Here is a 57,671-nt window from a genome sequence, read left to right as displayed (position 1 = left end):
AGCTCTCGACGCGGCCGGAGAAGCGCGTCGGCTCGGATGCCCTGTGGGACCACGCCGAGGAGGTGATGACCCGGGTGCTGTCCCAGATCGAGGAGCAGTCGGGCGGGCGGATCAAGACCGCGATCAACCCCGGCGAGGGCGCCTTCTACGGCCCGAAATTCGAGTACGTGCTGCGCGACGCCATCGGCCGCGACTGGCAATGCGGCACGACGCAGGTCGACTTCAACCTGCCCGAGCGGTTCGGCGCCTTCTTCGTCGATGCCGACGGGCAGAAGAAGACCCCGGTGATGGTCCACCGGGCGATCTGCGGCTCGATGGAGCGCTTCACCGGCATCCTGATCGAGCATTTCGCCGGCCACTTCCCGCTCTGGCTGGCCCCGCTCCAGGTCGTCGTCGCAACGATCACCGGCGAGGCCGACCCCTATGCCCGCGAGGTCTTGAGGGCGGCCGACGCGGCGGGCCTGCGGGCCGAGGCCGATCTTCGCAACGAGAAGATCAACTACAAGGTCCGCGAGCATTCCCACGCCAAGGTACCGGTGATGCTGGTCGTCGGCCGCAAGGAAGGCGAGGAGCGCACCGTCTCGATCCGCCGCCTCGGCAGCCCGCAGAGCCGCACCCTGCCGCTCGACCAAGCCTTGGCCGAACTCGTCGCCGAGGCGACCTTCCCGGACCTGCGCCGGGCGCAGGCCGTGACCGACAGCGTGCCGAGCGAGGCCGTGACGCTCGACGGGCAGCACGGGGAGACGCCGGTTCCGTAGAGGGTTGAACCGCTCCGGGATTCCCGGAGCGGTCTGCCTTGGAGGATGCGAGATCCGATCGAGTGCCTCGCGATGCGGCTCCCGGCGCCGATCGGATCTCGCGCAGGCTTCCGATACGGCGTACCGACGTCGCATCGACCCCTCGCCGAAGTGTCGTTCCTGGCGGATCGAACCGGGTCGCGATCGTATCGATCCGTCATAATCGACGATCACGGTGTTTGGATCTGGCGTTGTTTCCCTCTGCAGCCTGGGCGAGGGGAACGCTCGCTCGAAGACATGATCGCGAAATCACGACGTCGTATTTGATTCTCGCCTCGATCCGGCGGTCGAGGGGGTAGGTCGCTGTCGGGTCGGCGACCGTCGTTCGAGGAGGACGAATCCGTTCGCGTCGTGCGACGATCGGCGCTGACCTCGCGGCAAGGCATGATATCGTGCCGCCATGACAGGACTGTCTCCGCCCACCCTCGACACGCCCCACCTGCGCCTCGTCGCCCCGGAGGACGCGGAGGCGACCAGCGCCATGATGACCCCGGCGGTGAGCCGCTGGCTCGCCTCCTGGCCGCTGCCCTACACCGTCGCGATGGCCCGCGAGCGGATCGCGACGGCGCGGGAGCAGGCCGCGGCGGGCCGAGCCCTGTCGCTCGCGATCACGGCGCGGGGCGAGCTCCTCGGCTGGATCATGCTGCACCGGACCGATCCGCGGACCGCGATCCTCGGCTACTGGCTCGGGGAGGCGCATCACCGCCGCGGATTCCTGCGGGAGGCGGCCGGCGCCGTGCTGCCCGCCGCGTTCGACTGGTTCGACCTCGACCGGATCGAGGCCAGCGCGCACCCGGAGAACGCCGCCTCCTTCGCGGTCATGCGGGCCTGCGGCCTGACGTTCCGGCGCGAGATGGTGATTCACGCGCCGGCGAGGAGCCGCGACGAGTTGGTGCAGGTCTACGCCGTCGAGCGTGAGGGCCTCACTCCGCCGTCAGGCACAGCTCGAACGTGATGCAGGCGGCGTTGGCGCCGCGGCGCAGGACGCCCTCGTGGATGGCCCCCGCGACGTCCACCACCGCGATATCGAGCCGCGCCACCCCGTCCCCCACGGTCCCGTCGCGGATCAGCACCTCGCTGGCATCGGTCGGGATCACCCGCCCGTCGGCGAAGGTCGGCCGCACGATGCTGCCGATGCCGCGCACCCGCGCCGCCGCGAGCCGGTGCGCCCGGCACGCCGCCTCGATCGCGCCGTGGATCTCCTCGTTCGGCTGGATCTTCAGGAGCAGGCAGGCGGACGGTGCGTCACCGGAGGCCACGGGGGTAAACAGCGGAAAGTTGGTCTCGGCATCCGGCAGGACGCGCCAGGCCGCCGCCGCCGTACCCCAGGCCTCTGCCCGGACCGCGTCCGCGATCACGACCTCAAGCGGCAGGAGGTGGCCGGCGCGGCGGCGCCCGTCGGGCTCGATCCAGGTGCCGTGGACGTGCAGGAACGGCGCGCCGTCGCGCTCGCCGAAGGTGGCGCTGGCGCGCTCGAGCCGCGTCTCGCCCTCGGGCCGGTGGGTCTCGCTGTAATAGGCGGCAAAGCGCGTGTCGGCGGAGAGCGCCGGCATCACGTAGGCGAAGGGAGAAAAACTCCCGCCCGCGAGATGCACCACGCCGCCGCGCATCCCGGTCGCCGCGAGCGGCTCCGCGACGGCATCGAGCAGGGTCCGCCCCGGCGCGAGGTCGAAGGCGCGGCGGAGGAGGGCGCCGCCGGCCGCCAGCCAGCGTTCGGGCCGGGCCGGGCCCGGCTGCGCCAGGGTGGCGAAACCGGGCCGGGTCGGATCGGCGCCGCTCACGACTGCGCCCTCTCGCCCAGCAGCCCGGCAGCCTCCAACTCCTCGCGCACCATCTTCTTGGTGATCTTGCCGTAGCCGGATTTCGGCAGCGCCTCGCGCAGGATGACCCGGCGGGGCAGCTTATAGCGGGCGACCTTGTCGAACAGGAACGCCATCACGTCGTCCTCGGACAGCGCCATGCCCTCGCGCGGGACGCAGACCGCGATGCCGATCTCGCCCCAGGTCGGGTCCGGCACGCCGAGCACCGCCGTCTCGGCCACCGCCGGATGGGCCAGAATCTTCTCCTCGATCTCGCGCGGATAGATGTTGGAGCCGCCCGAGATGTACATGTCGGAGGCGCGCCCCGTGATGTAGAGGAAGCGCTCGGCGTCGAGGAAGCCGAGGTCGCCGGTGCGGAACCACCCGTCCCGGAAGGCGTCGGCGTTGGCCTTCGGGTTCTCCCAGTAGCCGGCGAAGACCGCCGGCCCGCAGACGCAGATCTCGCCGGTCTCGCCGGCAGCGACCTCGCGGCCCTCGCCGTCTTGGATCTGCACCTGCATCCCGGTGCGCTCGAAGCCGCAGGTGCCGATCTTCACCGCCGGGCCGTCCTCGGCCTCGTGCAGCGCGGGGGGCAGCACCGTGATGTTGCCGGTGACCTCGCCGAGGCCGAAATACTGCACGATCACCTTGCCGAGGCTGCGCAACGCCCGCTTCTGGTCCTCGCGGTACATCGGCGCGCCGGCATAGATGATGTAGCGCAGGGACGAGTGGTCGTGGGCGTCGACCGCCGGGTGCTCGACCATCATCTTCAGGATCGTCGGCACGGTGAACATGTTGGTGACGCGGTGGCGCGCGACCAAGCCCCAGACCTCCGCGGCGTCGAAGCGCTCCGAGCCCGGCAGCACCGAGGTCACCGCGCGGGCGACCTGCGCCACCGCGTGCACGCCCGCCCCGTGCGAGAGCGGCGCCACGACCAGCGAGGCGTCGGTCTCCGGGCTCGTGCCCGGCATCAGGTCGCAGAGGTGGTTGGTGATCACGAAGGCCATCTGGCCGTGGGTCAGCACCGCGGCCTTCGGCTTGCCGGTGGTGCCGGAGGTGTAGAAGAACCAGCACGGGTCGTCGTGCTCGACGCCCTCGTTGGCGAGGGTCTGCCCCTCGCCGGAGGCCACCACGGCCTCGTAGGCCTCGCCCTCGGCCGGTCCTTCGCCGATGACGACGACGTGGCGCAGCGACGGGCAGGCCTCCCGCACCGCCGCGACGTGCTCGGGATAGTCGGCGTGGCACAGGAAGGCGGTCGCGCCCGACTGGCTCGCGAGGTACGACACGTCGCCCGGCATCAGCCGGAAGTTCGTCGGCACGAACACGGCGCCGAGGCGGAACGCCGCGTACATGATCTCCAGGATGGCGTTGCCGTTGCGGGCGTGCACCAGCAGGCGGTCGCCCTTGGCGATCCCGCGCGCCCGAAGCGCCGCCGCCAGCGCCGAGACCCGGGCGTCGAAGGCGCGCCACGTCCAGCTCCGCTCGCCCCACACGATCGCCGGGCGCTCCGGGTGGCGCGCGGCGGCCTGGGTGAGCGAGTGGGCGAGGTTCATCACCCGGCGCGACATCGGCCTCATCGGGCAGCCCTCCGGCTCGTCTGGGTCACGTCGTATCCTCCCTCGGTGCGTCGGCCTTCGGCCCGTGCGCGTCGGGGGAAGCTTACGATGCCCCCGCCCCGCAGCGGAAGCGCGCGACGCGCATGCGCCCGGCTACGAGGCGCGCGACTTGAAGCTGAGGCGGTGGTGGCGGGTGACGCCGAGGCTCGCCATAGCGGCCCGGTGCGCGGCGGTGCCGTAGCCGACGTTGCGCTCCCAGGCATAGGCCGGGTGGCGCCGGGCGAGCGCCCGCATCAGCCGGTCGCGCACCACCTTGGCGACGATCGAGCTCGCGGCGATCTGCGGCACCAGCCGGTCGCCGCCGACGAAGGCCCGGCACGGCAGGGGCAAGCCGGGCGGCACGTCGCGCCCGTCCACCGCCACCTCGGCCTCGATGCCGAGGCGCACCACCGCCCGGCGCATCGCGTCGAGGGTCGCGGCGCGCACGTTGATCCGGTCGATCAAGTCGCGGGAGCCGCCGGCCAGCGCGACGCGTCCCGCCTCCATGATCCGCGGCGCCAGGCGCTCGCGGGTGGCGGCGTCGAGGCGCTTGCTGTCGTCGAGGGCCTCCAGCAGGTCCGGGGGCAGGGTGGCGGGGTCGAAATGCACCGCCGCCACGATCACCGGGCCGCAGAGCGCGCCGCGGCCGACCTCGTCGCAGCCGATGACGACGGGATAGCGGGCGGCGTGGCGGGCATCGAACGGGCGCATGGGCGAGGTGTGCCGTAATCGGGGTTTCCAAATCCTTCCCGGGCGTGCCGTACCGGCACCGGCCCCCGTGGCGGGCGTTTCCGTGATAAGCCGGACGCCCGCACACGAGGAGGATGCATGACCACGCCGCCGCGGCAGAACCGTTTCCTGGCGCTCGCGCTGCCGATCGGGCTCCTGGCCGGGACCCTGGCGATCGGGTTCTGGACCCTCGACCAGATCCGCATCACCCGCGCCCGTGCGCTCACCGCGCAGATGTGGTCGCAGCCCTGAACCCTGCGGCCCCGGCCCGGCGCAAAAAAGGGACCGCACTCCGTAGGAGGCGGCCCTGAAGTCGTTTGGGTCTCGAAACCTCAGGAGGATGCCCCGCCCGTCGTCACCGCGGCGGCCGCGAGGGCCGGGGCGACCGATGGGCCGGGCCAAGAGGTCGGTTCCTTCATGCGCGCGCATCAAGGCCGGCGCAGGGCGCGATTCGGGCGATTCCGTGACCGGCACGTCCCCGCCGAGCGGGTTTTCGGCCCCGTCCCGGCACGATCCCGGGTCGGTGTCGCCCGGGCGCAACCCTTGCGAGGCGGTTTTCGGACTCCCATCATGGCGTGAGGCCGGCCGTTCGCCGGCTCACCACCCGTCGCCCGGACGAATCCCCGTGACTCGGCCGGGCCCCGCGAATCACCCCGACAGGCAGGAGAAGCGATGAGCGAGGGAGAGACTGCCGATAGCCGGAGCACCGGCACCGCGTCCGGCGGGCATGTCGTGCCCTTCCCCCGGGCCGTGCCGCCGCAGGTGTCGTTCCATCGCGACGAGCTGCGGATCATCCTGAACCTCTACGGACGGATGGTCGCCGAGGGCGAGTGGCGCGACTACACGATGGACTTCAACCGCGAGAAGGCGGTGTTCGCGATCCACCGCCGCACCTCGGAGCGGCCGCTCTACCGCATCGAGAAGGACCCGCGCCTCGCCCGCCGCCAGGGCGCCTACGCGGTGATCGCCGAGACCGGGCGCATCCTCAAGCGCGGACACGACCTCGCCCAGGTGCTGCGGGTACTCGAGAAGCCGCTCCGGGTGGTGTGAGCCGCGGTTTCGGAGACTTCCCTGTGAACGCGTCTCGGCGATCTCGACCGGTCCCGCGAACCGCCCCTTAACGCTCCCGCGCATCCCGCGCGTCTTCATCCGTCGGCAAGCATCTTTGCCAACCGGAACGACAGGTTTCCCGGCGGATTGTCGCTTGGCTGAAGAAGGTCACGCTCGAGGACCGCAGGGATGCACAAGCAGAGTGGATGGGCCGCGGCGGCGTTCGTCGCGGCGATGCTGGCGGCCGGCCCGGCCGCCGCGCGGGAACTGGTCGCGTTCGACGCGGCGACGGAAGCCGGCACGGTGGTGGTGCGCACCGCCGAGCGGCGACTGTACTTCGTCAACGGCGACGGGACGGCGATCCGCTATCCCGTCGCGGTCGGCAAGGCCGGCAAGCAATGGACCGGCTACGCCCGCATCGACGGAAAATACCTGCGGCCGGCCTGGTCGCCGCCCGACGAGGTGAAGCGGGACAATCCCCGCCTGCCGGAGGTGATCGCCGGCGGCTCGCCGAGCAACCCGATGGGCGTGGCCGCGCTCACCCTCGACCGCGGCGAGTACGCGATCCACGGCACCAACCGTCCGGGCTCGATCGGCACCTTCGCGTCCTACGGCTGCATCCGGATGTTCAACCAGGATGTCGCCGACCTGTACGGCCGCGTCCAGGTCGGCACCACCGTGGTGGTGACGCGCTGAAAGCCGCTTCCCCGATGGCCACGTCCGGGGCCCCGGCAGGACACGTCCGGGGCCCAGACAAGAGAAGCGTGAACCCGCCAGCCCCGCGGGAGGGGAGAGAATATCACCCCGTTTTCGGGATCGAGGTAAGCGCAGGAGCGAGGGCGGCTCGACGAGCCAGACTCCGATCACACCGCCTCACCCCCGCGGCGAACCCTCCGAGGGATGGGATCCTCGATCCATAGGCCCTCTCCCGCCCGCCGGGGCGGGAGCGTTCCGCGCCTCGTCGATTCCTCCGACGGCCCGGCGATTGCGCGAGATCAATGAAGCGGGCCGCCCCCCGTCCCAAGACGGCGCGTGCCCGTTTCCGGGCGGCTGGACAGGCGGCGATGGCCCCGAGCGAACCTGCGACGACGGCACGGGCCGCGGCTCCGCACGAGCGCCGCCGGACGAAGTTCGGCGCCGCCGCGACCCGGACGGCGGTGCCGGCCGTGACCGGCGCCCTCTACGAGGCGCGGCGCAAGATCCATCCGCAGGCGGTGCGCGGCCGCTTCCGCACCGCGAAGTGGATCATCCTGGCGGCGGCCCTCGGGGTCTACTACCTCGTGCCGTTCCTGCGCTTCGATCGCGGTCCAGGCGCGCCCTCGCAGGCGGTGCTGATCGACCTCGACCGCGGCCGGCTCTACTTCTTCTTCATCGAGCTGTGGCCGCAGGAAATCACCTACGTGATGGGCCTGCTGATCCTGGCGGCCCTGATCCTCTTCCTGATGAACGCCGTCGCCGGCCGGCTCTGGTGCGGCTACCTCTGCCCGCAGACGGTCTGGACCGATCTGTTTCTCGCGGTCGAGCGCCTGGTCGAGGGCGACCGGCGGGCGCGGCTGAAGCTCGACGCGGCGCCGTGGTCGGTCGAAAAGGTCGCCCTGCGCACCCTCAAGCACGCGATCTGGCTCCTGATCGCCTGGTGGACCGGCGGCGCCTGGGTGCTCTACTTCGCCGACGCGCCGACCCTGGTGCGCCAGCTCGCGACCTTCCAGGCCCCGCCGGCCGCCGGCTTCGCCATCCTGACCTTGACCGCCACGACCTACGGGCTCGCCGGCCACCTGCGCGAGCAGGTCTGCACCTACATGTGCCCGTGGCCGCGCATCCAGGGCGCGCTCACCGACGCCCACTCCCTCAACATCCTCTACCGGGTCGACCGCGGCGAGCCCCGCGCCTCGGTGAAGACGGCGGGCGCCCTGCGCGCCGCCGGCCGGCCGGCCGGCGATTGCGTCGATTGCTATGCCTGCGTCACCGCCTGCCCGGCGGGGATCGACATCCGGGACGGGCTGCAGCTCGCCTGCATCCAGTGCGGGCTGTGCGCCGATGCCTGCGATACCGTGATGACGAGGCTCGGGCGGCCGACCGGCCTCATCGCCTACGACACCGAGGCGAACGGCCGGCGCCGGGCCGCGGGCCTGCCGCCGGTCCGAAAGATCCTGCGCCCGCGCACCGTCGCGTACGGGCTCATGGTCGTGGGAATCGGCGGCTTCATGCTCGCGAGCCTGGCGGCCCGGAGCTTCACCGGTGTCAGCGTCCTGCACGACCGCAACCCGCTCTTCGTCGTCCTGTCGGATGGCGGGGTGCGCAACGGCTATACCGTGCGGGTCATCAACAAGCGCGGGATCGCGCGCCGTTTCGTCCTGGGTCTCGAGGGGCTGGCGGGCGCCCGGCTCGAGGTGGTCGGCGCCGCCGGCGACCTCGTCGTGCCGGCCGACGCGACGCGGGAGTACCGCGTCCTCGTCTTCGCACCGCCCGGCAGCACCGGCTCGGCCCCGCTCGCCTTCCGCCTCACCGATCCGGCCACCGGCGAGACCGCCGTGGCGCCGGACCACTTCAAGGCACCGTGAGACCATGCAGGCCCGTTCCGTCTCCCCGTTCCGCCTGACCGGGCGGCACGTCCTCCTCGCCTTCGCCGGCTTCTTCGCCACCATCGCGGCGGCCGATGCCGTCCTGGTCTCCTCGGCGCTCCGCACCTTCACGGGACTGGAGGCGGCTTCGCCCTACCATGCCGGCCAGGTATACGCCGCGGAACTCGCCCGCGCCCGGGCCCAGGGCGCCCGGCACTGGAGGCTCGACAGCGCGCTCGCGCGGGACGGGGCCGGCGCGCGCCTGACCGTCTCCCTGCGCGGCCCCGACGGCACCCCCCTCCCGGGCAAGGATCTGCGCGCCCGGCTGGAGCGCCCGACCGATGCCCGCCTCGATCGGGTCCTTCCCCTCGCGGCCGGCGCCCCCGGCACCTATGCGGGCGGGCTCGACGCGCTGCCCCCCGGCCAGTGGCGCCTCGTCGTCGAGGTGACGGGGCCGGATGGGGTCGAGCTGCGGCGCGAGCGCCGCCTCACCGTCGAGTGAGGGGAGCGGTCCGATGTGCTGCACCGATGCGGCGCTCGCCTATGTCGAGGCCCATGCCGCCTGGAGCGAGGCGAACACCCGCCCCTCTCTCGGACGCAACTACGACGCCTTCGTCACCCGGAGCCACGCGGGGGCGGCGCGGGCGGAATTCGCCGTCGAGGGCGTGCGCTGCGCCGCCTGCCTGTCGGCCATCGAGCGCGGCTTGGCGGAAGTGCCGGGCGTGGCGCTGGCGCGGCTCAACCTCACCGAGCGGCGCCTCGCGGTGGAGTGGGCACCGGACGCCGCGGCGGATGTCGAGGCGATCCGGTTGCGGCTCGCCGCCCTCGGCTACGCCGCCCATCCCTTCGATCCGCGCCGGCCGGCCGATGCCGAGGCGGCGGAGAGCGAGCGGCTGATCCGCGCCCTGGCGGTGGCGGGCTTCGCCTCGATGAACGTGATGCTGCTGGCGATCTCGGTCTGGGCCGGCAGCGTCTCCGACATGACGCCGGAGAACCGCGACCTCTTCCACTGGATCCAGGCGCTCGTCGCCCTGCCGGCGGCGGCCTATGCCGGGCGGCCTTTCTACGAAGGAGCGCTCCGCGGCCTGCGGGCCGGGCGGATCACGATGGATTTTCCCATCACGCTCGGAGTGGTGCTGACCCTCGTCATGTCGGTGGTCGAGACGGCTCTGGGCGCGACCCACGCCTATTTCGACGGCGCGATCATGCTGCTGTTCTTCCTGCTGATCGGGCGGGTGCTCGAACAGGCGATGCGGCGGCGGACCCGGGCCCTGGCCGAGAACCTCGCGGCCCTGCGCTGCGAGACCGCGGCGCGGATCGAGGCCGACGGCTCGGTGTGCGACGTGCCGCTCGGCGAGATCGCGCCCGGCGCCCGCGTGCTGGTGCGCCCGGGCGAGCGGGTGCCGATGGACGGCCGGATCGAGCGCGGGCGATCGGAGATCGATGCGAGCCTCGTCACCGGCGAGACCGTGCCGGTGGCGGTCGGGGAGGGCGCCCGCGTCCCGGCCGGCGCCCTCAACGGCGACGGCGCCCTCGTCGTCGCCGTCACGGCGGCGGCCGGGGCGAGCTTTCTCGACGAGGTCGAGGCGCTGATGCGCCGCGCGCTCGAGGCCCGCTCGCGCATCATGGTGCTCTCCGACCGGGCCACCCGGCTCTACGTGCCGCTGGTCCACGCGGCCGCCGCGCTGACGGGTGCGGGCTGGCTCCTCGCCGGGGCCGGGCCGCACGCCGCGCTGCTGGCCGCCGTCGCGGTGCTCGTCGTCACCTGTCCCTGCGCGCTCGGCCTCGCGATTCCCGCCGTCCAGGTCGTCGCCGCGGGCGCGCTGTTTCGCGACGGCGTTCTCCTCAACGACGGCTCCGCCCTGGAAAGGCTGGGCCGGATCGACACCGTGGTGTTCGACAAGACCGGCACGCTGACGCTGCCCGAGCCGGTCCTCGTCGCGACGGCGGGCGACGACGCGACGCTCGGACGGGCCGCCCGCCTCGCCCTGTCGAGCCGCCACCCGATGGCCGCGGCGCTGGCGCGGGCCGCCGACGGCGCCGAGCCCTATCCCGGGGCGCAGGAAGCGGCCGGCCTCGGCGTCCGGGCCGTGGTCGACGGCGTCGAGCTGCGCCTCGGCTCCCCGGCCTTCTGCAGCGCCGAGGCGCAGGCCGCGGCGGCGCTCGCGGCCGCGCCGGAGGCCTCCGTGATCTGCTTTCGCGCCGGAGCGGGGGAACCGGTCGCCTACCCGGTCGCCCAGGCGCTGCGCCCGGACGCGGTCGAGGTGGTGGCGGCGCTGCGCGCGCAGGGGCGCCGGGTCGCGATCCTGTCGGGGGACCGGGCGAGCGCGGTCGCCGCGGTCGCGGCCCGTCTCGGCGTGGCCGAGTGGGAGGCCGGCCTCTCGCCGCAGGACAAGATTGCCCGGATCGAGGCGCTCGGCCGCGCCGGCCGGCGGGTGCTGATGGTCGGCGACGGCCTGAACGACGCGCCGGCGCTCGCCGCCGCCCACGCCTCGCTCTCGCCGGTCACCGCCGCCCATGTGAGCCAGGCCGCCGCCGACGCGCTCTTCCTCGGCCGCGGCCTCGCCCCGGTGCTCGCGGTGCTCGCGGTGGGCGCGCGCGCCCGGCGCCTGATGATGGAGAACCTGTGGCTCGCCGGCGCCTACAACCTCGTCGCGGTGCCGCTCGCCGCCGCGGGGCTCCTCACGCCGCTCATCGCCGCGCTGGCGATGTCGGGCTCCTCGGTCGTCGTCACGCTGAACGCCCTGCGCGCCCGGGGCCGGCCGCGGCCGGCGCCGTCTCTCCCGTCCGGGGAGTCCGGCCCGGCACCGGCGATCCCGGCCGTCCTCGTCCCCTGAGCGCTCCCGGATTCCGTCATGGCCGTGCTTCTCCTCGTCATCCCGATCGCCCTCGGCCTCGGCGGCCTCGGCCTTTGCGCCTTCCTGTGGGCGCTGCGGTCCGGCCAGTACGACGACATCGAGGGTGCCGAGCTGCGGGCCCTGTCGGACGACTGAGCGGTCCCGTTCCTTCCCTCCACGCCACCGGAGCAGCCCCGTGACCGACGCGTCCCCCCTCTCCGAGACGTTTCTCCCCGAGGCGATCCCGCCCGAGACGATCCTGCCCGAGACGATCCTGCCCGAGACCACCGTCCAGGCCTTCCTCGCCGACCGTTCCGTGTGCGGGGTGAGCGGCGGCTTCACGGTGGCGAGCGCGTGCCACCTCATGCGGGACCGCGGCATCGGCGCCCTGGCGGTGGTCGAGGGACGCCGCCTCGTCGGCATCGTCACCGAACGGGACGTGGCGGTGCGGGTGATCGCCGGCCACCGCGACCCGCACCTGACCCTGGTGCGCGAGGTGATGACCCGCGATCCCCGGACGATCGCCGCCGAGGCGAGCCTCGTGGAGGCGCACGCTCTGATGCGTGCCGGCGGGTTCCGGCACCTGCCGGTGATGCGGGGCGGCGAGGTGGTCGGGATGATCTCCCTGCGAGACATCCCGCCCGGCGCGGGGCGGGCACCCGGCGCGGCGACCGCTTGAGCGAGATCAAGGCGGCCCGCTGCGGGCCGGGCCACGATACGGCAAGACAGGGTCCAAGGCCGCCATGCCCGCTCCGACGGGACCGGTCCTCGTCGTCGACGACGACGAGGCCGTCCGACGCTCGCTCAAATTCGCCCTCGAGCTCGAAGGGCTCGACGTGCGCCTCTACGAGGATGCCGGCCAGCTGCTCGGCGAGGCGGGGCTGCCCCGGTCCGGGTGCCTCGTCGTCGACTACCACATGCCGGGCATGGACGGGGTCGAGCTGGTCGGGCGCCTGCGCGCCCGGCGCGTCGGCCTGCCCGCCATCCTGGTCACCGGCCGCCTCACCGAGGAGCTGCGCCACCGCGCCGCCAGGGCCGGCTTCCGGCAGGTGGTGGAGAAGCCCTTCGAGGACGGGTCGCTGCTCGCCGGCATCCACGACGCGCTGTCCGCCTCGGCGTGAGGGGCGCGGGACGCGCGGCGGAGGTTCGGTCCGCGCGGCCCGTGCTACCGTGCCCGGATGCGCATCGCCTCGTGGTAACATTCGTCGATGAAGACCATTGCATCGGTCCCGAACCGGCTCGTCAGCGCGATCCGACGGTCGTTCCGGCAGTTCCTGGCTCTGCCGCTCGCCACGGTGCTCGGATTCGTCGGCCTCAGTGCCCTGGTCTACCTGGCGGACGGGTCGTGGTCCGGCGATCGCGCGCCCCGCGGCTTTGCCTGGCTCGGGGCCCTGATGGGGGATCGCGCGGCCCTGGGCAGCCTGCTCGCGACCGTGGCGTCGAGCATCGTCACGGTCACCTCGATCACCTTCTCTCTCCTGCTCCTCGCCGTGCAGCAGGGCGCGGGCGCCCTGACGGCGCAGGTCACCGACCAGTTCATGGCGCGCCGGACCAACCAGCTCTATTTCGGCTACTTCGTCGGCCTGTCGGTCTTCGTGCTGACGACGCTGGTGACGAACACCGACTATCACCGCCCGGTCTTCGCGGCGGCGCTCAGCCTGTTGCTCACGGCCCTGGCCCTGTGCCTGATCATCGTGATGATCTACAACACGATCGACCAGATGCGGCCGGAACAGATCATCCAGTTCATCCACGACAAGGTGCTCGAAGCGCGCGGTGCGGATCTCGACGTGCTGGCCGCGACCCGCAGGACGACGCGCCGCGACTGGGCCGACCGCGCCCTCGTCCGCTCCCGGGAGAACGGCTACGTCGTCGGGCTCGACCTCGCCCGGGTCGAGCGGGCCCTGGAGCGCGCTGGCGACGTCGAGGTCGAGGTCCTGATCGCCCTCGGGACGTATCGCGCCGTCGGCGATCCGGTGTGCCGGCTCCGGTGCGGCCCCGGCGCCGTCCTGGACGCGCAGGCATGCGAGCGCATCGCCGACGAGACGCTCGCCGCCTTCGCGTATGACGACGGGCGCGATCTCCAGACGAGCACCGCCTACGGCCTGCATCAGCTCGCGACCATCGCCTGGACCTCCGTCTCGACCGCGAAATCCAATCCCAATCCCGGCCTCACGGTGATCCAGGCGCTGCGGGACATCATCGCGCGGTGGAGCCACGGCGAAATCGAGATCCGGGGCGATGCCGGGTCCCGCATCGTCTACGGCGACGCCGCACCGGTCATCGCGACCGACGCCCTGGAAGCCGTGATCGTCGTCGCCTCCGAGTCGATCCAGTCCCAGACCCTGACCGAGGCGGTCGCCACGCTCGCCATCCTGCTGCGCCACGTCGAGGGGCCGACGGCCGAGAGACTGGCGGATGTCGCCCACCGGGCGCTGTCGAGCCTCGGCGAGCACGTCCTGACGCGGCAGCTCGACGCCGCCCTGCACGACCTGGCCTCGGCCCTGGAGGAACGCGGCTTTCGGAGCGTGGCCGAGGAGGTCGCCAGGGCATCCGCCGATCTGGCGGGCAGCCTGGGCAAGCTGAACTCGCGCTCGACCCGGGTGCCCGGGACGACATCGTAGGGCTCTCCCCGCCGGAGAGCGCTTTCGCCGCATGCCGTCCGGCCGGGCCTCGTGCCTGATGCGATCCGCAATCCGCAGGCGCCCGCATCGGATTCACGACGCGCGCATGACGTCCCTGAGTTTCTTCATTTCATCGGCATGGAGAGGCGGCGATGGCGACAACCCTGAACGTCCGCAACCCTCGCGCGCACGCGCTGGCTCGCGAACTGGCTCAGCGCCGCAACACCGGGATCACCGAGGCCGTGATTCACGCCTTGGAGCATGAACTGGAACGCGAGCGGTCCTCGACACCCCTCGCGCAGCGCCTCGAATCCCTCGCGGACCGAGCCCTCGCGAAGGCGGGACCCAACCCTCGGCCCGTCACCGAAGCGGACCGCGACGCAATGTGGACTCGTTGATGTTCGTCGATACGTCCGCCTTCGTGGCGATCTTCTGCAAGGAGCCCGAGGCCCCGGTCTTCGCCGACTGCATCGAACGAGCGGCGCGGCGGTACACCTCGCCGATGGTTCGCCTGGAAACCTGCATGGTCCTAGCAAGCCGCTTGGATCGCGATCCGGCCGATGTCCAGGCCGATTTCGATGAGTTCCTGACCGAGGCCAGCATCACGGTTGTGTCGATCACCGATAGCATCGGCCGCTTCGCCGTCGAGGCGTTCCAGCGCTACGGCAAGGGGAGGGGCCACCCGGCACAGCTCAACCTCGCAGATTGCCTGTCCTACGCCTGCGCCCGCGCCTATCGGGATCCAATCCTGTTCAAGGGACCGGATTTTGGTCACACCGACCTGACGAGTGCGCTCTAGCGTTGCAGATATAGATTTTCCTCCGTCGACTTTGATGCGTGCGTCCCCATGCGGGCCGGTCGATCACGAGGGGCGCCACCGAGCAGTGGGGCGCGCCTCGCAGGATCTCCAGGAGCAGCCCGAGCGGGACGTGCCCAACGCTAAGGGGAATCCCTTACGCGTCGAACCGGAATGTCTCCGACGTCCTCGATCGCCTAGCCATGGACCTCGTCAAGACCGCCCGAACGATCGCCCGACGAGGCATCCGATGCAGCTCGCTCTCGCCACCGCCGGCCTCGGCCCCGCGCTGAATCCCGGTCCCGTCCGCGCCCGCCTCCGGCCGGAGGAGACCGGCACGCGTCGCCGCGTCGAGGCCGACGGGGAGATCTACGCCGAGGGCGAGCGTGCGCTCCACTTCTACAAGGTCGTGTCCGGCGCGGTGCGGACCTACCGGATCCTGAGGGATGGGAGGCGGCAGATCGACGGCTTCCACCTCCCGGGCGACATCTTCGGCCTCGAGGTCGGCGAGGTGCACCGGACCGGCGCCGAGGCGGTCGCCGACACGGTGCTCGCGGCCCACCGCCGCAGCGATCGGGAGGCGCTCACCGGTGAGGCCGGGGCGCTGGCGCGGGAGGTTGTGGCGGCGATGCTGCGGGCGCTGGCCCGGGCGCAGGACCACATGCTGCTGCTCGGCCGCAAGACCGCCCGCGAGCGGGTCGCGAGCTTCCTCCTCGACCTCGCCGAGCGGGCGGGGGCCGACGGCGTGCTGGCGCTGCCGATGTCCCGGACCGACATCGCCGATCATCTGGGTCTCACGGTCGAGAGCGTCTCGCGAACCTTCACCCAGCTGGAGCGCGACGGAATCATCGCCCTGCCGGCCCACCGCCGCACGGTCGAGCTGCGCGACCGGGCGGCGCTGCGGCGGCTCGACGGCTGAAGGATACCCTCGGGGCGGACGCCGCGCCGGGTTCCTGCTATCGACGGCGATCCGATTCCGCGCCGCGCGCTTTGGCCCGCATGACGAAACCCGACTCTCCCGCGAGCCCGCCACCCGCCGCACCCGATGCCGAGGAGCTGCGCCAGACCCTCGAGGAGGTCGGCATCTGCTTCTGGTCGCTCGACGTGCCGACCGGACGGATCTCGGTCTCGGCGAGCGGGGCGCGGCTGTTCGGCGTGTCGCCCGAGGAGCTGACGACGTTCGAAGCGACGCAGGCCCTGGTCCACCCGGACGACCGCGAGGCCCGGGCGGAGGCGATCCGGGGGACGCTCGACCGCGGCGGCAGCTACGAGGTCGATTACCGGGTGGTCCGGCCCGACGGCCGCAGCGACTGGCTGCGCTCGCGCGGCACCATCGAGATCGACCCGCAGGGTGGCCCGGTGCGCCATCGCGGCGTGGTGTTCAGCATCCAGGCGCAGACGGATCTGCGCGCCCGCGAGGCGCATCTGCGCTCGATCCTGGAGACGGTGCCGGACGCGATGGTCGTCATCGACGAGGAGGCCCGCATCCGGTCGTTCAGCGCGACCGCGGTGCGCCAGTTCGGCTACGCCCCGGAGGACGTGGTGGGGGAGAACGTCAGCCTCCTGATGCCCGAGCCCTATCGCAGCCGGCACGATGCCTACATGGCCCGCTACCTCGCCACCGGCGAGCGGCGGATCATCGGAATCGGCCGCGTCGTGGTCGGCCAGCGCAAGGACGGCTCGACCTTCCCGATGGAGCTCGCGGTCGGCGAGATGCGGTCCTCGGGCGCGCGCTACTTCACGGGCTTCATCCGCGACCTCACCGAGCGCCAGCGCACCGAGACCCGGCTGCAGGAGCTGCAATCCGAGCTCGTCCACATGTCGCGCTTCACCGCGCTCGGCGAGATGGCCTCGACGCTCGCCCACGAGATCAACCAGCCGCTCACCGCCATCGCCAGCTACCTCAAGGGCTGCCGCCGCCTGCTCCAGCGGATGGAGGGGCCGGAGGTGCCGATGCTCGCCGACGCGGTCGGCCAGGCCGCCGACCAGGCGCTGCGGGCCGGCCAGATCATCCGCCACCTGCGCGAGTTCGTCGCCCGCGGCGAGGGCGAGCGGCACATCGAGGGGCTGCCCAAGCTCGTCGAGGAGGCGAGCGCGCTCGCCCTCGTCGGCGCCAAGGAGCGGGGCGTCCACGTCACCTTCGCGCTCGATCCGGAGGCGCCGCTGGTGCTGGCCGACCGCATCCAGGTGCAGCAGGTCCTGCTCAACCTGATCCGCAACGCGATCGAGGCGATGCAGGACGTCGCCAGGCGCGAGTTGCGCGTCATCACCCGGGCCCTGCCCGGGGAGGGGCTGGTCGAGATCGCCGTCGCAGATACCGGCCCGGGCCTCGCGCCGGAGGTGGCGGAGCGGCTGTTTCAGCCCTTCGTCACCACCAAGGCGCACGGGATGGGGGTCGGGCTCTCGATCTGTCGTACCATCGTGGAGGCGCATGGCGGCAAGATCCTGGCTGAGTCACAGCCGGGGCAGGGGACCTGCTTCCGCTTCACGCTGCGGGCGGTCGACAGAGGGGAGCTGGACGATGTCGGGTGAGGTGCCGGTGGACGTGGTCGACGACGATCTCGCGGTCCGTCAGTCCCTCGCCTTCCTGTTCGCCTCCGACGGGATCCCGGTGCGCCTGCACGACTCCGCCACGGCCTTCCTCGCCGGCCCCGCGCAGGCCGCGGGCTGCATCGTCACCGATGTGCGCATGCCGGGCCTCGACGGGATCGCGCTGCTGCGCCGCCTGAAGGCGCGGGGCGACGGGCGGCCGGTGATCGTGATGACCGGCCACGCCGACGTGCCGCTCGCCGTCGCGGCGATGCGCGAGGGCGCGTTCGACTTCATCGAGAAGCCGTTCGACGACGAGGTCCTGCTCGCCGCCGTGCGCGCCGCCCTCGACAGCGGGCGCCGGGCCGCCGAGCGCCACGCCGCCGCCGCCGAGACCGGCCGGCGCATCGCCGCGCTCTCGGAGCGCGAGCGCCAGGTGCTCGACGAACTGATGGCCGGCAGCCCCAACAAGGTCATCGCCCAGGCGCTCGGCATCAGCCCGCGCACGGTCGAGATCTACCGCGCCAACGTCATGGCGAAGATGCAGGCCGGCAGCCTCGCCGAGCTGGTCCGGATGGCGCTGACGGTCCGGCCGGGCGGATAGGAGCCCGCCCGGCCCGCGTCGTACGATGGCGCATCACCGCCCCCGGGCGGCGTCGGCGTCCTCGTTCCAGTCGAGGGCGGCGTAGGTGTCCCGCAGCGCGCGCTTGAGGAGCTTGCCGGCGGTGTTGCGGGGCAGGTCGTCCTGGAACAGGATGCGCTTGGGCACCTTGAACGGCGCCAAGCCGGCCCGGCAATGGGCGACCAGCTCCTCGGCGTCGACGGCGGCGCCCGGGCGGCGCACCACCACGGCGGTCACGGCCTCGATCCATTTCGGGTGGGGCAGGGCGATCACGGCGACCTCCGAGACGCCGGGATGGGTGAACAGCACCTCCTCGACCTCGCGGCTCGCCACGATGGTGCCGCCGGTCTTGATCACGTCCTTCACCCGGTCGACCACCGTGATGTAGCCGGCCTCGTCCATGATCCCGACATCGCCCGAATGGAACCAGCCGCCGCGGAACGCCTCGCGGGTCTCCTCCGGCTTGTCCCAGTAGCCGGCCATCAGCTGGGGCGAGCGGTGGACGATCTCGCCCCGCTCGCCGGGGGCGACGTCCCGCATCGCGTCGTCGACGATCCGGGTCTCGACGTTGAAGACCGGGCGCCCGCAGGAGGCCGGACGCGCGTCGTGCTCCTCGGGCCGCAGGACGGTGGCGAGCGGCGCGATCTCGCTCTGGCCGTAGCAGTTGTAGGGCCGCGCCCCCGGCAGGCGGGCCCGCAGCTCCTCCAGCACCGGCACCGGCATGATCGAGGCGCCGTAATAGACGTGGCGCAGGCTGGTGAGGTCCCGCGTCGCGAAGTCGGGCGAGCGCAGGAGGCTGATCCACACGGTCGGGGGCGCGAAGAACGAGGTCAGGCGGTGCGCCTCGATCAGCCGCAGGCAGGTCTCGGGCGCGGGCGCCTCGATCAGCACCGTCTCGGCCCCGGCCAGCAGCTGGGGCATGGTGAAGGCATGCATCTGCGCCGTGTGGTAGAGCGGCAGCGCGGCGAGCGCCCGGTCGTGCGGCCCGAAATCGAGGGCGAGGATGCAGCTCTGGTACTCGGCCAGGAGCCCCCGGCTCGTCATCATCGCGCCCTTCGGCGCCGCCGTGGTGCCCGAGGTGTAGAGGAGCTGCACCACGTCGTCCTCGGCGAGGGCGACCTCGACTGGCTCGGCGGGGCCGCCGTCCCCGGCGAGGTGCAGCACGTCGAGGCCGGTGCCGCCGAACAGGGTGCCGAACCACGGCGCGGCAGAGGCGCCGAGCGCCTCCCGGGCATTGCCCGCGAGGGCCGGGTCGACGATCAGGCACGCGGCGCCGGACTGCTCGACGACGTAGCGCAGCTCGCGTCCGGTGAGCGCGTAGTTGATCGGGACGTGGATGATCCCGGCCCGGGCGCAGGCGAGCCAGAGGATCAGATAGGCGTCCGAGTTGCGCCCGAGCGCGCCGAGCCGGTCGCCGCGCGACAGCCCCGCCGCCAGAAGCCCGGCGGCGACCCGGTCGGCGGCGCGGTCGAGGGCGGCAAAGCTCCAGTGCCGTTCGGCGAAGGACAGGGCGGTGCGGTCCCGATGGCGCCGCGCGGCGCGGCGCAGGGCGTCCGAGATCGTGTCGCGCCGGGCGCGGTCGGCCTCCTGCGTGTCCTCGTGTGCCATGGCGCGGCGTCCCTCCGGTTTTCGTTGTTTGTCGCTCCTTGTCGCAAGGTCGTGCCTGCAAGTCACGCCGGTGGGGGCGTCACGCGGGTGGCGACGTCGAGGCAAGCTCGTGCCGGGTTTATCCAATGCGAAAGACCGCCGCGGCCCGGCGGGGCGGCGGCGGTCCACGAGGCATCCGTCGGAGCCGCGGCTTAGTGCACCTCACAAAACTCCCGCCGCAATGTCGCTGCCACAGCAAGCCGAGGCGGTGATCGGGAGTATTGTGAGAGACACTTACTTCAGCCAGCCGTCCACGGTGGCGCGGTTCGCCGCGATCCACTTGGCGGCGGTCTCGGCGGGCTTGGCGCCCTTCTCCTCGTTCTCGGCCATCACGGCCTCCTCGTCCTTGATGCCGAGCTTGAACTTCTGGAGGATGCCGTAGACCTCCGGCATGTCCTCCTTCAGGCCCTTGCGGGCCAGCGTGTTGACGCTCTCCTCGCCGCCGAAGACCTGCTTGGGGTCGGCGAGGTACTTCAGCTGGTAGCGGGCGAACATCCAGTGCGGCGTCCAGGCGGTGACGACGACGTCCTGCTTGCGGCGGATCGCGTCCTTGAGCGCGCTCGTCATCGTGGCGTCGCTGCCGTCGAGGAGCTTGACCGGCAGGCCGTAGGCCTTGATCGCCGCCTCCGAGGTCTTCATCACGCCGGCGCCGGGATCGATGCCGATCACCTTGCCGTCGACCTCGGCGGCCTTGGTCTTCAGGTCCTCGATCGAGTTGAGCGGCGAGGTCGCGGGCACCGCCCAGCCGATCTTGGCGCCCGTCACGTTCGGGCCGATCAGCTCGAGCCGGTTCTTCAGCTTCTCGTAATAGGCGCCCTGGGTCACCGGCAGCCAGGCGGCGACGCTGGCATCGGCATCCCCGGTCGCCACCGCCTGCCACATCGCGGCGGCGGCGAGCGGGATCGCCTTCACCTCGTAGCCCTTCTCCTCCAGGGCGAGCTTGAGGATGTTGGTGGCGACCACCGCGTCGGCCCACTCGACATAGGCGAGGCGGACCTGCTTGCCGGCGGCCTCGGCGGGCGTCTGGGCAAGCGCGAGGCAGAGGGCGACGCCGAGGAGGGGAGCGCGCATCGAAGGACCTTTCTAGGAGGAGACTGGAAAAAGGCTCAGGCGGTGCCGTGCGGCCGGGCGCGGGCGGCGAGCGCCTGGGTGGCCCGGTCGAGGATCACCGCCAGGATGACGATGCCGATGCCGGCCTCGAAGCCGGCGCCGGCCTCCAGGCGCTGGATCGACTGCCACACCACCCGGCCGAGGCCGCCGGCCCCGATCATCGCGGCGATCACCACCATCGACAGCGCCAGCATCATGGTCTGGTTGACGCCCGCCATGATGGTCGGCAGCGCCAGCGGCAGCTGCACCTTGAACAGCTTCTGCGCCGACGAGCCCCCGAAGGCGTCCGAGGCCTCGACGAGCTCGGCCGGCACGTTGCGGATGCCGAGCGCCGTCAGGCGGATCACCGGCGGCACCGAGAACACGATGGTGGCAAAGCAGGCCGAGACCGCGCCGAGGCCGAAGAACGGCAGGGCCGGGATCAGGTAGACGAAGCTCGGCAGCGTCTGCATCATGTCGAGCACCGGCGAGAAGATCCGCCAGGCCCGCCGGCTCAGCGCGAACCAGATCCCGACCGGGATGCCGATGACGAGGGCCGCCGCGGTCGCCAGGACGACCAGCACGAGAGTCTCGACCGTCGCCTGCCATAGCCGCAGGTTCCACAGGAACAGGAGGCCTAACAGGGTCAGGAGCCCGACCCGCCGGCCGCCGACCTTCCAGGTGGCGAGCGCCGCGGCCCCGATCAGGATCCAGGGCGGCACGGCCACCAGGGCCGAGGTCAGCGCGTCGATCCAGTCGGCGACGTGGCGGCTGACCGCCCGGGTCAGCCAGCTGCCATGGTCGGTGAGCCAATCGAGGCCCTCGTCGCTGAGCGTGTCGAGGGGGAATTTGGGGATTGTCCAGTCCATCGCTCAGCTCCTGCCGGCTCGGAGGAAATCGCGGGCCGGGGATCGCCCGGGTCGGCTCCGCCGGCGCCCGGGCGGGCGGACAGCGCCCGCACGACGTCGCGGCTCGCGAGGCTGCCGACGAGGCGCCCCTCGGTGTCGATCACGGCGAGCACGCCCTCGGCCGCCACCCGGCCGAGGAGCCCCGCGAGTCCGGCATCGGCCTCGACGGTGCCGGACTCGCGATCGAGGAGGCTTGCCAGGGTCTCGTCGGGACGCGCCGCGGCGAGGCGGGCGGCCGGCAGGCGGCCGGCGAAGCGGCCGTCGGGTCCGGCGACCAGCCAGGCCTCGCCGCCGCTCCCGGCCAGCACCGCCCGCGCCTCGGCGGCCGTCTGGGTGGGAGAGAGGACCGGGGCGGTCCCGTCGGCCACCTGCCCGGCGCGCAGGACCGCGACCCGGTCGATATGGGCGACGAAGCGGGCGACGTATTCGGTGGCGGGGGCCGCCACGATCTCCTCGGGCCGCCCGGCCTGGACCACCTCGCCGTCCTTCATCAGCACGATGCGGCCGCCGAGCGCGATCGCCTCGTCGAGGTCGTGCGAGACGAACACGATGGTCTTCTTGAGCGTCTTCTGCAATTCGCGCAGCTCCGCCTGCATGTCGCGGCGGATCAGCGGGTCGAGGGCGCTGAACGCCTCGTCCATCAGCAGGATCTCGGCATCCGCCGCGAGCGCCCGGGCGAGGCCCGCCCGCTGCTGCATGCCGCCCGAGAGCTCGTGCGGATACTTCGCTTCCCAGCCCTTGAGGCCGACGAGCTCGATCGCCCGCATCGCCCGCTCCCGCGTCTGGGCGGCCGGCACCTTCTTGATCTCGAGGCCGAAGCCGACATTGCCCAGGATGGTGCGGTTCGGCAGCAGCGCGAAGTGCTGGAAGACCATGCCGAACATCTTTTGGCGGAAAGCCAGCAGGTCGCGGCGGCTCAGCGCCGTCACGTCGGTGCCGTCGACGACGATGCGCCCGCAGCTCGGCTCGACGAGCCGGTTCATGCAGCGCAGGAGGGTCGACTTGCCCGAGCCCGAGAGCCCCATCAGGACCAGGATCTCGCCCTCCGGCACCTCGACGGCGACGTCGCGCAGCCCGACCACCGCCCCGCACGACGCGGCGATCTCGGCCTTGGTCCTGCCCTGGGCCATCAGGTCCATCGCCCGGGCGGGGTCGCGACCGAAGACCTTGCCGATGCCCTGCAGAGTGATGCGGCCCATTTGCTCACGACTCCCCAGGAGTGGCGCAATCCCCGATTCGTCGTCCGGCCCCGTCGGCGTCGCGGTGCCTTCGATCTGGGATGATGAAAAGCTAGTGGGACCGGACGTCACGGCTTGTCGCGCGGCGACGCTTTCTGCCGGAAAAACGACCATCGCCCATTGCCGCGGTTGGGACGTCTTTGTGCGGTGCAATATTGGCGAATATAGAGGCACGCATGGGCCGTATTGTGCAGAGGATGCTGGTCGTTTGTGCAGATCTCGCGGATTCGGCGAGAGCATTTTCCGGTGACGCGGGTGCCGGTTCGGCAAGAGAAAACGCTGCAAGATCAGATACCTAGAGCGGCATCTGGTTGCAACGCGATCGGGCGCTGCTCCGGAGGCCGGGCCAAGGGTTGCAGGCCTCCCGGCAGGTTTTCTCGTGCGCTCCCCTGCCCGCTCCCTTGCCGGCCTCCGTAGAAGCCTCCGCCGCCGTGAGACGCGCCGGGTCATCCCCGGGAGGGCCGGATCCTCCTGCCGCGACGGTCGGCAGGGCTGTCCGCGTCCGAGGAAGTCCCGGCGTACAAGCATCTCGTCGAACTCTTTCTCGCTTGGAGTGAAACCGCAAGCACGCCATTTATATTTCATATTTACTTTTGTATCTTATGAACTAGCGGCCGATTTTCGTTGAAAACGGCGCGACGGCCTTGGCCTCCACCCTGTGCCGGTTCAGACGGGCCGGCGATACAGAAATATGTTTCTCCAAACTGCGGCTTGACATTGCATCCGGCTTGGAATGATTGTGAGCTGTCTTGAGGTTTCGACCAAGAAACGGAACGATCGTCCAGCGGACATTGATGTCGCCGCGTGCCGATGGGCGCGGAAGCCCGGATGCGCCGTGCCGCAAATTCGGGACGGGAGCGAACCGGAGACGGGGTAGCGACCGCCCCTGGTGGACGGGATCGGCTCGATCCCGGAACGGGACGGGATCGGCTCGATCCCGGAACGGATGACGTGCGACCGGACCGATCATTTCCGAGATCGATGACAGCATAATCAAGTAAAGAGCGAATTTCCGCGCATCAAATCCAAGACGAGCATGCAGGCGCACCGACGGTGTCGGGCAAGGGGTGCAGGATGACCTTTCTGGACAACTTCGGGTCCATCGATCCCGAAAACGGTCCCGCGCGCACGGCGATGTTCTTCCGGCATCTGCGGGCGGATTGGCGCGGCCTGTTCGCCGAGCTGCGGGCCGAGCGGCCGATCCTGGACCTGGCGCCCTTCGCGGTCGTCTCGCGGTGGTCCGACGTGATGGACGCGCTGTCGCGCCCGTCGACCTTCCAGGTGACCTACCGGCCGCACATGGACCCGTCCGTCGGCCCGTTCATGCTGGCGCGGGACGACAGCGAGCTGAACTGGCAGGACAAGGCGGTGATGCGCAGCCTGCTGCGCTGGGACGACCTGCCGGCGATCCGGGATTTCGTCGGGCGCACGGTCGCCGCCGCGCTCGCCGTCGAGGGCGACACGGTCGACGTCGTCGGGCTCGCCTCGCGCCTGGCGCCGCTGCGCGTCGTGCAGCAGAGCTTCGGGTTCTACGGCCCCGACGATGCGGCGATGCTGCGCTGGTCGCGGGCGACGCAGGCCGACATGTTCCACAACCTCACCGGCGACCCGGCGGTGAAGGCCGACAACGTCGCCGCCGGGACCGAGATGCGCGCCTGGATCCGCCGCTTCCTGGCGCGGCGCCAGCCCTGGGCCGAGGCGCGGGGCGAGGACGCCGTGTCCCGCCTGCTGCGCCTGGCCGGGACGGGGGGCGCCGGCTTCGACGCCGAGCGCGTGGTGAGCAACATCGCGGGCCTCCTCGTCGGCGCCGTCGAGACCACCTCCCAGGCCATCGCCAACGCCACCGAGCAGATCCTCCTGCGGCCCGACGTGCGGGCCGAGGCGGTCGAGGCCGCCCGCTCGCCCGACACGGACCGGTTCGACGCGATCGTCTGGGAGGCCTTGCGGTTCAACCCGATGACGACCTTCGTCCTGCGGATCGCCGCGGAGCCGGCCCGGCTCGCCCCCGGCACCGAGCACGAAGTCGCGGTTCCGCCCGGGCGCGTGGTCGCGCTCGCCATCGGATCGGCGATGTTCGACCCGGCCCTGTTTCCCGATCCCGAGAGCTTCAAGCCACGGGCCCGCCTCGACTACCTGCACATGGGCTTCGGCCAGCACCGGTGCCTCGGCCAGTATGTCGGCTACGCGATCATCCCCGAGACGGTGCGGCAGATCCTGCGCCTGCCGGGGGTCCGGCTGCTCGACGGCGAGGCCGGCCGCATCGACGACCGGGGCGGTCCGTTCGCGGAGCGCTTCGTGCTCGGCATCACCCCGTGACCGCTCCCGACCCGCCCGCCGCCCGAGCCCCGGACCCTTCCATGCCCGAACGTCCCGTCTTCGAGGTCGGCCTGGTGCTGGCCGGCGCCATCTCGGCCGGGTGCTACTCGGCCGGCGTGATGGATTTCCTGATCGAGGCGCTGGACGGCTACTACGCCGCCCGCGACGCACCCGGCTGGGACGGCCCGACCCACGACGTGCGGGTGCCGGTGCTGGCGGGCGCCTCGGCGGGCGGCATGACCGCCGGCATGGCGGCCCTGCACATGTTCCGCGGCCTCGACCACGTCCGGCCGGCGGAACCGCCGCCGCCCGAGCCGCGCAACCGGCTCTACGCGAGCTGGGTGCGCGAGATCGCGATCGAGCGCCTGCTCGAGACCCGCGACCTCGACGGCACGAGCGGCCTCAAGTCGGTCCTGTGCAGCGCCGTCCTCGACGACATCCTCGGCAGCGCGTTCGCGATCGAGGGGCCGCCCGTCCGGCGGCCCTGGATCGGGCGGGGCGAGCGCGACGGCTTGCGGGTGATGCTGACGCTGACGAACCTGCGCGGGGTCCCGTACTCGTTCGACCTCGTCGGGGCCGGGACGAACCGGGCCTTCGGCATGACGAACCACGCCGACGTCGCCTCGTTCGAGCTGGGCAGCGGCGCCCCCCGGGCCGGCGATCCCTGGCTCGACGTGACGCGGACCGACGACCCGGCCTGGGACTTCTTCAAGGTCGCGGCGCTCGCCACCGGGGCCTTCCCGGTCGGGCTCGCCCCCCGCCGCGTCAGCCGGCCGGGCTCCGACCTCCTCGCCTGGAGCACGGTGGGCCGCGACGGCGCGGACGGCCGGTTCACGATCATCGCGCCGGACGAACGATACGACGTGAAGGCCATCGCCCGGTACTGGGCCGTCGACGGCGGGACGATCGACAACGAGCCGCTGGAACAGGCGCGGCGCTACCTCACCAACGGCTACCCGGACGAGCCCGCCGGCGACAAGGCGCGCCGCTCGGTCGTGCTGATCGCGCCGTTCCCGAACTACCAGGCGCTGCCGGCCGATCCGGTCACCGGCACGCTCGCGACCGCGCTGCCGGGCCTGTTCTCGGCGCTGATCAACCAGGCGCGGTTCAAGCCCGAGGAACTGGCCCGGGCGCATGACGGCTCCGACTTCTCCCGCTTCATCGTCTCGCCGGTGCGCCAGCGGGCGGACGGGAAGCCGATCGTCTTCCCGATCGCCAGCGGCGCGCTCGGCGGCTTCAGCGGCTTCCTGCACGAGAGCTTCCGCCGCCACGACTACCTCCTCGGGCGCCGCAACGCCCAGGCCTTCCTGCGCTGGAACTTCGTGCTGCCGGGGACGAACGGCCTGTTCGACGGGGCGACCATCGCCGAAAGCTGGCGGGTACGCGACGCCAGCAAGGCGACCGGGTCGATCGCCCCCGGCGAGGAGCGCGGGCTCGGCTTCAGGACGCTGGTGCTCCCCGACGGCTCGCAGGCGGACGTGCCGCTCTATCCCATCATCCCGCTGACGCCGAAGCTCCAGGAACCGATCGAGATCGGCGAGGCGGACCGGCCCCGCCCCGAGGACGTCCGGCAGGACCTCCTGCGCGGCGACCTGCGGCAGCGAATCGAGAAGGTGGTCTCGACCCTCGTCGACATCGATTTCCGCAAGGAAACCGACGATATGGGCCTGATCCTCGGCTACCTGGCACGCCGGGGCGCCAAGACGTTCGGGGTCGGCGTCGCCTCGCGCAAGGCCGACCGGGTGGTGGCGGCGACGATCGAGGCGCTGAAGGCCGATTTTCCCAGGGGCATCGCCGACGCGCCCTGACCCGTGAACGATCTGAAACAGCAGCGGGGCGGACGCGATCGTGCCCCGTCCTGTCGATATTTCTTCTACGCGGAGACTACGGACGTGGGAACGGGGCGCCTCGCCAAGATCATCGTCGGCATCATCGCCGTCCTGCTGATCGTCGTCGGCATCGGATTCAAGATCTACCGCGACAAGCTCTACGTCGCGCTGCCGGACTACCCGCCCGTCAAGGAGGCGCGCTGGCTCGGCCAGGCGTGGTCGAACGACGAGCAGGACTGGTACCACCATGCCGACCAGGGCACGCAGACCCTCAACATCCCCTACGAGTGGTTCATCGCCCTCGAGCAGCCGCGCCTGACGCTGGTCGGCGACGTCGGCCGGCTCGCCGACCCGGCCTATCTCGACCGCTACGGCTTCATCCCGGGGGCGACGCGTGGCGGCGAGATCCAGCTGCCGATCGGCTTTGCCCGCGGCGGTGACAAGGCCGAGGACCGGGGCGACATGCTGCTGCCGGACGGCCGGCCCTGGCTCAACCCGCGCACGGGCAAGCCGACCCACAAGATCGGCTTCACCTGCGCGGCCTGCCATACCGGGCGCCTGACCTATCGCGAGACGGCGCTCCTCGTCGACGGCGGGCCCGCCCTCACCGACCTCGGCAAGTTCCGGCAGGGCCTCGGCCTCTCGATCCTGTTCACCAAGTACGTCCCCGGCCGCTTCGACCGGTTCGCCATGAACGTGCTCGGCGAGGATGCGAGCGAGGCCCAGAAGTCCGACCTGAAGGCCCAGCTCGACGCGCTGTGGGACCGGCTCGACGCGGTGCGCAAGCTCGACAAGAAGGTCGCGGCGGCGACCGTCGACGAGGGCTACGGCCGGCTCGACGCCCTGAACCGCATCGGCAACACGGTCTTCGCCCTCGACCTCGACGACGCAGCCCGGGAGGCGAACTACGCCGCCACGACCGCGCCGGTGAACTTCCCCCACGTCTGGAACACGTCGTGGTTCGACTGGGTGCAGTACAACGCCTCCATCGAGCAGCCGATGGTGCGCAACGCCGGCGAGGCCCTCGGCGTCTCGGCTCCCGTCAACCTCACCGGCCCGGCCAAGGACCTCTTCACCTCGCAGGTGCACGTCGAGAACATCGCCCGGATCGAGAAGCAGATCGCCGGCGAGCAGCCGGACGCACAGGCCGGCTTCACGGGCCTGCGCGCCCCGCGCTGGCCGAGCCTGTTCGCGGAGATCGACAAGGCGAACGCGATCGACCTCGGCCGGGCCCGCAAGGGCGCCGGGCTCTACGGCGAGCTGTGCCAGGGCTGCCACCAGGCCCCGATCGGCCGCAAGGAGTTCTGGGACTCGACGGCGTGGCTGAAGCCGAACGCGTTCGGGCAGCGCTACCTCGTGGTGAAGCCCATCCCCATCGCCACGATCGGGACCGATCCGGCCCAGGCCGAGGACATGATCGCCCGCACGGTCGCCCTGCCCGACACCCTGGTGCGGGCGCTCAAGGACCGCAGCGGCGACGGCCCCGGCGACGTCCCGCTCGGCGAGCCCGACAAGGACGGCCGTTATGCCTTCGGGCCCGCCCTCGGCGTGACGGTGAAGCGCACGGTCGACCGCTGGTACGACAGCCAGACCCTGCCGACCGCGAAGGCCGACCGCGAGCGCCTGAACGGCTACCGGCCGAACGGTATCCAGGCGCCGCTCGCCTACAAGGCACGCCCCCTCGACGGGGTCTGGGCGACGCCGCCCTTCCTGCATAACGGCGCGGTCCCGAACGTCTTCGCGCTGCTGTCGCCGGTGGCGGAGCGCCCGAAGAGCTTCACCCTCGGCCGGCGGGAATTCGATCCGGTCTGCCTCGGCTACCAGCTCACCGCCGTCGCCGCCAAGGACCCGAAGGACTGCCTGAACGCCGAGGCCGGCGCAGAGGCCAACCGGCTCGGCGGGCTGTTCACCCTCGACACCGCGAAGCGCGGCAACCTCAACACCGGCCACGAATTCGCCGGCACCAAGGGGACGGGCGTCATCGGGCGGGCGCTCTCGGTCGACGAGCGCCTGGCGCTGGTCGAGTTCCTCAAGACCGACTGCATCAACGGCGTCGATCCCGACCCCGCCCGGGCCGCCGCCTCGACGACGCGGTGCGAGGCCCTCGACGCGGCCGCGCGCTGAGGGACCGCCTCCGCGCCGCCCAGGGCGCGGAGGCGGGTTTGCCGCGGGCGACGCCGCGGGTGTGATGCCCTCGACGTCGTCCCGTTCACGCGGCCCGCGGGTCCGACAGGGCCCGGTCGACCGTGCCGGTCGCGTCGAAGGCGTGGATCCAGCCGAAATCCTCGGGGAAGCGGGCCATGCGGGCGTCGCGCCGCGCCAGCGGGTCAGGCCCGACGGAATCGGGCCGATGCAGCAGGCGGTTCGTCGCCCAGGCGCTGCGCTGGATCGTGCGGGCGCGGGCCTGGCGGAGCCCCTGGTAGCGCCGCATCGTCCCGTCGAGGTCGCGGGCGCCGTCGGCGGCCAGCCGCGCGGCGAGGGTCACGGCATCCTCGTTCGTGGTGTCGGCGCCCTGGCCGTGGTGGGGCAACTTGGCATGCGCGCTGTCGCCCATCAGCACCGTCCGGCCGCGGTGCCAGCGCCGCAAGGGATCGGTGACGAACTGCGTCTGAGACCCTATCCAACCCCAGTCGAGGCTCTCGCCCCGCTGTCACTCTCATACTGGGATATCAGTCGATGGAAAATCGAACGACTTCTAAGGAGATCCTCGGCAGGACGAGATTTTCTGGGCGCCGCCACCGAGATCGGCCTATCATCGATCGGCCTGGAACTTAGGACAGGGCTCCGATCCCGGTTGTGGAACGGACGGCTGGACGAGCGGCCACGACGCCCGATCGGGGAAAGCCCGCGCGTCGGGTTCGTCGAACGGCCGGCCGACGCGCCGGTTCATCTCAGGGCCGCACCATTGAGGGCCGCAGCGTCTGTGGCGCGGCAGGGCTCGATCGCGCGAGGGCTCGGGCGCAGGTCGAGCACCCGATGCAGGATGCGGCCGAGCTGCTCGGCCGAGTACGGCTTGTGCAGCAGCTCGAACCCGTGCGCGTCCGACTGCGCGAGCACGTGGCTGTAGCCCGAGGCCAGGATCACGGGCAGGTGCGGCGCGCGCTGCTGCAGCTCCTGCGCCAGGGCGACGCCGCCCATGCCCGGCATCACGACGTCGGAGAACACCAGGTCGAACCGGCTCCCGTCGCGGCCCAGCTCCTCCAGCGCCTCCTCGGCATTGGCGGCCCAGACGGGCCGATAGCCGAGATCCTCCAGGATCTGCGTCGCGAACTGGCCGACGCCGACGTTGTCCTCGACCACGAGGATCCGCTGTCCGGTTCCCAGGGGAGCGTGCCCGTCGTCCTGCGGACGGTCCGCGGCCATCCGCTCGTCGGACGCGACCTCCGGCAGGTAGAGCGTGAACGTCGTGCCCTGTCCCAGGGTGCTCCGCACGTCCACGTCGCCGCCCGACTGCTTGGCGAAGCCGAAGACCTGAGACAGGCCCAAGCCCGTGCCCTTGCCCACCGCCTTCGTCGTGAAGAACGGCTCGAAGATCCGGCTGATCTCTCCCGGCGCAATCCCCGTGCCGGTGTCGATCAGCGCCACGGCCGCGAAGCGCTCCTGGGATCCGGCGTGGCCGCGGATGGCGGGCAGCGCCGTGCCGCACGACACCCGCAGGGTCAGGGTCCCTTCGCCGTCCATGGCGTCGCGGGCATTCACCGCCATGTTGACGAGGGCGGTCTCGAACTGGCTCAGGTCCGCCCGGACGAGGCAGGGCCCATGCGGCCCCTCGGTGACGACCCGCACCCGCGCGCCCGTCAGCGTGTCGAGCATGTCGGCGATCCCGCGCACCTTCTGGCCCACGTCGAAGACCTCCGGCTTGAGGGCTTGGCGCCGGGCGAAGGCCAGCAGCTGGCCGGTGAGCTTGGCGGCCCGCTCGACGGTGTCCGACACCGCGTCGAGGTACCGGCGCTTGCGCACCTCCGGCAGGTCGGGCCGGCGCAGGAAGTCGACCGACGACCGGATGATGGTCAGCAGGTTGTTGAAGTCGTGCGCCACCCCGCCGGTGAGCTGGCCGACGGCTTCGAGCTTCTGCGATTGGCGCAGGGCGTCCTGGGCCTGGGCGAGCTGGGCCTGGCTTCGCAGCCGCTCGGTCACGTCCATCACGAACTGGTAGCAGCCGGTGCGCTCGCCGCTCGCGTCGCGCAGGGTGCGGAAGCTGATCTGGTAGCAGGGGCGGGCGCGCTCGGCGTCGCCGTACTCCTCCACCACGGTGATCTCCTCGCCGGCGAGGCCGCGGCCCCAGCCGGCCCGCACCTGGGCCTGGTGCTCGGGCTGGTCGGCCAGCAGGTCGAGCATGTTGTCGCCGACCTTCGGCCGCACGCCGTAGATCCGCTCGAACTCGTCGGCATTGGCCTTGTTGATGGCCAGGATCGTGTAATCGAGATCGGCCGCCATCACCATGATGTCGGTGCGCTCGACGATGGTGGCCAGCAGGTTGCGCTCCGCCGTCCGTTCGGAGACCTGCTGCTCCAGGGTCTCGTTCAGCTCCTGCAGGCGGCGCTCGCTCTCGGCCAGGCGATGCTCGGTCTCCTTGCGCCGGCTCAGATCGACCGTCACGGCCAGGAAGTTCTTGAAGCAACCCTCCGCGTCGTCGAGGCGCCGGATGCTGGTATTGGCCCAGATCGCGGTGCCGTCCGGGCGCAGGTAGCGCTTGTCGAGGGAGGTGCTGCGTCCCGTCCCGATCGTCTCCGCGACCGCCGCCAGGCTGGGCGAGAGGTCGTCCGGGTCGGTGACGGACGTGAAGTCGAGCCCCAGCAACGCGTCGGCGGACCGTCCGAGGATGCGGCACAATTCGGTGTTCACCCGCAGGAAGCGGCCCTCGGCGCTCACCTCGGACAAGCCGACCGAGGCGCCGGCGAAGATCGCCGCCAGATGCGCCTCGCTCTTGCTCAGGGCCGTCTCGGCGCGGCCGCGCTCGATCGCCGCCTTGACGCGCTCGCCCACCTCCCGGATCAGGTCCTCCTCGGCCCGGGTCCAGACGCGCGGGGTCGCGCTCTGCACGGCGAGGAGCCCCACCCACTGGTCCTCCCGGAACAGGATGACGTCGACGTAGGCGGCGACCCGCCGCGATGCCAGGCCCTCGCGCGCCTCGGCGCCGAAGCGCGCATCCGAGGCCACGTCCTCGACGGCGACGACCGCGTTGTCGCGGTAGGCGGCCAGGAGATCCGGGCCGAAGGACGCCAGGGAGTGCTCCCCGACGATCGAATCGACGCCCCGGGCGTAGTCCCGTTCGACCTTCATCAGGCTGCCGCCGATCTCGGCGTAGAAGACTCGGCTGGCGTCGAGCCGCCGGCCGAGGCGCCGGGCCGCGACCTCGGCGATGTCCGCCGGCAATGTCAGCGGCCGCAGCGCGTCGCTGAGGTCCAGGAGGAAGGATTGCCGCCCCGGTCCGTCGCCGGGCGGGCCCTTGGCCTCCCGCCGGCCGCGCGGGGGAGACGCCGCAGGGCCGACGATCTCGGTGCAGGTGCCGTACAGACCCTCGACGCGCCCGGCGGCATCGCGGACCGGCAGGTGGAAGAGGGAGTACCGGGCCGCTTCCTGCGCGTCCGCGTGGCCCGTGGCCCGATCCACGACGAGCACGGCGGCGTCGGCATGGACCGGGCTGCCGGCATAGGCCGCTTGCGTGAGGGTGACGAGATCGGCTCCGATCCCGGACCAGACGTCGAGGTAGTCGCGCCCGAGCGCTTCCGGGTGCCTGCGCCCGAGGATCTCGGCATAGGCATCGTTGTAGAGGAGGGTCCGCCCGGCTCCCCAGACCAGGAACGCCGGCTGGTGCGAGGCGAGGATCGCGCCCACGAGGATCGTCAGGTCTTGCGGCCAGGCCGAGCGGTCGCCGAGCGGCGATGCCGCCCAGTCGTGCCCGTCCATGAGCGTGCTCATCCCGCCGCCGTCGGCGCGGAGGTCGGGGACCGAGAGAAGGCCGTCGGATCTGTCGTGCATGACGTCCTGTCCCCGCTTCGCGCGCGTGGCGGCCACGCGCCGCGGAAGATCGCGGGCCGATTGGCGCCCGCCCGCCTACCCGCCCGCGCCGCATCCGTGAGCGCCACCCGTTCGACAGGCCTGCGGGGCTCGGGAGGCCGGGCGGCAAGGGTTCGGCCGATCCGGTTCGGCCGTCGGAGAGGCGGCTTTCCGGCCGTGCGAGCGTGAGCGGTCTCACACGGAGCACCGGCTGTCAAAGCAATCGTCGCGGAAACCCGAGCGGGCGACGCGGCGGCGCACCGATGCGAGCCTGGTCAGGCCGCCTTGCAGCCGTCCCCGTCCATCAGCGCGTAGCAGGTCCGGTCGCGGCCGGTCGCCTTGGCCTCGTAGAGGGCGGCATCGGCGAGATCGAACAGGGCGCCGGGCGTGCCGCCCTCGCGCGGCAGGCCGAGGGCGAGCCCGACGCTCACCGTGATCCGGCCGACGCTCGCGCCCTCTGCCTCCACCACCAGGCTGGCGACGGCCGCGTGCACCCGCTCGGCGACGCTCACCGCCCCCTCCGCGTCGGTGCCCGGCAGCAGGATGGCGAATTCCTCGCCGCCGACCCGGGCGACGAGATCGGCCGGCCGGCGCGCGCTCGCCGACAGGGCGCCGGCGATCCCCTGCAGCACCCGGTCGCCGACCGCGTGCCCGTGGCGATCGTTGTAGCGCTTGAAGTGGTCGGCATCGACGACGAGGAGCGGCAGCGGCTCGCCGCGCCGGCGCGCCTCCGCGAAGGTGCGGGCGAAGGCCTCCTCGAAGGCTCGGCGGTTGGGCAGGCCGGTGAGCGCGTCGGTGCGCGAGAGCCGGGCCAGGGCGGCCTCCGCCTCCGAGCGCCGCCGCAGCTCCCAAGCGATCAGGAACGACAGCCCGATCGTCAGCCCGCACAGGGCGAGCAGCATGGCGCCGATCACCAGGGCCTTCCCCCGCCACTCCGCCTCGATCTCGTCGGTGGAGAGCGCGACGTTGAGGATCAGCGGCAGGCCGCCGACCTGGGTGAAGGCGTAGAGCCGCTGGACCCCGTCGCTGTGGGTGACGCCGACGAAGCTGCCGCTGCGCTCGCGCCGGAAGCGCTGGAAGTTCGTCGAATCGGCGAAGTTCGGCGCCAGCTCCGGGTTCGGCTCGGGATAGCGCACGAGGCGGGTGCCGTCGTCGAGGAACAGGTTGATCGTGCCCTCGCGCCCGAGCTTGATCCGGGCGAACAGGCTGTCGAAGTAGGACAGCGACAGGCTGCCGAGCACGATCCCGCTGAACGACTGGTCGCTCAGGCCGATGCGCCGGCTGAGCACCACGACGGGGGTGCCGTTAAGCTGGGAGATCACCGGCCGGCTGATATGGAGGCCGATGCCCGGATCGGCCTTGTGGGCCCGGAAGTACTCTCGATCGGCGCCGTTGATGCGCCGGGCCGGCCACCCGGCGGCGTCGTAGAGCGCGTTGCCGTGCTCGTCGAGGACCAGCATCACGCCGAGGTCGCGGGCGTTGACGGCGCGGTCGAACAGGATGCGCTGGCGGAAGCGCGGGCTGATCTCCTCGAGATCGTACATCTGCAGGTTCTCGACCACACTCTTCAGCGCCAGGTCGATGATCTCGACGTTGCGGTCGATGTCGCGCTCGATCACCTGGAGCAGGTTCTGCGCGGTCCGCTCGGCCTTGTCCCAGGCGTCCTGGCGCAGCTGGAGCAGCATCAGGGTGCAGACGGCGATGATGCCGAGCGGCACGAGGGTGCCGAGCAGGAGCCAGGTCTGGGCCGCCTGGGCGCCCCGCGTCAGGGCCGTGGGCAGGCGCGGGGTCATGCGTCGCACGGGAAGCGGGGGGTGAAGGCGGCGGCGACCGGCCGGAAGGCGGTGACCACCGCCGGATCGAGGCGCCCGGACATGCCCTCGAGGATCGCGAAGGCCGCCTCGCCCGCCATCGGCGGCTTGTAGGAGCGGCGCTCGATCAGGGCGGCGTAGATGTCGCAGACGGTGATCAGGCGCACGAGATCCGTGATGTCGTCCGCCTTCAGCCGGTCGGGATAGCCTGATCCGTCGAGCATCTCGTGGTGGGAACGCACGACCGCCAGCATCTCCGGGCCGAAGCCCTGGCCGGCGAGCATGCGGTAGCCCTCGTCGGGATGCCGGCGCACGATCGCCATCTCGTTCGCGTCGAGCTTGCCCGGCTTGTTGAGGATCGCCGAGGGGACGTGGATCTTGCCGACGTCGTGCAGCAGCGCCGCCTTGGTGAGGCGGTGGGATTCGAGGTCGCCGAGGCCGAGGCTGCGGGCGAAGGCGGCGGCGAGCCCGGTCACGAGGAGGCAGTGCTGGTGGGTGGCGTCGTCGAAGCGCTGCACCGCCCGGACCCAGTCGCGGATGCCGGTCTCGCGCACAGCGCGGCCGACGAAGTCGGTCCCGGTATCGACGGGGGCCTCGGTGATCGGCCGCTCGTCGACGAAGAGGCTGCTGTAGAAGCCCCGCGCCGCGTCGCTGGAGCGCACGGCGCCGAACGGCACGGGCCCGGCCTCGTCGGCGAAGGCGCCGACGGCGTCGCGCAGGCGGGCAACGTCGAACGGCGCGCAGAGGGTCCGGGAAGCCCCGAGCGCGACCCCGAACAGGCGCGCACGCGCGCTGTCCTGGTTCATCAGGACGACGAGGGGCGTGCCCCTGCGGGCGCGGCCGACGAGGCGGCGCACCCGCGCGACCGCCTCCGCGCTGAAATCGTCGACGTCGGTGACGAGGGCGTCGGCCGGCCCGGCCGTGGCCTCGTCGCCGTAGAGGTCGTGGATCTCGCAATCGATCCCGCCGGCGAGATCCCGCGCGAGATCCTGGGCGAGGCCGCGGCTGCGGCAGGGGTTGTCCGAGATCAGCAGGATCCGGTTCATCGAGGCGCTCGCCCGCCCTCTCAGGAGAACATCGCGTCGACGGCGTCTCGGGGAACGGTTGCGTGCCCGCGATGCAGTTCCGCGATCGCCCGGCGGGTTGTCACGATCGCATTCGGGCCGGCCGGCCGGTGAGGCTGCAGCAACGTGGTGCGATCGACGTCCTCGGGTGATCCTGGCGGGCTGCAGATCATGGCATCGATCACTGTTGGCGATTGGCCCACCACCATGGATAGGCCGTTATGGGTAGGCAATCTGCCTCGTCATGGATACCGGAAACGGTCTTAACAATCTGCTTACGCAGCGAATGACGAAATCTTTCCGGCAGTCGACGGGGATGGATTGCCGTACGGATGCGCCAGACTTCATGAAAAAATTCCCGAAGCTGTGATCACGGCAGTCATGATCGGATACGAGAGGATTTTTTTCCGGCTGCGACTTGGGCGTCCAGCCTCGTGGCGAGGAAGCGGGCGGTCTCGGCGGTCGGGCACCCGGACCGGCGCGACCGCTGCAAGGAGGCCGACGGCACCCGGGACGCCGCCCCGGTCTCCACCGCCGCCGCCGCGATCGACGACACGGTCCGATCGCTCGAGGCCTCGACGCGCAGGATCGTCGCGAGATCTCGCGCGTCGCCGTTGCGGTCTCGCGCAGGCGCACGGGAGGGCCGGTCCCGCGGGCAGGCGGTTGCAAGGTCTCGAGATCGGTCGCCGGACCGCCAGCGACGCGCGCGGAGAGCGGGGCGCCCGTCCGCACGGCGTCCCTCGCCGGGCCGCTCGTCCGGGCTTCTCTCGGCTCTCGTCCCGGGACCGGCCGCACGGAGCCGCAAGCGTCAGAGCAGCCCGCCCGTGGGCGCGCCATGCCCGGCGCGGGGCCGACGCGCGGGTGCCTCGATCGCGCCACCCGGGCTCGGGGCCGGAGCGCCGATCGTCGGCCGGCGGCCCGGGCCCTGAAAAGACCGGATCTGCCATTCCGGGGATCGGCCGGGCGGAGAGGGCGCCTGCGCGTTCAGCAGGCCGGCCGGAGACCTCGGGCGCTCGCCCACACCCCGCCCGGATACCCCCGCGGCGTCACTCGTAGACGCAGACGTAGATCTTGCGCACGGTCTCGATCGTCCGCCAGACGCCGACGAAGCCGGGCTTCATGACGAAGCTGTCGCCGGCGCGATACGTCTTGGTCTCGCCGCCCTTCTCCTCGATCTCCACCAGGCCGGAGAGGATGTGGCAGAACTCGAAAGTCGTGCCCTTGATCGAGTGGGTTTCGCCCGGGGTCGCCTCCCAGATGCCGGTCTTGACCGTCTCTTCGCGCGACTCGTCCTGCGCCCAGGTCTTGAACGAGGGAGAGCCCGCGATCAGGCGCTCGGGAAGCGGGAGCGCGTGCTTTGGCTCGAACGTCGGATCGGTGTCGATGGTGACGAGGAGGGTCATGGCTGTCTCGCGGAAGAGGTGATGGCCGCAGGCGCGCGCCGGGCCTCGCCCGGCGGATCTCCGGCTTCGCCTGCCGCCGCCGGGGAGCCGTCCGATTGTACGGAGGCCCGAACCGCCGCCCTCGCCGCCCGCCGCGGGGGTTTTGGAAGGAAATGCCGAAAACGCGCCGATTTCCGGTGAAAGCTGTGGTCGGCCGTCGCGCATCATCGTCCCGGCGGAACATGCGGATCGCTCGCGAAGCCGGCGACGGCCGATGTCGAGCCCCCTCCCGGGTGGGACCGGCTCGCGCCGCGGACCGCCGGTCGGTGAGGGAGGGCGAGAGCGGCGCGCCTATCGACCGGGATGGTCGAGAGCCCGGCCCGCCCCGGTCGCCGCCGCTCGCCGGCCCCCGTTTGCCACCTGAAGGACCGCCTGCCATGACCGATCCCATCCGGCACCTCGCCGAGGCCGGCCGCCTCGACCGGTTCTACGTCGACGGCGCCTGGCGCGAGGGCGCGGGCGCGGAGCGCGTCGCCGTCGTATCCCCGGCGAGCGAGACGGTGATCGCCGAGATCGCTCTGGGGACCGAGGCCGACGTCGCGCACGCGGTCGCCGCCGCCCGGCGCGCCTTCCCGGCCTGGTCGCGCACGGCGCCCGCCGAGCGCGCGGCGCTGCTCGACCGCGTCCACGGCCTCGTGATCGCGCGGCTCGAGGCTTTCGCGCAGACGCTGAGCGCCGAGATGGGCGCGCCCATCACCTATGCCCGAGAGGCCCAGGTGCCGCTCGCCGCCGCCCATATCCGGGTCGCGCGCGATCTCATGGCGACCTTTCCGTTCCTGTCGCGGCGCGGCACCACCGCCATTGCCCGCGAGGCCATCGGCGTGTGCGGCCTCATCACGCCGTGGAACTGGCCGCTCTACCAGATCACCGCAAAGGTCGCCCCGGCCCTGGCGGCGGGCTGCACCGTGGTCCTCAAGCCGAGCGAGCTCTCGCCCCTGAGCGCGCTCCTGTTCGCCGAGGTGATGGACGAGGCCGGCTGCCCGGCCGGCGTGTTCAACCTCGTCAACGGCACCGGGCCGGTGGTCGGGGAGGGGCTCTCCACCCATCCGGAGGTCGACATGATCTCGATCACCGGGTCGACGCGGGCCGGCGTGCTGGTGGCGCAGGCGGCCGCGCCGACGGTCAAGCGCGTGGCGCAGGAGCTCGGCGGCAAGTCGCCCAACGTCGTGCTCCCGGATGCCGATCTCGCCCGCTGCATCCCCCTCGGCATCGCCGCGGCGATGCGCAACCTCGGGCAATCCTGCAGCGCCCCGACCCGGATGCTGGTGCCCCGCGCCCGTCTCGCCGAGGTGGAGGCCCTGGCGCGCACGACCGTCGCCGGATTCGTCGTCGGCGATCCGCGGCGCGAGGCGACGACCCACGGGGCGATCGCCAACCGGGCGCAGTACGACCGCATCCAGCGGATGATCGCGATCGGCATCGAGGAGGGCGCCAAGCTCGTCGCCGGCGGGACCGGACGGCCCGACGGCCTGACGACCGGCCTCTACGCCCGGCCGACCGTTTTCTCCGAGGTGCGCCGCGACATGGCGATCGCCCAGGAGGAGATCTTCGGGCCGGTCCTGGCGATCCTGCCCTACGACGGCGTCGAGGAGGCGGTGGAGATCGCCAACGACACGATCTACGGGCTGGGCGCCCACGTCCAGGGCACCGACATGGCGCAGGTGCGGGCGGTGGCCGGCCGCATCCGCGCCGGGCAGGTCCACCTCAACGCCCCGGCCTGGGATCCGGAGGCGCCGTTCGGCGGCTACAAGCGCTCGGGCAACGGCCGGGAATACGGCCGCGAGGGGCTGGAGGAGTACCTCGAGACCAAGGCGATCCTCGGCTACTACGACTGAGCCCGGGGGCCGGCCCGCCGGACGATACCGGCGGCCGGCGCACGCCGCGCAGCAGAATATGCCGGCCCGTCCGGCCACTCCGGCACACCCGGATCGAGGCGCCCGGCTAGGCTGTCCCGGACGCCAAGCAGACTTGCGTTGGCAGGCCAACGCTTCGCCCGCTCAGGTTCTTGTCTTGTCGCAGATTTTCGGCGCCGAACCGGTCACCACTTCGGCGAAATCTGCTTAGGGAGCCCACGGATGCCAGCACCTCTCCTCCATATCGACACGACGCCGGACCTGCCGGCGGCCGCCGATGTCGTGGTGATCGGCGGCGGGGTCGTGGGCACGTTCACGGCCTACTACCTCGCGCGCCGGGGCGTCAGCGTCGCGCTCGTCGAGAAGGGCCGGATCGGGGCCGAGCAGTCGAGCCGCAACTGGGGCTGGTGCCGCCAGCAGAACCGCGACGCCCGCGAATTGCCGATGGCGACCAAGGCCCTCGACCTGTGGGACCGGCTCGCGGCCGAGATCGGCGAGGATCCGGGCTTCCGGCGCTGCGGCCTCCTCTACCTCAGCAACGACGAGGCCGAGATCGCCCGCTGGGCCAAGTGGCGCGATTTCGCCGCCGGCGAGGGCGTCGTCACCCACGTGCTCGGCGCCGCCGAGGCGCGCGAGCACGGCCGGGCCACCGGCCGGGAGTGGAAGGGCGGGGTGTTATCGCCCACCGACGGCATCGCCGACACCTCCCGGGCGGTGCCGATCGCCGCGCGCGGCGTGATGAAGGCCGGCGGGACCGTGCACCAGTTCTGCGCCGCCCGCGGCCTCGAGCTCGAGGGCGGGCGCGTCAGCGGAGTCGTGACCGAGAAGGGCACCATCCGCACGAAGGTGGCGGTCATGGCCGGCGGCGCCTGGGCGTCGTCGTTCGTGCGCCAGCTCGGCATCCGCTTCCCGCAGGCGGCGGTGCGCCAGTCGATCATGGCGGTCGGCCCCAACGTCGCCGGCCTGCCGGACGCGCTCTACACCGCGGGCGTCTCGCTCACCCGCCGCGGCGAGAGCGGCGGCTACAACCTGGCGATCAGCGGGCGCGCGCGGGTCGATCCCACGCCGCAGCAGATCCTGTTCGCCCGCGAGTTCGTGCCGATGTTCGCCAAGCGCTGGCGCGTCCTCCTGCCGGGTGGCGCCGAGGCGTGGCGCAGCGGCCACGAGACCGCGAAGCGCTGGGCCCTCGACAAGCCGACGCCGATGGAGCGCATGCGCATCCTCGATCCGAAGCCCGACGCGCGCCTCGTCGCCGAGACCCACCGGCGCGCCCTCGCGCTGCTGCCGGCCCTGCGCGACACCGCGATCACCGCGTCCTGGGCCGGCTACGTCGATTCGACGCCCGACGGCGTGCCGGGAATCGGCGAGGTCACGGGCGTGCCCGGCCTCGTCCTGGCGGCGGGTTTCTCCGGCCACGGCTTCGGCATCGGCCCGGGCGCCGGCCACCTCATCGCCGACATCGTCACCGGCGCCGAGCCGCTGGTCGATCCGCGCCCCTACCATCCCGATCGCTTCCACGCCTCGGCCTGGGGGAAGGTCGCGGAGTTCTGACGCCCCGATCGCGGCCCCGCCGCCGCCCCCCCCGATTTCGTTCGATCCACGCGGTCCGCCTCCGTGCGACGGCCGCCCCCGAGGAGTTCCGGCTCGCCATGACGGCTACGACTGAGATTCGCTCCATGACGGAGCAGGACCTGGAGCGGGGGCACGCCCTGTCCCAGGCGGTGCGCTGGCCCCACCGGCTCGAGGACTGGCGGCTGTTCCACGCCGTCGGCCGGGGCCTGGTCGCCACCGAGGGCGGCGCGATCACCGGCTGCGCGATGTCGTGGCTCTACGGCGAGCGCCTGGCGACGATCGGCATGGTGATCGTCGATCCCGCCCTGCAGGGCCGCGGGACCGGCAAGCGGCTGATGAGCGACCTGATCGCGCGGGCCGGCGCGCGGGCGATCCGGCTGACGGCGACCGCGGCGGGCCGCCCGCTCTACGAGCGGCTCGGCTTCGTCGTCAGCGGGTCGATCACGCAGCACCAGGGCCAGGCCGATGCGGGCGCGGCGGTGGCCGACGAGCGCGTGCGTCCGGCCGCGGAGGCGGACTGGGCCGCGATCGAGGGGCTCGACGCCGCCGCCACCGGCGGCGACCGCACGGCGCTCCTGCACGCCCTCCGGGCGCAGGGCCGGACCGCGGTGCTGGAGCGCGACGGCCGGATCATCGGCTTCTCGGTCTGCCGGCCCTTCGGGCGCGGCCACGTCGTCGGCCCGATCGTCGCCGCGTCGGACGACGACGCGGTCGCCCTCGCCTCGGTCCACGTGCGGGACCATGCCGGGGCGTTCCTGCGCGTCGACACCCGTCGCGACGACGGTCCCTTCGCCGAGTTCCTGTCGGCCTCGGGCCTGGTCAACGTCGATCGCAGCGTCGAGATGACCCGGGGCGAGGACGAGCGCGGCGGGTCCGTGCAGGTCTACGGCCTGGCGAGCCAGGCCCTGGGCTGAGTGGATCCGAAGCCTCGGCTTGCCGAGGCATCGTCCGCGTGGGTCCGTCGGTCGGCGGCAGGCGGTTCGCCGCCCACGGTGCCGCACGATCGCGCGCTGGCCCCGCCGGCGCGGATCGCCGACACTCGCCTGGCCGGCATAAGGCCGAAGCAACCCCGGTGAGGACCGCCCCATGCGACGCATCGCCTGCCTGCACACCATCGACAGCAATGTCGACGTGTTCGAGGCCGCCCTGACGAAGACGAGCTTTCGCGACGTGGCGCTGAGCCACGCGGTCCGTCCCGATCTCCTCGCCGGGGCGGAGCGGGCCGGGCACCTCACCCCCGAGATCCGCGCCGAGACGGCCGCACTCCTGCGGGGGCTGTGCGCCGAGGCCGACGCCGTCCTCCTGACCTGCTCGACCCTGGGCCCCGCGGTCGAGGAGGCCGGGCGGGACGCGCCGGTGCCGGTCATGCGGGTCGACGCCGCGCTGGCCGCCGAGGCGGTCGCAGGTGGCGGCAGGATCGCCGTGCTGTGCGCGGTCGAGACCACCCTGGAGCCGACGCGGCGGCTGTTCGAGGCGGCGGCCCGGGGGACCGGGGCCGAGATCGCGATGCACCTCGTCCCCGGAGCCTGGGCGGCGCTCAAGGCCGGGGACCGGGACCTCTATCTGGCGACGATCGCCGACGCCGTCAGGGACGCGCGGCGGGCCGGAGCCGCCCGCGTCGCGCTGGCCCAGGCGTCGATGGCCTCGGCCGGCGAGCGGCTCGCCCCGGAGGAGCGCCCGCTCGACAGCCCGCGGTCCGGGCTCGCCGCGGCGGTCGCCGCCATGGGCGGGGTGTGATCGCCCTGCCTCACGTCGCCCCTCCGGCGGATCGTCGGTCCGAGAGCCCGTAGACCCGCATCGCGTTGCCGCCGAAGATCCTGGCCATCGCCGCGGGGCCGAAGCGGGTGCCCAGCAGCGCCCGGGCCGCGTGGGCGACCTCGCCGTAGGTCGCCGCCAGGGTCGCCACCGGCCAGTCGGAGCCGAACAGCAGGCGGTCCTCGCCGAAGCACTCGGCCGCGTGATCGACGTAGGGCGCGAGATCGGCGAGCGACCAGTCCGCCCGCGCCTCCGTGACGAGGCCCGACACCTTGCAGGAGACGCCCGGGAACGCCGCCAGGGCGGCGAGGTCCGCTCGCCAGGGATCGAGGGCGCCGGTCGCGACCGGAGGCTTGGCCAGATGGTCGACCACGGCGCGCAAGGCGGGCACCCGGGCCAGGGCCTCGGCGACGTGCGGCAGGTGGCGCGGGAAGACGAGGATGTCGAAGGCGAGCCCGCTCTCCGCCACGCGCCGCAGGTTGTCGAGGACGCGCGGCCGCAGGATGAAGCGGTCGTCGTCGTGATCCTGCAGCATCGGGCGCAGGCCCACGAGGAGCGGGTTCTTGCGATAATGCGCCAGCCGCTCCGGGAAGGCGTCGGACTCCATGTCGAGCCAGCCGACGACCCCGGCGACGTACTCGGTCCGGGCGGCGACCTCGAGCAGGAAATCGGTCTCGGCCTCGGTCTCTGCCGCCTGGACCAGGATCGTGCGGGCGATGCCGGCCCGGCGCATAAGCGGCGCGAGGTCGTCCGGCATGAAGTCGCGCAGGAGAGGGGAGACATGCTCGCCCATCCAGCCGTAATCGCCGCGCGCCACGCGCCAGAAGTGCTGGTGGCTGTCGATTGCCCCGGTCACGGGTCGATCCCGTTCACGGGTAGATCACGCCCTTGCGCAGCAGGAAGTTGGCGTAGAGGCGCCGCTCGCCGCTGCGGACCACCGCGTAGGCGGTGCGGGTGCGGGCGTAGAACTCGGGGATCGGCATCTCGGTGATCGCGATCGAGCGCCCCTCGGCACGGTCGGCGCTCGCCTGGTAGCCGTCGTAGAGCGGGCGGGTCTCGGGCGGGGCCTGCATCACCGCCATCGGGCTCTCGACGAAGTCGTCGAGGGGCAGGAGCGACAGGATCGCATCGAGGAGCGCCGGCGCCGTCGTGCCCGGCAGGTCCACCAGCCGCCGGGCGTTGCTCGCCGAGGGGAAGTTGGCGTCGGCGACGACGATCTCGTCGCCGTGGCCCATGTCGTCCAGGATCGCGAGGAGCTGCCCGTTGAGCAGCGGGTCGATGGTCTTCAGCATGGCGTTTCCTCGTGCCCGTTCCGTCGCGGGCCGGCATGACGCCGTCGTCACCCGGTCCGGCGGACGTCGTCACGGCGCCAGGTTAGTCTCCGCCGCCGAGCCGGGCAACGCGACCGCAGGCCCGGTCCTGGGGCGGGACGGGCCTTAGGGCGCGGCGATCAACCCCTTGTCCTCCAGGCTCCGCCACAGCCCGTCGGGGATCGGCTGCTCGAACCAGGCCACGGCCTGGCGCAGCTCCGCCGCACTCCTGGCGCCGACGACCACGTTGGCGGTGGCCGGATGGCGCAGCGGGAACTGGAGCGCGGCCGCCGGCAGGGGCACGCCGAACGCCCGGCATTCCGCCTCCAGCGCCTCGGCCTTGGCGAGGATCGCGGGCGGCGCGTCGACGTAGTCGTACGTCCTGCGGCCCGGGCCGGCGGCGGCGAGGATGCCGGAGTTGAGTACCCCGCCCATCACCAGGGCGACGTCCCGGGCGAGCGCCTTGGGCAGCAGCGCCTGCGCCGCCGAGGCGTCGAGGAGGGTGTAGCGGCCGGCGAGCAGGCAGACGTCGAGGTCGGCCTCCTCCATCGCCTCGGCGATCGCCCCGGTCTCGTTGACGCCGAGGCCGAACCCGGCGATCAGCCCGGCCGAGCGCAGCTCCGCGAGGGCCCGGAAGCCGCCGCCCCGGGTCAGCGCGTTCCAGTGATGCGCGTGCGCCTCGCCGTGGGTGACCCGGCCGATGTCGTGGACGAACAGGAGGTCGAGCTTCGACAGGCCGGTGCGCTGGCGCGAATCGTCGTAGGAGCGCAGGATCGCGTCGTAGGAATAGTCGAAGATCTCCCGGAACGAGAGGCCGTTGTGCCAGCCGGAATCGAACGCGTTGCGGGCCGCCTCCGGCGGCAGCGGCCGGCCGGGCCGTTCGATGCCCATCAGCCGGCCGACCTTGGTCGAGACGACGAACCCGGCCGGATCCGCCTCGCGCAAGCGCTCGCCGACGAGGTGCTCGGCGCGCCCGAGCCCGTACATCGGCGCCGTGTCGACGTGCCGGATGCCCGACGCGAGGGCCGCGTCGAGCGTGGCGCGGGCATCCGCCAGCGGCACCGGCGCGTAGAGCCCGCCGAGCGGCGCGGTGCCGAGGCCGAGGGCCGTGAGCGCAAGGCCCGCCCGCTTGAGCGGGCGCTCGTCCGAAACCTTCATCGATCCGCCTCCCGGAGTTTATTTACCCGTGAGGAGATGTTCCGATGATTCTCTTGCCGCATCAACGACCTCGCCCCGAGGCCGTTGATGCGGCACGAGACATCTCGCGCTGGCGCCGGGTCCGGGCGTCCCGGCGCTTCGGGGTCCGCGCCAAGGGCTCCGGTCGGTCCGATGGTGGACGGTCCGTCGCCCGCGGCTCGCTAAACCGCGTCGGCGGCGGCATCATGGGGCGGCCCGGCAGGGCCCGAGCCCTGCACGACGCGCTGTCCCGCTTGCCCGGTCCCCGTCCTTGCACGAACCTTCCCTCCCGCAGGTCCACGACGAGACGCCGGCTCCTGCGCGACCGCCGGCACCGCGGGCGTGGCGCTGGATCCCGCACGCGATCCTCGCCGTGGGCCTGCTCGCCACGGGGCTGGGCACCGCCGCGACCTGGCGGGCGGCGACGACGCGGGACCGCCTGACCTTCCTGCACGCGACCGAGGTCGAGCTGCGCTCGGTCGAGGACCAGTTCCGCACCTATGCCGCGCTCCTGCGCGGCGGCGCCGGCCTGTTCGCCGCCCACGGCGACGCCGTCACGCTGGCCGAGTTCCGGGCCTATGTCGACCGCATCGAGTTCCAGAGCCTGTATCCCGGCTTCCTCGGCATCGGCTTCACCCCGACCCTGCCGGCCGCCGAGCGCGAGCGGTTCGCCGCGAGGGCCGAGGCGCTGGGCGTGCCGGGCTTCCGCGTCCACCCGTCGACCGACAACCCGCTGATCAGCCCGGTCCTGTTCGCCGAGCCGCCGAACCCGCGCAACCAGGCCGCCATCGGCTACGACGTGATGTCCGACCCGGTCCGGCGCGACATGGTCGAGCGCGCCCGCGACAGCGGCCAGCCGGCCGCCTCGGCGCGCATCCAGCTCGTTCAGGAGATCGACGCGAACAAGCAGGCCGGCTTCCTCGTCGCCATGCCGGTCTATGCCGGGGGCGGCGTGCCGTCCGATCTCGCCGAGCGCCGCCGCCGCTTCCTCGGCTTCGTCTTCGGCGCGTTCCGGGCCAACGACCTGTTCAACAGCATCGTGGCGGCCAGGGCCGAGGAGGACGCGGCCTTCGCGATCTACGACGGCGCCCCGGACGAAGCGACGCTGCTGCACCGGTCCGCGCGCGCCACGGACGCCGTGGCGGGACGGCTAACGCGCGAGGCGACGCTCAAGCTCGGCGGCCGCACCTGGACGGTGAGGTTCGAGCAGCGTCTCTCCCCGCGGCGCGCCTCGGCCCTGTCCGAGGTCTGGCTGATCGGCGGCGGCGGCCTGCTCGCCACCGCTCTCCTCGGCTTCGCCGCGTTCCGCCAGCGCCGCACGCAGGACGAGATCCGCCGCCTCAACGCCTCGCTGGAGGCCCGGGTCCAGGACCGGACGCGGGACCTGCGGGAGGCGGCCGACCGCCTGCGCCAGGCCGGCGAGGAGCGCGCTCGCATGGAGGAGGTGCTGCGCCAATCCCAGAAGATGGAGGCGGTGGGCCAGCTCACCGGCGGGCTCGCCCACGACTTCAACAACCTGCTGGCGGCGATCTCGGGCTCGCTGGAGCTGATCGAGGCCCGCATCGGCCAGGGCCGCTCCAAGGACGTCGCGAAGTACATCGCCGCCGCGCAGGGGGCCTCGAAGCGGGCGGCGGCGCTGACCCATCGCCTCCTCGCCTTCTCGCGCCGGCAGACGCTGGCGCCCCGGGCGGTCGACGTGAACCGGCTGGTGGACGGGATGCTCGACTTGGTCCAGCGCACCGTCGGACCGGGCATCGACGTGCGGCATGCGGGGGCGGACGACCTCTGGCCCGCGCTGGTCGATCCCTCGCAGCTCGAGAACTCGCTCCTGAACCTGTGCATCAACGCCCGGGACGCGATGCCGGACGGCGGCCGGATCGTGATCGAGACCCAGAACCGCTGGATCGACCGCCGTCGGGCCGAGGCGCAGGACATGCCGGAGGGGCAGTACCTGTCCCTGTGCGTGTCGGATACCGGCGCCGGCATGCCGCCCGAGGTCGTCGCCCGGGCGTTCGACCCGTTCTTCACCACCAAGCCGATGGGCGAGGGGACCGGGCTCGGCCTGTCGATGATCTACGGTTTCGCCAAGCAGTCGGGCGGGCAGGTGCGGATCGCCTCCGAGGTCGGCTCCGGCACGACGGTGTGCCTCTACCTGCCGCGGCACCGCGGCGAGGCCGACGGGGACGGCTCCGTCCCCGAGAGGCGCCCGATGGCCCCGGCCGTGGCCGGCGAGACCGTGCTGATCGTCGACGACGAGCCGACCGTGCGGATGCTCGTGAGCGACGTCCTGAGCGAGCTCGGCTACACTGCGGTCGAGGCCACCGACGGGGCCGGCGGCCTGCGGGTGCTCCAGTCGGACGCGCGCGTCGACCTGCTGGTGACCGACGTGGGTCTGCCCGGCGGCATGAACGGGCGCCAGCTGGCCGACGCCGCCCGGGCGAGCCGGCCGGGCCTGAAGGTCCTGTTCATCACCGGCTTCGCCGAGACCGCCCTGTTCGACAACGACCGGATCGAGCCCGGCATGGCGGTGCTGACGAAGCCGTTCGCGGTCGACGTCCTGGCGGCGCGCATCCGCGAGATGATCGCGCTCTGACCGCAGGCCCGGCGCTCAGGCTCTGCCGCCTTCGAGACCGACATCCGGATTGCCGGCCTGGAAGGCCGCGAGCGGCGCCTCGACGATGCACGCGAATCCGTCGCGCGGGAACGAGAGCGCAACCTCGCCTCCCACCAGGCCGGTCAGCCCGCGCTCGATCAGCCTGGTCCCGAACCCGCGGCGCGTGGGGGGCGTCACGGGCGGGCCGCCGCTCTCGCGCCAGGCGAGCCGCAACCGCGGTACGCCTCCGGCCTCGCGGACGTCCCAGGCGACCGCGACCCGCCCGGCCGCGTTCGAGAGGGCGCCGTACTTCGCCGCGTTCGTCGCCAGTTCGTGCAGCATCAGCGACAGCGACAGGGCGACCGGCCCGCCGACCGGTACCTCCGGCCCGGACAGGTCGAAGCGGCCGGACGCGTCGGCGTGCAGGTGCAACGCGCGTGCGATCACGTCCCGGATGGCGCTGCCGCCCGCCTCGCCGCCCGTCTCCCCGCCCAGGAGCAGATCGTGGGACCGCCCGAGGGCGGCGAGGCGGCCGGCCAGGACCTCGCCCGCGGCCGTCAGGTCGGCGGCCGAGCGGAGTGTCTGGCCGGCGATCGCCTGGACCATCGCCAGGAGGTTCTTGAGCCGGTGGGCGATCTCGTGGGTCCGGAGCTGCTGCTGCTCCTCGGCGGCGATCCGTGCCAGCGCGAGCCCTGCCCGTTCCGCGACGACCTGCGCGAAGGCGACTTCCTCGCGCGTCCAGGCGCGCGGTCCGGCATCGTGGAGGCACAGCACCCCGACGAGGCGGCCCTCCGCCATGGTCGGCACGTTGACGAGCGCCCCGATGCCGAAGCGTCCGAGCGCGCGGTGGCTCGGCGCGGTGCGGGGATCGGTCCGGACGTCCGCGACCACCACCGTCTCGCCCCGGCGCAGGTCCTCGACGTAGGTGCCGTAATCCGCATAGGCGTGGCGGCCCATGACGCTGCGCTGGCCCGGCCGCGTCCAGTCCCGCTGGAAGTCGATGCAGCTCTCGGTCCGGTCGACGACGCCGTAGGCCGCCCGGATGAGGCCGAGAGCGTCCCCGGCCGTCTCGGCGACGACGGCGGCGACCGCGTCGGCGTCGGGGACATCCCGGAGACGGTCGCCGAGCGTCGTCAGGGCAGCCTGGCGCCCGGCGGCCCGCTTCTCGGCGGTCCGGTCGCGCGAGATCGCGAGGAGGCGCTCCGGCCGGGCATCGGGGCCGCGGATCGGCGTCACAGACACGTCCCAGAACTTGGCGACGCCGCGCAGGGTGCCGGCCCACGCCTCGAAGCGCCCCTCGCCGCCGCCGGCGGCAGCCGCGACGGCCGTGCGGGCCGCGGCTTCGGCCTGCCCCGACCAGAGGCTGGGCCATGGGGTTCCGGCGATCGTCGCGAAGTCGTCGACCTCCATGGCGCGCAGGCCGGGGCCGTTCATGAAGTCGAGGCGGCCGTCGAGGTCGAGCACCTTGATGCAATCAGGCGACGCGGACAGGACACCGTGCAGGAAGGCCTCGCTCGCCCGCAGCCTGTCGGCCTCCGCCCGCGTCGCACGGAGGGCGCGACGCGCCTCCAGCAGGATCATCGCCTGTCGTCCGAGCGCATGCAGGATGCCGGCCTGGGACGCCGTGAGGCCGTCCGCGCGCGGCGCGCGGTCGATGACGCACACCGTCCCGAGGCCGTGGCCGCACGGGCTGCGCAGCGGGGCGGCCGCGTAGAAGCGGAAGGCCGACGGTCCCGTGACGGCGCGGTTCGCCCGCGTCCGCCGATCCAGCGCGAGGTCCGGGATCACCAGCACGGTCTCCTCGGCCAGCGCGTGGACGCAGATCGCATGATCGAGCGGCGTCTCGGGGTCGTCGAAGCCCAGGCGGGCCTTGAACCATTGCCGGTCGGCGGCAACGAGGGTGATCATGGCCACCGGCACGGCGCAGGCCTCGCTCGCCAGCCGTACGATCCCGTCGAACTCCTCCTCGGGCGAGGTATCGAGGATGCCGTAGCCCCCGAGCGCCGCGACGCGCGCCGCATCGGCGACGTAGCCGTCCGGAACGATCCCGGAAGCCGGGGTCATGTCGGCGCCCCGACGCCGCAGGGCGTGCGAGGGGCGGCGCGAGGCCTCGGCCTCGCCGGAAGCGGTCGCGGGCGGCCCCGTCCGGCCATGTCGCTCCGGGGAGGCGGCGCTCGCCTTCCGCGCCCGCCCCTCACGCCCCTGCACGATTGCCATCGCCCGCCGACCCGCGCCAACCGGGCGCGGACGTTAAGCCGTCGCGTCAACCTTGAAAAGGAGCCACAGCACACGACGACCCATATCAGGCTTGATAAATTTCAATCACGTCTTTTAGTTCGATAAATCAGTGCAACCGAAGGGGATGAAATCTTCTTCCTTGTGGTCCATCTTGCCTCGTCGGTGCAGTCCGCCGGGAGGCGGGCGGCGAGGCGGGTCGAGATCCTGCATCGACCCCGGCGCCGAGGTGCCCGAACGGACCGCCCCGGTCAGGAGGCGCGGGCGAGCGGCAGGACCGGGCGGGCGGCGGGCGGGTCGCCCTCGCGCGGCGGAAGGCCGGCGCCCTCGATCCGTGCGACGAGGGCCGCGACCTCGCAGGCCGGCCGCGCCGGGCTGTAGAGGAAGCCCTGCGCGACGTCGCAGCGCTTGTCCCGCAGGACGTCGAGCTGCTGGCGGGTCTCGACGCCCTCGACCGTCACCGTCATCGACAGGGCCCGCGCCATCCGGGCGATGGCCTCGACCACGGCGACCTTCTCGGGCCGGCCCTGCAGGTCGCGCACGAAGGAACGGTCGACCTTCACCTTGTCGAACGGGAACTCGGTCAGGTAGCTCAGGGACGAGTACCCGGTGCCGAAATCGTCCAGCGCGATGCGCACGCCCTGGGCGCGCAAGCGGTTCAGGTTCTCCAGCACCTCCGCCCCGTGGTCGAGCAGCACCGATTCCGTGATCTCGATCTCGAGGAGGTCGGGCCGCAGCCCGGTCTCGCGCAGCACCGCGGCGACCTCCTCGTGGAAGCCCGGCATGCGCACGTGGATGGACGAGATGTTGACCGCGACCCGCAAGCCGTCCCAGGCGAGGGCGTCGGCGCAGGCGCGCCCGAGCGCCCAGCGGCCGATCTCGACGATGAAGCCGGTGGCCTCGGCGACCGGGATGACCTCGCCCGGCGAGACCCAGCCGTGCCCCGGCTTGTTCCAGCGCAGCAGCGCCTCGAAGCCCGCGACGCGCCCGCTGCGCAGGTCGACCAGCGGCTGGTAGTGCAGCTCCATCGCGTCGGCGGCGAGCGCCTCCCGCATGTCGAGGTCGAGCTGGCGGTGGTGCTGGGCCTTCTCCTCGAGCGCCGGATCGAAGGTCCGCCAGCAGCCCTTGCCGTCCGCCTTGGCGGCATAGAGGGCGAGGTCCGCGCGCAGGAGGAGGCTGGAGGCGTCGAGCGCGTCGTCGGGTACAGTGGCGATGCCGACGCTGACGCCGACCTCCAGCAGCGCCTCGTCGATTCGGTACGGGCGACGCAGCTCGGCCACGATCCGCGAGGCCAGCGCCTCCGACCCGGCCCGCTCCGCGTCGCGGACGACAACCGCGAACTCGTCGCCGCCGAGGCGGAACGCGCCGTGCGGGCCGCAGACGGCGAGCAGGCGCGCCGCAACCGCCTTCAGGAGCCGGTCGCCGACGAGGTGGCCGCAGGTGTCGTTGACGCCCTTGAAGCCGTCGAGGTCGAGGTAGAACAGGGCGGAGCGGCGCTCGGCGCCGCCGGCCTCGCGACAGACATCCTCGAGCGCGCCCTGGAAGCTGGTCCGGTTGGGCAGTCCCGTCAGGGCGTCGTGGCCGGCCAGGAAGGCGATGCGGGCCTGCGCCGCCCGGCTCGCGGTGACGTCGGAGCCGACGCCGCGATAGCCGAGGAAGGTGCCCTGCCGGTCGAAGGCGGGTTTTCCGTTCAGCGTCCACCAGCGCGTCCCCTGCGCGGTGCGAAGGCTGACCGTGAGGTCGCGGAACGGCAGCCGGGCCTGGACGGCGGCGATGACCGCCTCGACGTCCCCGCGCGCCGCCCCCTCGGCCGCGAACTCGCGCAGGACCGCCAGGACGTTGAGGTCCTCGGCCTCCAGGTCCTCGCGGCCCCGGCCGAGCAGGCCGGCGAAGCGGCGGCGGGAATGGTGCAGGCGCCCGGTCCCGTCCGTTTCCCAGAGCCAGTCGCTCGCGCCCTCCTCGAAATCCTTCAGCAACAGGCCGATGGTCTCGCTCTGCTCCTGCACCACCGCCCGGTCCCACAGGCGCTGGTAAGACAGCCGGCACATGCGGCGCGCGCTGAGGAACACGAACGCCGCGTAGACCGCGAGCAGGATCGCGATGTACTGGCCCACCGGCGCCTCGCAGCCGAGCAGGCCGACGAACAAGCCGGCGACCACCGGCGCGGCGAGCAGGAACGCGACGCCGAAGATCGGGCCGACGACGTAGGCGTCCGACACGAGCCCGGCGCAGACCGCCACCAGGATGACCCGGTAGGCGTTGTCCATGCCCGGCAGCAGCACCGCCGGCAGGCTGGCCCAGGACAGGCCGAGCGCGAAGGCGAGCAGCTTCGAGACGGCGAAGCCCCGCCGCACCGCGTGCTCGCTCGCCCCGGCTCCGAAGGTGCCGCGGCAGCGCCGGGCCGCCGCCACCGTGAGGGCGCACAGGAGGGTCACCGCCCCGGCCAGGCCCAGCAGATAGGCGTGGGCGGCGATGTCCCAGAACATGTAGGCGAGCGCCACCGCCACCGCGGCCTGCGTCACGGCGGAGTAGTTCGCGAGCTGCAGCGTCTCGCCGAGCATCGCCACGCGGGTCTCGTGGCGCAACCGGTGATTGCTCGAGCCGGAGGCGTCGTCGACCGGGCGGTCCGGGCGGGAGCGGGCGGCCGCGGGGGACGTCTCGGTGGGGCTCACGGCGTCGCGTCCGTTCGAGGCGACGGACCGGCGCCGTCGCGCCGAGGCCGGTCGGGGAGGAGCCCGGGCATGTCGGCGGGCACCGGTCCGCCTCGACGGCGAGCGTCGCACGCATGCGAGCTGGACTGTCCGATCCCACACCGCATCCGACACCTCCCGCCCGATGAGATCGATCGTCTCACCGTCCGCCAGGATGGACTTGTTGGCCTAACACGCGTTCAAACCGAAACGTGAAAAGTCGAGGCATCCGACGCTTTTCGCCGTGTTTCCGGTCATCTCGCCGGTCGGCGACCGGCGTTCGACGACGTTTGAAAGATTTCAGTCCTTTTTGCAGCGCCGGCGTCGCCCGCTCGGCCCGCCCGATCGGCTGTTTTCGGTCGACATGCCGGAGCGGTTGACCAGTCTGGCGGCGCCTCCTCGCCGGCCCACTCCTGCCCAGGCACCCCTGCCCAAGCACCCCTGCTAGGCATTCCTGCCCACACCCTTGGCCCGATGCGTGCGAGCCGCCACACTGCCCCGTCGCGGGGAAGGCCAGAGGACACGGATGTCGGCTCACGATCACGCACCCTACCGGACCCAGAACTGGAGCCTGACGAAGCCGGTCGCGTCGGGCCGGCACGGGCTCGTCGTCGCCCAGAACCGGGAGGCCGCCGAGGCCGGGGCCGCGATCCTGGCGGCGGGCGGCAACGCCGCCGATGCCGCCGTCGCCACCGCCTTCGCCCTCGCGGCGGTCGAGCCGTGGAACAGCGGGCTCGGGGGCATCGGCTTCGCCCTCGTGCTGCCGCCCGGCGCGAGCCGGGCGACGGTCGTCGATTTCGGGCCGGTCTCGAGCCGCAACGCCCGGGCCGAGGATTATCCGCTCACGGGCCAGACGAAGCGCGACCTGTTCACCTGGCCGGAGGTCGAGGGCGACCGCAACGTCCACGGCCCGCTCTCGTTCTGCATCCCGTCGGCGGTCGCGGGCTACGGGCAGCTGCACGACGCGTTCGGGACCGGCGGCCCGGTGGCCGCCCTCCTCGCGCCGGCCCTGCGGCTCGCGCGCCGGGGGCTCGCCCAGGACTGGTTCACCACGCTCAAGATCGCCGCCTCGGCCTCGGTGCTGCGGCTCTACGAGGAGAGCGCCCGGCTCTACCTGCCGGGCGGGCTGCCGCCGGTGGCGCCCTACCAGGGCACGCCCGGCTTCCTGCCCCTCGGACGCCTCGCCGACACGCTGGAGCGGCTGGCGGGGGCGGGCCTGCGGGATTTCTACGAGGGCGCGGTCGCCGCCGATCTCGTCGCCGACGTCGCGGCGCTCGGCGGCGTCATCGACCGGGAGGACCTGGCCGGCTGCCGGGCGGTGCTGCGCGAGGCACCCACGATCGCCTGGCGCGGCGACCATCTCGTCCACACGGCCGGCGGCCTGACCGCCGCGCCGACGCTGGCCGAGGTCGTGTCCGGGATGGCGCCGGTCCCCTGCTCGCCGGGCGGCCCCGACGGGGCCTGGTTCGCGAGCCTCTCGACCGTCATGCGGGAGGCCTACGGCCGGCGCCTGGCCGGACTGGGCGCCGCCACCGAGCCCGGCGACACCTGCACCACCCACCTCACCGTCGTGGACCGGGACGGCATGATGGTGTCGATGACGACGACGCTCCTGTCCTCGATGGGGAGCCGGGTCGTGCTGCCGAGGACCGGCATCCTGATGAACAACGGGATGATGTGGTTCGATCCGCGGCCCGGCAGCGCCAACCCGATCGCGCCCGGAACGCGCCCGCTCTGCAACATGTGCCCGGTGATCGTGACGCCGCGCGGCGGGGAGGGGCCCCGCCTCGCCGGCGGCGCCTCCGGCGGCCGGCGCATCCTGGCGAGCGTCTACCAGACCCTCGCCTTCCTCCTCGATTTCGGGATGGATCCGGGGACGGCGGCCCATCTGCCGCGCATCGACGTGTCGGGCCCGGAGGGGACGAGCGCGGATCTCCGGCTCGCGCCGGAGATCCGCGACGCCCTCGCCGCCGCGGGGCCCGTCGAGGTCGTCGAGTACGGCGTGATCCCGATCAACTTCGCCTGCCCCAACCTGATCCGGCTCGACGGCGACGTCGCGACCGGGTGCAGCGACGTCGCCTCGCCGTGGTCCGCCGCCGTGGCGGTTCCGGGGTAGGGGCGGACCCCTATCCCCATGACGGACCGGATCAGGCCGTCCGGCCCATCGCGGCGGCCGCGGCGGCAAGGCCCCACCGCACCAGCTCCTCGGCGTCGCGGGCCGAGTTCGCCTCGGCGTAGCAGCGCAGCTCGGGGGCGTTGCCCGAGGCGCGGAAATGGATCGTCCGGTCGCCGTCGAGCCCGATCCGGACCCCGTCCTGCTCGTCGACGCCGTGCGGCTGCCCGACGGGGCGAAGAAAGTCGCGGCGGAACGCCTCCTCGGCGAGACGGCGCAGGAACGCGCCGCTCCGCTCGGACGGCGTATCGGGCAGGCGGTCGCTCGCCGTCTCGCCCACGTCGAGCGCGGCCACGAGGTCGGCCAGCGGCAGGCCCGCCTGCCTGGCCGCCGCCAGGGTCGCGAGGATCGGCAGCACCGCGTCGCGGGTCGGCAGGGCCGGGAGGACCTTGCGGCCGGCCCCATCGCCGACAGGGCTGTCCGATCCGACGAGGAAGCCGCCATTGGCCTCGAAGCCGCAGACGATCCTCGCCCCGTCCCGCGCCGCCCGCTCCATGCCGGCGATCACGAAGGGCGAGCCGACCCGGGTGCGCAGCACGCGCCGGAAGCCGCCCGCGCGCTCGATGGCAGAGCCGGCCGTCACCGGCACCACGACGGCGTCGGCGCCGAGATACCGGGCGGTGATCAGGCCGAGGACGTCGCCCCGCAGGATGCGGCCGCGTGCATCGGCGACGAGGGGACGGTCGGCGTCGCCGTCGGTGGTGACGAGCGCGTCGAACGCGCCGGAGGCCATGGCCTCGCGGATGAACGCGACGTCCTGCGGGTGATGGGCCTCCGTGTCGATCGGCACGAACGTCTCGGACCGGCCGATCGGCACGGCGTCGGCGCCGAGCGCCGACAGCACGTCGACGAGCACGTCGCGGGCGACCGAGCTCTGCTGGTAGACCGCGATCGTGAGGCCGGCCAGGATGTCCGGAGCGAGGACGTCGAGGTAGCGGCGGCGGTAGCGCGCGATCGCGTCCGGCTCCGGCTCGGCCGGGACGGCCGGGGGGAGGGGCGCCGGGTCGGCAATGTCGCCGAGGGCGCCCAGGATGGCGGCCTCGTCGGCCTTGGTGATCTCGCCGTCGGGGCGGTAGAACTTCAAGCCGTTGCGATCGTCCGGGATATGGCTGCCGGTGACCATGACGGCGAGGCTGCCGCGCCGTGCCGCCTCGAGCGCGAGGGCCGGCGTCGGCAGCGGGCCGCAATCGATCGCGGTCAGGCCGGCCGCGGCCGCCGCGGTGGCGACCGTGGCGGCGATTCCCGCGCTGCTGGCGCGCAGGTCGCGCCCGATCACGACCTCGCGGCGCATGCCCGGCTCGGCGCCGACGGAGGCGAAGAACGCGGCGGCATAGGCGAAGCTGGGCCGCCCGGTCAGGTCCGTCACCAGGCCGCGCAGCCCGGAGGTGCCGAATTTCAAACTGTTCATCGGGCAATGCTCTTTGAAACCGGTCGGACGCACATCGACCGGGCGCTCGTGGCGCCCGAACGGGAAGCGGCCGCGCGGGTTCGCCGGGGCGCGCTGTCCGGTTCGAGAAAACACGATGGCGGGAGGGGCACAATAGGCGCCGGGGAGCGCTCGATCAGACACGACCAATTCTGGTTCGGACAGTGCCGGACGCGGCAGCCGACCGGTCCGTGCCGCCGCGCTCATCGGCGATGCATGGCCCGCACCTCGACGCATGTCTCCGGCGCCCACTATCTCGGCGCATGGCCCCTCTCCCCGAGCCGGCGGCGCGCCTATCTGTTGCCTCGCAACACCGGAGAGAGCGCCCATGAGCGACCGAGCCGATTACGTGCCGCCGAAGGTCTGGACCTGGGACAAGGAGAGCGGCGGCCGCTTCGCCAGCATCAACCGACCGATCGCGGGACCGACGCACGAGAAGCCGCTGCCGGTCGGCAAGCACCCGCTTCAGCTCTACTCGCTCGGCACGCCGAACGGCCAGAAAGTCACGATCCTGCTGGAGGAGCTGCTGGCGCTCGGCCATGCCGGCGCCGAGTACGACGCCTGGCTCATCCGCATCGGCGACGGTGACCAGTTCGGCTCCGGCTTCGTCGAGGCCAACCCGAATTCGAAGATCCCCGCCCTCGTCGACCGCAGCGGCACGACGCCGGTCCGGGTGTTCGAGTCGGGGGCCATCCTGACCTATCTCGCCGAGAAGTTCGGCGCCTTCCTGCCGACCGAGCCGGCGGCGCGGGCCGAGACGCTGTCGTGGCTGTTCTGGCAGATGGGCTCGGCGCCCTTCCTCGGCGGCGGCTTCGGGCACTTCTACGCCTACGCGCCGACGAAGTTCGAGTATCCGATCAACCGCTACGCGATGGAGTCGAAGCGTCAGCTCGACGTGCTCGACCGGCGCCTGTCCGAGCACGAGTTCGTGGCGGGCGACGCCTACACGATCGCCGACATGGCGATCTGGCCCTGGTACGGCGGCGTGGTGAAAGGCTGGCTCTACGAGGCGGCCGAGTTCCTGGACGTCCAGAGCTATCGCAACGTCGTGCGCTGGGCCGACCAGATCTTCTCCCGTCCGGCGGTGCAGCGCGGGCGCAAGGTCAACCGCATCACCGGCGACCCGGCCGACCAGATTCACGAGCGCCACGACGCGAGCGACTTCGACACGAAGACGCAGGACAAGATTGCGGGCGCCTGACGGCTTCCATCGGATCGTTCGATGACGCGCTCGATTCCACCCCGCTCCTCGCCGGACTGGCGAGGGGCGTGCCGAACTGCGGTCGAAGAAGCCGGCCTCCAGCGGGCGCGGACGTTAGGTCCGGATTCGCACCGGGCGATGCATACCGGCCCATAACCGGACGCACGAAAGGCGGGCTCAAGCGGATCCGCGGAACCGGTTACCGGGACGCACGAACAGCCTGACCCGAACACGACGAAGCCCGCCCGGCGTGAGCCGGGCGGGCTTCGTCGTGTTCGGATTGTGTCGAGGAAACGTGTGACGTGCTTGGCAGGTCTGGCGGTGACCGACTCTCCCGTGTCTTGAGACACAGTACCATAGGCGCTGGGGCGGTTAACGGCCGAGTTCGAGATGGGATCGGGTTC

At 72.4% G+C, this 57,671-nt stretch carries 45 protein-coding genes and 1 rRNA gene (1 of these 46 running past the window's edge); 27 read left to right on the top strand and 19 right to left on the bottom strand.

Translation table 11 applies throughout. The annotated features are described in order from the left end of the window. A protein-coding gene (thrS, locus tag V3T34_RS26905; protein ID WP_305078570.1) for a threonine--tRNA ligase crosses the window boundary here: on the top strand, nt 1-758 show its end. It extends 1,255 nt beyond the left edge of the window; the window shows 758 of its 2,013 coding nt (coding positions 1,256-2,013); its start codon lies beyond the left edge, outside the window; it ends in the stop codon at nt 756-758. A gap of 439 nt (nt 759-1,197) precedes the next feature. Next, a complete protein-coding gene (locus V3T34_RS26900) occupies nt 1,198-1,752 on the top strand; it encodes a GNAT family N-acetyltransferase (RefSeq protein WP_305078571.1) in 555 nt (184 codons plus the stop codon). Here V3T34_RS26900 and V3T34_RS26895 read toward each other — a convergent pair. The 3 genes from V3T34_RS26895 to V3T34_RS26885 form a co-directional block, all read right to left on the bottom strand. Then, on the bottom strand, nt 1,721-2,578 hold the full coding sequence (locus tag V3T34_RS26895; RefSeq protein ID WP_305078572.1) for a PCC domain-containing protein: 858 nt from the start codon (nt 2,576-2,578) through the stop codon (nt 1,721-1,723). The genes V3T34_RS26900 and V3T34_RS26895 overlap by 32 nt on opposite strands. Further along, nucleotides 2,575-4,173 carry an acyl-CoA synthetase gene (locus V3T34_RS26890; RefSeq protein WP_305078573.1) on the bottom strand — a complete coding sequence of 533 codons (1,599 nt, stop codon included), beginning with the start codon at nt 4,171-4,173 and terminating at the stop codon, nt 2,575-2,577. The genes V3T34_RS26895 and V3T34_RS26890 overlap by 4 nt, the downstream gene beginning before the upstream one ends. A gap of 132 nt (nt 4,174-4,305) precedes the next feature. After that, a complete protein-coding gene (locus V3T34_RS26885) occupies nt 4,306-4,902 on the bottom strand; it encodes a ribonuclease HII (RefSeq protein WP_305078574.1) in 597 nt (198 codons plus the stop codon). Nucleotides 4,903-5,019: 117 nt separating this feature from the next. On the opposite strand from V3T34_RS26885, the gene V3T34_RS26880 reads away from it, so the two are divergent. From V3T34_RS26880 to fixJ, 15 genes are all read left to right on the top strand, one after another. Further along, a complete protein-coding gene (locus V3T34_RS26880) occupies nt 5,020-5,172 on the top strand; it encodes a hypothetical protein (protein ID WP_167543923.1) in 153 nt (50 codons plus the stop codon). Between the two features lie 420 nt (nt 5,173-5,592). Further along, a complete protein-coding gene (locus V3T34_RS26875; protein ID WP_060847433.1) occupies nt 5,593-5,970 on the top strand; it encodes a DUF2794 domain-containing protein in 378 nt (125 codons plus the stop codon). 189 nt (nt 5,971-6,159) lie between these two features. Further along, on the top strand, nt 6,160-6,666 hold the full coding sequence (locus tag V3T34_RS26870) for a L,D-transpeptidase (RefSeq protein ID WP_091884301.1): 507 nt from the start codon (nt 6,160-6,162) through the stop codon (nt 6,664-6,666). A 368-nt stretch (nt 6,667-7,034) separates the two neighbouring features. Then, complete coding sequence (gene ccoG, locus V3T34_RS26865) at nt 7,035-8,531, top strand: cytochrome c oxidase accessory protein CcoG (RefSeq protein ID WP_305078575.1); 1,497 nt, start codon at nt 7,035-7,037, stop codon at nt 8,529-8,531. Nucleotides 8,532-8,535: 4 nt separating this feature from the next. Further along, nucleotides 8,536-9,033 carry a FixH family protein gene (locus V3T34_RS26860; RefSeq protein ID WP_305078576.1) on the top strand — a complete coding sequence of 166 codons (498 nt, stop codon included), beginning with the start codon at nt 8,536-8,538 and terminating at the stop codon, nt 9,031-9,033. A 13-nt stretch (nt 9,034-9,046) separates the two neighbouring features. Further along, nucleotides 9,047-11,368, top strand: a complete 2,322-nt coding sequence (locus tag V3T34_RS26855) for a heavy metal translocating P-type ATPase (protein ID WP_305078577.1) — start codon at nt 9,047-9,049, stop codon at nt 11,366-11,368. An 18-nt stretch (nt 11,369-11,386) separates the two neighbouring features. Next, the gene (gene ccoS / locus V3T34_RS26850; protein WP_305078578.1) at nt 11,387-11,524 is read left to right on the top strand and encodes a cbb3-type cytochrome oxidase assembly protein CcoS; all 138 of its coding nucleotides are present in this window, start codon (nt 11,387-11,389) and stop codon (nt 11,522-11,524) included. 40 nt (nt 11,525-11,564) lie between these two features. Beyond that, nucleotides 11,565-12,047, top strand: a complete 483-nt coding sequence (locus tag V3T34_RS26845; protein WP_305078579.1) for a CBS domain-containing protein — start codon at nt 11,565-11,567, stop codon at nt 12,045-12,047. Between the two features lie 64 nt (nt 12,048-12,111). Then, on the top strand, nt 12,112-12,489 hold the full coding sequence (locus tag V3T34_RS26840) for a response regulator (RefSeq protein ID WP_305078580.1): 378 nt from the start codon (nt 12,112-12,114) through the stop codon (nt 12,487-12,489). 87 nt (nt 12,490-12,576) lie between these two features. Next, a complete protein-coding gene (locus V3T34_RS26835) occupies nt 12,577-13,992 on the top strand; it encodes a DUF2254 family protein (protein ID WP_305078581.1) in 1,416 nt (471 codons plus the stop codon). Nucleotides 13,993-14,144: 152 nt separating this feature from the next. Further along, on the top strand, nt 14,145-14,390 hold the full coding sequence (locus V3T34_RS26830) for a type II toxin-antitoxin system VapB family antitoxin (protein ID WP_058618205.1): 246 nt from the start codon (nt 14,145-14,147) through the stop codon (nt 14,388-14,390). Next, a complete protein-coding gene (locus V3T34_RS26825; RefSeq protein WP_305078582.1) occupies nt 14,390-14,791 on the top strand; it encodes a type II toxin-antitoxin system VapC family toxin in 402 nt (133 codons plus the stop codon). The genes V3T34_RS26830 and V3T34_RS26825 overlap by 1 nt, the downstream gene beginning before the upstream one ends. Before the next feature lie 247 nt (nt 14,792-15,038). Then, on the top strand, nt 15,039-15,707 hold the full coding sequence (locus tag V3T34_RS26820; RefSeq protein WP_305078583.1) for a helix-turn-helix domain-containing protein: 669 nt from the start codon (nt 15,039-15,041) through the stop codon (nt 15,705-15,707). 80 nt (nt 15,708-15,787) lie between these two features. Next, entirely contained in the window at nt 15,788-17,320 is a 1,533-nt protein-coding gene (locus V3T34_RS26815; RefSeq protein ID WP_305078584.1) for a PAS domain-containing sensor histidine kinase, read from the top strand. Further along, complete coding sequence (gene fixJ / locus V3T34_RS26810) at nt 17,310-17,921, top strand: response regulator FixJ (protein ID WP_305078585.1); 612 nt, start codon at nt 17,310-17,312, stop codon at nt 17,919-17,921. The genes V3T34_RS26815 and fixJ overlap by 11 nt, the downstream gene beginning before the upstream one ends. Nucleotides 17,922-17,954: 33 nt before the next feature. On the opposite strand, the gene V3T34_RS26805 is transcribed toward fixJ, so the two are convergent. From V3T34_RS26805 to V3T34_RS26790, 4 genes are all read right to left on the bottom strand, one after another. Then, the gene (locus V3T34_RS26805; RefSeq protein WP_305078586.1) at nt 17,955-19,547 is read right to left on the bottom strand and encodes a fatty acyl-CoA synthetase; all 1,593 of its coding nucleotides are present in this window, start codon (nt 19,545-19,547) and stop codon (nt 17,955-17,957) included. Nucleotides 19,548-19,820: 273 nt separating this feature from the next. After that, complete coding sequence (locus tag V3T34_RS26800; protein ID WP_060847443.1) at nt 19,821-20,657, bottom strand: glycine betaine ABC transporter substrate-binding protein; 837 nt, start codon at nt 20,655-20,657, stop codon at nt 19,821-19,823. A 35-nt stretch (nt 20,658-20,692) separates the two neighbouring features. Continuing rightward, entirely contained in the window at nt 20,693-21,544 is an 852-nt protein-coding gene (locus V3T34_RS26795; protein WP_305078587.1) for an ABC transporter permease, read from the bottom strand. Next, nucleotides 21,460-22,782, bottom strand: a complete 1,323-nt coding sequence (locus V3T34_RS26790) for a quaternary amine ABC transporter ATP-binding protein (RefSeq protein ID WP_305078588.1) — start codon at nt 22,780-22,782, stop codon at nt 21,460-21,462. The genes V3T34_RS26795 and V3T34_RS26790 overlap by 85 nt, the downstream gene beginning before the upstream one ends. 1,113 nt (nt 22,783-23,895) lie before the next feature. Between V3T34_RS26790 and V3T34_RS26785 the strand changes: the two genes are divergently transcribed. The 3 genes from V3T34_RS26785 (at nt 23,896) to V3T34_RS26775 (ending at nt 29,090) form a co-directional block, all read left to right on the top strand. Continuing rightward, a complete protein-coding gene (locus V3T34_RS26785) occupies nt 23,896-25,137 on the top strand; it encodes a cytochrome P450 (protein ID WP_305078589.1) in 1,242 nt (413 codons plus the stop codon). Between the two features lie 41 nt (nt 25,138-25,178). Continuing rightward, nucleotides 25,179-26,945 carry a patatin-like phospholipase family protein gene (locus tag V3T34_RS26780; protein WP_305078590.1) on the top strand — a complete coding sequence of 589 codons (1,767 nt, stop codon included), beginning with the start codon at nt 25,179-25,181 and terminating at the stop codon, nt 26,943-26,945. 84 nt (nt 26,946-27,029) lie between these two features. Continuing rightward, nucleotides 27,030-29,090 carry a di-heme-cytochrome C peroxidase gene (locus V3T34_RS26775; RefSeq protein ID WP_305078591.1) on the top strand — a complete coding sequence of 687 codons (2,061 nt, stop codon included), beginning with the start codon at nt 27,030-27,032 and terminating at the stop codon, nt 29,088-29,090. An 85-nt stretch (nt 29,091-29,175) separates the two neighbouring features. Here the strand turns inward: V3T34_RS26775 and V3T34_RS26770 are convergent, their stop codons facing one another. The 5 genes from V3T34_RS26770 to V3T34_RS26750 all read right to left on the bottom strand — a co-directional run bounded on the left by V3T34_RS26770 (nt 29,176) and on the right by V3T34_RS26750 (nt 37,244). Next, on the bottom strand, nt 29,176-29,553 hold the full coding sequence (locus tag V3T34_RS26770; RefSeq protein ID WP_305078592.1) for an FAD-dependent oxidoreductase: 378 nt from the start codon (nt 29,551-29,553) through the stop codon (nt 29,176-29,178). A 299-nt stretch (nt 29,554-29,852) separates the two neighbouring features. Next, nucleotides 29,853-32,948, bottom strand: a complete 3,096-nt coding sequence (locus tag V3T34_RS26765; RefSeq protein ID WP_305078593.1) for a PAS domain S-box protein — start codon at nt 32,946-32,948, stop codon at nt 29,853-29,855. A gap of 293 nt (nt 32,949-33,241) precedes the next feature. Then, the gene (locus V3T34_RS26760; RefSeq protein WP_305078594.1) at nt 33,242-34,759 is read right to left on the bottom strand and encodes a sensor domain-containing diguanylate cyclase; all 1,518 of its coding nucleotides are present in this window, start codon (nt 34,757-34,759) and stop codon (nt 33,242-33,244) included. Continuing rightward, nucleotides 34,756-35,823, bottom strand: a complete 1,068-nt coding sequence (locus V3T34_RS26755; RefSeq protein ID WP_305078595.1) for an HD-GYP domain-containing protein — start codon at nt 35,821-35,823, stop codon at nt 34,756-34,758. The genes V3T34_RS26760 and V3T34_RS26755 overlap by 4 nt, the downstream gene beginning before the upstream one ends. 1,064 nt (nt 35,824-36,887) lie before the next feature. Beyond that, nucleotides 36,888-37,244 (bottom strand): cupin domain-containing protein, encoded by a 357-nt coding sequence (locus V3T34_RS26750; protein ID WP_305078596.1) that lies wholly within the window; start codon nt 37,242-37,244, stop codon nt 36,888-36,890. Between the two features lie 416 nt (nt 37,245-37,660). On the opposite strand from V3T34_RS26750, the gene V3T34_RS26745 reads away from it, so the two are divergent. The 4 genes from V3T34_RS26745 to V3T34_RS26730 all read left to right on the top strand — a co-directional run bounded on the left by V3T34_RS26745 (nt 37,661) and on the right by V3T34_RS26730 (nt 42,445). Then, a complete protein-coding gene (locus V3T34_RS26745; protein ID WP_305078597.1) occupies nt 37,661-39,118 on the top strand; it encodes an aldehyde dehydrogenase family protein in 1,458 nt (485 codons plus the stop codon). Between the two features lie 240 nt (nt 39,119-39,358). Then, nucleotides 39,359-40,687, top strand: coding sequence for an NAD(P)/FAD-dependent oxidoreductase (locus V3T34_RS26740; RefSeq protein WP_305078598.1), 1,329 nt, complete (start codon nt 39,359-39,361; stop codon nt 40,685-40,687). A gap of 125 nt (nt 40,688-40,812) precedes the next feature. Continuing rightward, a complete protein-coding gene (locus V3T34_RS26735; protein WP_305078599.1) occupies nt 40,813-41,622 on the top strand; it encodes a GNAT family N-acetyltransferase in 810 nt (269 codons plus the stop codon). A gap of 172 nt (nt 41,623-41,794) precedes the next feature. Then, entirely contained in the window at nt 41,795-42,445 is a 651-nt protein-coding gene (locus tag V3T34_RS26730; protein ID WP_305078600.1) for an aspartate/glutamate racemase family protein, read from the top strand. Nucleotides 42,446-42,455: 10 nt separating this feature from the next. Here the strand turns inward: V3T34_RS26730 and V3T34_RS26725 are convergent, their stop codons facing one another. From V3T34_RS26725 to V3T34_RS26715, 3 genes are all read right to left on the bottom strand, one after another. Beyond that, complete coding sequence (locus V3T34_RS26725; RefSeq protein ID WP_091890221.1) at nt 42,456-43,319, bottom strand: amidohydrolase family protein; 864 nt, start codon at nt 43,317-43,319, stop codon at nt 42,456-42,458. Between the two features lie 13 nt (nt 43,320-43,332). After that, nucleotides 43,333-43,755, bottom strand: a complete 423-nt coding sequence (locus V3T34_RS26720) for an RbsD/FucU family protein (protein WP_060847457.1) — start codon at nt 43,753-43,755, stop codon at nt 43,333-43,335. A 144-nt stretch (nt 43,756-43,899) separates the two neighbouring features. Beyond that, nucleotides 43,900-44,931, bottom strand: a complete 1,032-nt coding sequence (locus V3T34_RS26715; protein WP_305078601.1) for an aldo/keto reductase — start codon at nt 44,929-44,931, stop codon at nt 43,900-43,902. A gap of 391 nt (nt 44,932-45,322) precedes the next feature. Between V3T34_RS26715 and V3T34_RS26710 the strand changes: the two genes are divergently transcribed. Further along, nucleotides 45,323-47,542: a CHASE domain-containing protein gene (locus V3T34_RS26710; RefSeq protein WP_305078602.1), complete on the top strand. Its 2,220-nt coding sequence runs from the start codon at nt 45,323-45,325 to the stop codon at nt 47,540-47,542. 15 nt (nt 47,543-47,557) lie between these two features. Here the strand turns inward: V3T34_RS26710 and V3T34_RS26705 are convergent, their stop codons facing one another. Both V3T34_RS26705 and V3T34_RS26700 read right to left on the bottom strand, forming a co-directional pair. Beyond that, entirely contained in the window at nt 47,558-49,606 is a 2,049-nt protein-coding gene (locus V3T34_RS26705; RefSeq protein ID WP_305078603.1) for a GAF domain-containing protein, read from the bottom strand. 422 nt (nt 49,607-50,028) lie between these two features. After that, nucleotides 50,029-52,449 carry a putative bifunctional diguanylate cyclase/phosphodiesterase gene (locus tag V3T34_RS26700; protein ID WP_305078604.1) on the bottom strand — a complete coding sequence of 807 codons (2,421 nt, stop codon included), beginning with the start codon at nt 52,447-52,449 and terminating at the stop codon, nt 50,029-50,031. A gap of 544 nt (nt 52,450-52,993) precedes the next feature. Between V3T34_RS26700 and V3T34_RS26695 the strand changes: the two genes are divergently transcribed. Then, nucleotides 52,994-54,583 (top strand): gamma-glutamyltransferase, encoded by a 1,590-nt coding sequence (locus V3T34_RS26695; protein ID WP_305078605.1) that lies wholly within the window; start codon nt 52,994-52,996, stop codon nt 54,581-54,583. Nucleotides 54,584-54,614: 31 nt separating this feature from the next. Here the strand turns inward: V3T34_RS26695 and V3T34_RS26690 are convergent, their stop codons facing one another. Continuing rightward, on the bottom strand, nt 54,615-56,048 hold the full coding sequence (locus tag V3T34_RS26690) for a phosphohexomutase domain-containing protein (protein WP_305078606.1): 1,434 nt from the start codon (nt 56,046-56,048) through the stop codon (nt 54,615-54,617). Nucleotides 56,049-56,394: 346 nt separating this feature from the next. Here V3T34_RS26690 and yghU point away from each other — a divergent pair, with 346 nt between their 5' ends. Further along, the gene (gene yghU, locus V3T34_RS26685) at nt 56,395-57,267 is read left to right on the top strand and encodes a glutathione-dependent disulfide-bond oxidoreductase (RefSeq protein ID WP_331369324.1); all 873 of its coding nucleotides are present in this window, start codon (nt 56,395-56,397) and stop codon (nt 57,265-57,267) included. A gap of 313 nt (nt 57,268-57,580) precedes the next feature. Here the strand turns inward: yghU and rrf are convergent. After that, nucleotides 57,581-57,671 (bottom strand): 5S ribosomal RNA (rrf, locus tag V3T34_RS26680); the annotation flags it as partial.

The organism is Methylobacterium ajmalii, assembly GCF_036448855.1.
In the GTDB taxonomy this organism is placed as follows: Bacteria; Pseudomonadota; Alphaproteobacteria; order Rhizobiales; family Beijerinckiaceae; genus Methylobacterium; species Methylobacterium ajmalii.
The sequence above is the reverse complement of the archived record's forward strand: the minus strand, read 5'-3'. Positions and strand labels throughout refer to the sequence as shown.

Coding starts and splice junctions, on each gene's coding strand:
- V3T34_RS26815 (WP_305078584.1), top strand. CDS start 15,788: ATGACGAAACCCGACTCTCCCGCGAGCCCGCCACCCGCCGCACCCGAT.
- V3T34_RS26705 (WP_305078603.1), bottom strand. CDS start 49,606: ATGACCCCGGCTTCCGGGATCGTTCCGGACGGCTACGTCGCCGATGCG.
- V3T34_RS26765 (WP_305078593.1), bottom strand. CDS start 32,948: ATGCACGACAGATCCGACGGCCTTCTCTCGGTCCCCGACCTCCGCGCC.
- V3T34_RS26755 (WP_305078595.1), bottom strand. CDS start 35,823: ATGAACCGGATCCTGCTGATCTCGGACAACCCCTGCCGCAGCCGCGGC.
- V3T34_RS26875 (WP_060847433.1), top strand. CDS start 5,593: ATGAGCGAGGGAGAGACTGCCGATAGCCGGAGCACCGGCACCGCGTCC.
- V3T34_RS26695 (WP_305078605.1), top strand. CDS start 52,994: ATGTCGGCTCACGATCACGCACCCTACCGGACCCAGAACTGGAGCCTG.
- V3T34_RS26835 (WP_305078581.1), top strand. CDS start 12,577: ATGAAGACCATTGCATCGGTCCCGAACCGGCTCGTCAGCGCGATCCGA.
- V3T34_RS26800 (WP_060847443.1), bottom strand. CDS start 20,657: ATGCGCGCTCCCCTCCTCGGCGTCGCCCTCTGCCTCGCGCTTGCCCAG.
- V3T34_RS26750 (WP_305078596.1), bottom strand. CDS start 37,244: ATGACCCTCCTCGTCACCATCGACACCGATCCGACGTTCGAGCCAAAG.
- V3T34_RS26830 (WP_058618205.1), top strand. CDS start 14,145: ATGGCGACAACCCTGAACGTCCGCAACCCTCGCGCGCACGCGCTGGCT.
- V3T34_RS26790 (WP_305078588.1), bottom strand. CDS start 22,782: ATGGGCCGCATCACTCTGCAGGGCATCGGCAAGGTCTTCGGTCGCGAC.
- ccoS (WP_305078578.1), top strand. CDS start 11,387: ATGGCCGTGCTTCTCCTCGTCATCCCGATCGCCCTCGGCCTCGGCGGC.
- V3T34_RS26735 (WP_305078599.1), top strand. CDS start 40,813: ATGACGGAGCAGGACCTGGAGCGGGGGCACGCCCTGTCCCAGGCGGTG.
- V3T34_RS26840 (WP_305078580.1), top strand. CDS start 12,112: ATGCCCGCTCCGACGGGACCGGTCCTCGTCGTCGACGACGACGAGGCC.
- V3T34_RS26860 (WP_305078576.1), top strand. CDS start 8,536: ATGCAGGCCCGTTCCGTCTCCCCGTTCCGCCTGACCGGGCGGCACGTC.
- V3T34_RS26730 (WP_305078600.1), top strand. CDS start 41,795: ATGCGACGCATCGCCTGCCTGCACACCATCGACAGCAATGTCGACGTG.
- yghU (WP_331369324.1), top strand. CDS start 56,395: ATGAGCGACCGAGCCGATTACGTGCCGCCGAAGGTCTGGACCTGGGAC.
- V3T34_RS26900 (WP_305078571.1), top strand. CDS start 1,198: ATGACAGGACTGTCTCCGCCCACCCTCGACACGCCCCACCTGCGCCTC.
- V3T34_RS26740 (WP_305078598.1), top strand. CDS start 39,359: ATGCCAGCACCTCTCCTCCATATCGACACGACGCCGGACCTGCCGGCG.
- V3T34_RS26870 (WP_091884301.1), top strand. CDS start 6,160: ATGCACAAGCAGAGTGGATGGGCCGCGGCGGCGTTCGTCGCGGCGATG.
- V3T34_RS26825 (WP_305078582.1), top strand. CDS start 14,390: ATGTTCGTCGATACGTCCGCCTTCGTGGCGATCTTCTGCAAGGAGCCC.
- V3T34_RS26820 (WP_305078583.1), top strand. CDS start 15,039: ATGCAGCTCGCTCTCGCCACCGCCGGCCTCGGCCCCGCGCTGAATCCC.
- V3T34_RS26795 (WP_305078587.1), bottom strand. CDS start 21,544: ATGGACTGGACAATCCCCAAATTCCCCCTCGACACGCTCAGCGACGAG.
- ccoG (WP_305078575.1), top strand. CDS start 7,035: ATGGCCCCGAGCGAACCTGCGACGACGGCACGGGCCGCGGCTCCGCAC.
- V3T34_RS26785 (WP_305078589.1), top strand. CDS start 23,896: ATGACCTTTCTGGACAACTTCGGGTCCATCGATCCCGAAAACGGTCCC.
- V3T34_RS26885 (WP_305078574.1), bottom strand. CDS start 4,902: ATGCGCCCGTTCGATGCCCGCCACGCCGCCCGCTATCCCGTCGTCATC.
- V3T34_RS26890 (WP_305078573.1), bottom strand. CDS start 4,173: ATGAGGCCGATGTCGCGCCGGGTGATGAACCTCGCCCACTCGCTCACC.
- V3T34_RS26880 (WP_167543923.1), top strand. CDS start 5,020: ATGACCACGCCGCCGCGGCAGAACCGTTTCCTGGCGCTCGCGCTGCCG.
- V3T34_RS26715 (WP_305078601.1), bottom strand. CDS start 44,931: ATGAAGGTTTCGGACGAGCGCCCGCTCAAGCGGGCGGGCCTTGCGCTC.
- V3T34_RS26690 (WP_305078606.1), bottom strand. CDS start 56,048: ATGAACAGTTTGAAATTCGGCACCTCCGGGCTGCGCGGCCTGGTGACG.
- V3T34_RS26855 (WP_305078577.1), top strand. CDS start 9,047: ATGTGCTGCACCGATGCGGCGCTCGCCTATGTCGAGGCCCATGCCGCC.
- V3T34_RS26805 (WP_305078586.1), bottom strand. CDS start 19,547: ATGGCACACGAGGACACGCAGGAGGCCGACCGCGCCCGGCGCGACACG.
- V3T34_RS26780 (WP_305078590.1), top strand. CDS start 25,179: ATGCCCGAACGTCCCGTCTTCGAGGTCGGCCTGGTGCTGGCCGGCGCC.
- V3T34_RS26760 (WP_305078594.1), bottom strand. CDS start 34,759: ATGACCCCGCGCCTGCCCACGGCCCTGACGCGGGGCGCCCAGGCGGCC.
- V3T34_RS26720 (WP_060847457.1), bottom strand. CDS start 43,755: ATGCTGAAGACCATCGACCCGCTGCTCAACGGGCAGCTCCTCGCGATC.
- V3T34_RS26745 (WP_305078597.1), top strand. CDS start 37,661: ATGACCGATCCCATCCGGCACCTCGCCGAGGCCGGCCGCCTCGACCGG.
- fixJ (WP_305078585.1), top strand. CDS start 17,310: ATGTCGGGTGAGGTGCCGGTGGACGTGGTCGACGACGATCTCGCGGTC.